The organism is Paraburkholderia atlantica, assembly GCF_009362785.1.
Taxonomy (GTDB): Bacteria; Pseudomonadota; Gammaproteobacteria; order Burkholderiales; family Burkholderiaceae; genus Paraburkholderia; species Paraburkholderia atlantica.
Genome location: NZ_WHNQ01000038.1, coordinates 1 through 56,100 on the forward strand (window position 1 = coordinate 1; position 56,100 = coordinate 56,100).

Annotated in this window: 57 protein-coding genes and 1 tRNA gene (1 of these 58 only partly in view); 40 read left to right on the forward strand and 18 right to left on the reverse strand. The window is 62.8% G+C overall.

Annotated features, from left to right (window positions below; translation table 11 throughout):
* A partial coding sequence (locus GCT19_RS33780) for an integrase core domain-containing protein (protein WP_152854370.1) occupies positions 1-865 on the forward strand: 865 nt, incomplete at its 5' end.
* A 110-nt stretch (positions 866-975) separates the two neighbouring features.
* Here the strand turns inward: GCT19_RS33780 and GCT19_RS33785 are convergent.
* Genes GCT19_RS33785 through GCT19_RS33800 form a run of 4 tightly spaced genes read right to left on the reverse strand, consistent with a single transcriptional unit; the run spans position 976 to position 3,294 of the window.
* Complete coding sequence (locus GCT19_RS33785; RefSeq protein WP_018431510.1) at positions 976-1,500, reverse strand: RDD family protein; 525 nt, start codon at positions 1,498-1,500, stop codon at positions 976-978.
* Between the two features lie 21 nt (positions 1,501-1,521).
* Positions 1,522-2,295: a DUF3106 domain-containing protein gene (locus GCT19_RS33790; protein ID WP_018431509.1), complete on the reverse strand. Its 774-nt coding sequence runs from the start codon at positions 2,293-2,295 to the stop codon at positions 1,522-1,524.
* Between the two features lie 16 nt (positions 2,296-2,311).
* The gene (locus GCT19_RS33795; protein ID WP_018431508.1) at positions 2,312-2,734 is read right to left on the reverse strand and encodes a DUF3619 family protein; all 423 of its coding nucleotides are present in this window, start codon (positions 2,732-2,734) and stop codon (positions 2,312-2,314) included.
* Entirely contained in the window at positions 2,731-3,294 is a 564-nt protein-coding gene (locus GCT19_RS33800; protein ID WP_013088922.1) for an RNA polymerase sigma factor, read from the reverse strand. The genes GCT19_RS33795 and GCT19_RS33800 overlap by 4 nt, the downstream gene beginning before the upstream one ends.
* Positions 3,295-3,650: 356 nt before the next feature.
* On the opposite strand from GCT19_RS33800, the gene GCT19_RS33805 reads away from it, so the two are divergent.
* The 6 genes from GCT19_RS33805 (at position 3,651) to GCT19_RS33830 (ending at position 10,729) form a co-directional block, all read left to right on the forward strand.
* Positions 3,651-5,414: an acetolactate synthase 3 catalytic subunit gene (locus GCT19_RS33805; protein WP_013088923.1), complete on the forward strand. Its 1,764-nt coding sequence runs from the start codon at positions 3,651-3,653 to the stop codon at positions 5,412-5,414.
* 124 nt (positions 5,415-5,538) lie between these two features.
* Positions 5,539-6,030, forward strand: a complete 492-nt coding sequence (ilvN, locus tag GCT19_RS33810) for an acetolactate synthase small subunit (RefSeq protein ID WP_008920618.1) — start codon at positions 5,539-5,541, stop codon at positions 6,028-6,030.
* Positions 6,031-6,134: 104 nt separating this feature from the next.
* Complete coding sequence (gene ilvC / locus GCT19_RS33815; protein ID WP_008920617.1) at positions 6,135-7,151, forward strand: ketol-acid reductoisomerase; 1,017 nt, start codon at positions 6,135-6,137, stop codon at positions 7,149-7,151.
* 132 nt (positions 7,152-7,283) lie between these two features.
* Positions 7,284-7,922: a phosphatidylserine decarboxylase gene (locus GCT19_RS33820; RefSeq protein WP_013088924.1), complete on the forward strand. Its 639-nt coding sequence runs from the start codon at positions 7,284-7,286 to the stop codon at positions 7,920-7,922.
* Between the two features lie 24 nt (positions 7,923-7,946).
* Positions 7,947-8,816: a CDP-diacylglycerol--serine O-phosphatidyltransferase gene (gene pssA, locus GCT19_RS33825; protein WP_013088925.1), complete on the forward strand. Its 870-nt coding sequence runs from the start codon at positions 7,947-7,949 to the stop codon at positions 8,814-8,816.
* Between the two features lie 365 nt (positions 8,817-9,181).
* The gene (locus tag GCT19_RS33830; RefSeq protein ID WP_152854371.1) at positions 9,182-10,729 is read left to right on the forward strand and encodes a 2-isopropylmalate synthase; all 1,548 of its coding nucleotides are present in this window, start codon (positions 9,182-9,184) and stop codon (positions 10,727-10,729) included.
* Positions 10,730-10,852: 123 nt separating this feature from the next.
* Here GCT19_RS33830 and GCT19_RS33835 read toward each other — a convergent pair whose 3' ends face one another.
* The 3 genes from GCT19_RS33835 to GCT19_RS33845 form a co-directional block, all read right to left on the reverse strand.
* Positions 10,853-12,415, reverse strand: coding sequence for a SulP family inorganic anion transporter (locus GCT19_RS33835; RefSeq protein WP_152854372.1), 1,563 nt, complete (start codon positions 12,413-12,415; stop codon positions 10,853-10,855).
* A gap of 109 nt (positions 12,416-12,524) precedes the next feature.
* Positions 12,525-13,160: a carbonic anhydrase gene (locus GCT19_RS33840; RefSeq protein WP_152854373.1), complete on the reverse strand. Its 636-nt coding sequence runs from the start codon at positions 13,158-13,160 to the stop codon at positions 12,525-12,527.
* Positions 13,161-13,390: 230 nt separating this feature from the next.
* Entirely contained in the window at positions 13,391-13,942 is a 552-nt protein-coding gene (locus GCT19_RS33845) for a hypothetical protein (RefSeq protein ID WP_013088929.1), read from the reverse strand.
* Positions 13,943-14,128: 186 nt separating this feature from the next.
* Between GCT19_RS33845 and GCT19_RS33850 the strand changes: the two genes are divergently transcribed.
* From GCT19_RS33850 to GCT19_RS33995, 30 genes are all read left to right on the forward strand, one after another.
* On the forward strand, positions 14,129-15,436 hold the full coding sequence (locus tag GCT19_RS33850; RefSeq protein ID WP_152854374.1) for a branched-chain amino acid ABC transporter substrate-binding protein: 1,308 nt from the start codon (positions 14,129-14,131) through the stop codon (positions 15,434-15,436).
* A 194-nt stretch (positions 15,437-15,630) separates the two neighbouring features.
* Positions 15,631-15,903 (forward strand): 30S ribosomal protein S15, encoded by a 273-nt coding sequence (gene rpsO / locus GCT19_RS33855; protein ID WP_008920609.1) that lies wholly within the window; start codon positions 15,631-15,633, stop codon positions 15,901-15,903.
* Between the two features lie 344 nt (positions 15,904-16,247).
* Entirely contained in the window at positions 16,248-18,383 is a 2,136-nt protein-coding gene (gene pnp / locus GCT19_RS33860; protein ID WP_013088931.1) for a polyribonucleotide nucleotidyltransferase, read from the forward strand.
* Positions 18,384-18,533: 150 nt separating this feature from the next.
* Positions 18,534-19,550, forward strand: a complete 1,017-nt coding sequence (locus GCT19_RS33865; RefSeq protein WP_152854375.1) for an NAD(P)H-quinone oxidoreductase — start codon at positions 18,534-18,536, stop codon at positions 19,548-19,550.
* A gap of 98 nt (positions 19,551-19,648) precedes the next feature.
* On the forward strand, positions 19,649-20,425 hold the full coding sequence (tpiA, locus tag GCT19_RS33870; RefSeq protein WP_152854376.1) for a triose-phosphate isomerase: 777 nt from the start codon (positions 19,649-19,651) through the stop codon (positions 20,423-20,425).
* 82 nt (positions 20,426-20,507) lie between these two features.
* Positions 20,508-20,903, forward strand: coding sequence for a preprotein translocase subunit SecG (secG, locus tag GCT19_RS33875; protein ID WP_018431499.1), 396 nt, complete (start codon positions 20,508-20,510; stop codon positions 20,901-20,903).
* A 112-nt stretch (positions 20,904-21,015) separates the two neighbouring features.
* Positions 21,016-21,100 (forward strand) — tRNA-Leu (locus tag GCT19_RS33880).
* 158 nt (positions 21,101-21,258) lie between these two features.
* On the forward strand, positions 21,259-21,618 hold the full coding sequence (locus GCT19_RS33885) for an NADH-quinone oxidoreductase subunit A (protein WP_018420012.1): 360 nt from the start codon (positions 21,259-21,261) through the stop codon (positions 21,616-21,618).
* A 62-nt stretch (positions 21,619-21,680) separates the two neighbouring features.
* A complete protein-coding gene (locus tag GCT19_RS33890; RefSeq protein WP_006052903.1) occupies positions 21,681-22,160 on the forward strand; it encodes a NuoB/complex I 20 kDa subunit family protein in 480 nt (159 codons plus the stop codon).
* A 20-nt stretch (positions 22,161-22,180) separates the two neighbouring features.
* Entirely contained in the window at positions 22,181-22,783 is a 603-nt protein-coding gene (locus GCT19_RS33895; RefSeq protein ID WP_018431498.1) for an NADH-quinone oxidoreductase subunit C, read from the forward strand.
* Positions 22,784-22,792: 9 nt separating this feature from the next.
* Positions 22,793-24,046 carry an NADH-quinone oxidoreductase subunit D gene (locus GCT19_RS33900; RefSeq protein ID WP_152854377.1) on the forward strand — a complete coding sequence of 418 codons (1,254 nt, stop codon included), beginning with the start codon at positions 22,793-22,795 and terminating at the stop codon, positions 24,044-24,046.
* A gap of 133 nt (positions 24,047-24,179) precedes the next feature.
* Positions 24,180-24,665, forward strand: coding sequence for an NADH-quinone oxidoreductase subunit NuoE (nuoE, locus tag GCT19_RS33905; RefSeq protein ID WP_013088938.1), 486 nt, complete (start codon positions 24,180-24,182; stop codon positions 24,663-24,665).
* The gene (gene nuoF, locus GCT19_RS33910) at positions 24,662-25,990 is read left to right on the forward strand and encodes an NADH-quinone oxidoreductase subunit NuoF (protein WP_018431496.1); all 1,329 of its coding nucleotides are present in this window, start codon (positions 24,662-24,664) and stop codon (positions 25,988-25,990) included. The genes nuoE and nuoF overlap by 4 nt, the downstream gene beginning before the upstream one ends.
* A gap of 128 nt (positions 25,991-26,118) precedes the next feature.
* The gene (gene nuoG / locus GCT19_RS33915; RefSeq protein WP_152854378.1) at positions 26,119-28,452 is read left to right on the forward strand and encodes an NADH-quinone oxidoreductase subunit NuoG; all 2,334 of its coding nucleotides are present in this window, start codon (positions 26,119-26,121) and stop codon (positions 28,450-28,452) included.
* Entirely contained in the window at positions 28,453-29,517 is a 1,065-nt protein-coding gene (nuoH, locus tag GCT19_RS33920; RefSeq protein WP_013088941.1) for an NADH-quinone oxidoreductase subunit NuoH, read from the forward strand.
* A gap of 15 nt (positions 29,518-29,532) precedes the next feature.
* On the forward strand, positions 29,533-30,021 hold the full coding sequence (gene nuoI / locus GCT19_RS33925) for an NADH-quinone oxidoreductase subunit NuoI (protein WP_018431494.1): 489 nt from the start codon (positions 29,533-29,535) through the stop codon (positions 30,019-30,021).
* Between the two features lie 192 nt (positions 30,022-30,213).
* Complete coding sequence (locus tag GCT19_RS33930) at positions 30,214-30,906, forward strand: NADH-quinone oxidoreductase subunit J (RefSeq protein ID WP_013088943.1); 693 nt, start codon at positions 30,214-30,216, stop codon at positions 30,904-30,906.
* A gap of 20 nt (positions 30,907-30,926) precedes the next feature.
* The gene (nuoK, locus tag GCT19_RS33935; protein ID WP_006052894.1) at positions 30,927-31,232 is read left to right on the forward strand and encodes an NADH-quinone oxidoreductase subunit NuoK; all 306 of its coding nucleotides are present in this window, start codon (positions 30,927-30,929) and stop codon (positions 31,230-31,232) included.
* A gap of 17 nt (positions 31,233-31,249) precedes the next feature.
* Positions 31,250-33,316 carry an NADH-quinone oxidoreductase subunit L gene (nuoL, locus tag GCT19_RS33940; protein ID WP_013088944.1) on the forward strand — a complete coding sequence of 689 codons (2,067 nt, stop codon included), beginning with the start codon at positions 31,250-31,252 and terminating at the stop codon, positions 33,314-33,316.
* 14 nt (positions 33,317-33,330) lie between these two features.
* On the forward strand, positions 33,331-34,821 hold the full coding sequence (locus GCT19_RS33945; RefSeq protein WP_018431493.1) for an NADH-quinone oxidoreductase subunit M: 1,491 nt from the start codon (positions 33,331-33,333) through the stop codon (positions 34,819-34,821).
* Between the two features lie 24 nt (positions 34,822-34,845).
* Positions 34,846-36,318, forward strand: coding sequence for an NADH-quinone oxidoreductase subunit NuoN (nuoN, locus tag GCT19_RS33950; protein WP_013088946.1), 1,473 nt, complete (start codon positions 34,846-34,848; stop codon positions 36,316-36,318).
* Entirely contained in the window at positions 36,318-36,614 is a 297-nt protein-coding gene (locus GCT19_RS33955) for a DUF2818 family protein (protein WP_013088947.1), read from the forward strand. The genes nuoN and GCT19_RS33955 overlap by 1 nt, the downstream gene beginning before the upstream one ends.
* Positions 36,615-36,657: 43 nt before the next feature.
* A complete protein-coding gene (locus GCT19_RS33960; protein ID WP_013088948.1) occupies positions 36,658-37,248 on the forward strand; it encodes an NUDIX domain-containing protein in 591 nt (196 codons plus the stop codon).
* Between the two features lie 306 nt (positions 37,249-37,554).
* Positions 37,555-37,800, forward strand: coding sequence for a hypothetical protein (locus GCT19_RS43685; protein WP_152854379.1), 246 nt, complete (start codon positions 37,555-37,557; stop codon positions 37,798-37,800).
* A gap of 63 nt (positions 37,801-37,863) precedes the next feature.
* Complete coding sequence (locus GCT19_RS33970) at positions 37,864-38,388, forward strand: helix-turn-helix transcriptional regulator (protein ID WP_152854380.1); 525 nt, start codon at positions 37,864-37,866, stop codon at positions 38,386-38,388.
* Between the two features lie 216 nt (positions 38,389-38,604).
* Positions 38,605-39,030, forward strand: coding sequence for a DUF1178 family protein (locus GCT19_RS33975; RefSeq protein WP_152854381.1), 426 nt, complete (start codon positions 38,605-38,607; stop codon positions 39,028-39,030).
* Between the two features lie 48 nt (positions 39,031-39,078).
* Positions 39,079-40,275, forward strand: a complete 1,197-nt coding sequence (locus GCT19_RS33980; RefSeq protein ID WP_152854382.1) for an acyl-CoA dehydrogenase family protein — start codon at positions 39,079-39,081, stop codon at positions 40,273-40,275.
* Positions 40,276-40,285: 10 nt separating this feature from the next.
* Positions 40,286-41,413 (forward strand): acyl-CoA dehydrogenase family protein, encoded by a 1,128-nt coding sequence (locus tag GCT19_RS33985; RefSeq protein ID WP_152854383.1) that lies wholly within the window; start codon positions 40,286-40,288, stop codon positions 41,411-41,413.
* A 33-nt stretch (positions 41,414-41,446) separates the two neighbouring features.
* Positions 41,447-41,905 (forward strand): MaoC family dehydratase, encoded by a 459-nt coding sequence (locus GCT19_RS33990; protein WP_018431487.1) that lies wholly within the window; start codon positions 41,447-41,449, stop codon positions 41,903-41,905.
* Positions 41,902-42,378, forward strand: coding sequence for a MaoC family dehydratase (locus tag GCT19_RS33995; protein ID WP_152854384.1), 477 nt, complete (start codon positions 41,902-41,904; stop codon positions 42,376-42,378). Before GCT19_RS33990 ends, GCT19_RS33995 begins: the two co-directional genes overlap by 4 nt.
* Positions 42,379-42,477: 99 nt before the next feature.
* Here GCT19_RS33995 and GCT19_RS34000 read toward each other — a convergent pair whose 3' ends face one another.
* From GCT19_RS34000 to GCT19_RS34025, 6 genes are all read right to left on the reverse strand, one after another.
* Positions 42,478-43,179, reverse strand: a complete 702-nt coding sequence (locus GCT19_RS34000; protein WP_152854385.1) for a glutathione binding-like protein — start codon at positions 43,177-43,179, stop codon at positions 42,478-42,480.
* Positions 43,180-43,305: 126 nt separating this feature from the next.
* Positions 43,306-44,565 (reverse strand): acyl-CoA dehydrogenase family protein, encoded by a 1,260-nt coding sequence (locus GCT19_RS34005; protein WP_018431484.1) that lies wholly within the window; start codon positions 44,563-44,565, stop codon positions 43,306-43,308.
* Between the two features lie 58 nt (positions 44,566-44,623).
* Positions 44,624-45,730, reverse strand: a complete 1,107-nt coding sequence (locus tag GCT19_RS34010; RefSeq protein ID WP_018431483.1) for a phosphotransferase — start codon at positions 45,728-45,730, stop codon at positions 44,624-44,626.
* Between the two features lie 20 nt (positions 45,731-45,750).
* Positions 45,751-46,467 carry a histidine phosphatase family protein gene (locus GCT19_RS34015; RefSeq protein WP_018431482.1) on the reverse strand — a complete coding sequence of 239 codons (717 nt, stop codon included), beginning with the start codon at positions 46,465-46,467 and terminating at the stop codon, positions 45,751-45,753.
* 21 nt (positions 46,468-46,488) lie between these two features.
* Positions 46,489-47,277, reverse strand: a complete 789-nt coding sequence (locus GCT19_RS34020) for an oxepin-CoA hydrolase, alternative type (protein WP_152854386.1) — start codon at positions 47,275-47,277, stop codon at positions 46,489-46,491.
* Positions 47,274-48,830 (reverse strand): 3-hydroxyacyl-CoA dehydrogenase, encoded by a 1,557-nt coding sequence (locus GCT19_RS34025; protein WP_152854387.1) that lies wholly within the window; start codon positions 48,828-48,830, stop codon positions 47,274-47,276. Before GCT19_RS34025 ends, GCT19_RS34020 begins: the two co-directional genes overlap by 4 nt.
* Before the next feature lie 127 nt (positions 48,831-48,957).
* On the opposite strand from GCT19_RS34025, the gene GCT19_RS34030 reads away from it, so the two are divergent.
* On the forward strand, positions 48,958-49,605 hold the full coding sequence (locus tag GCT19_RS34030; RefSeq protein WP_152854388.1) for a glutathione S-transferase family protein: 648 nt from the start codon (positions 48,958-48,960) through the stop codon (positions 49,603-49,605).
* A gap of 109 nt (positions 49,606-49,714) precedes the next feature.
* Here the strand turns inward: GCT19_RS34030 and GCT19_RS34035 are convergent, their stop codons facing one another.
* The gene (locus tag GCT19_RS34035) at positions 49,715-50,887 is read right to left on the reverse strand and encodes a pyridoxal phosphate-dependent aminotransferase (RefSeq protein WP_013088963.1); all 1,173 of its coding nucleotides are present in this window, start codon (positions 50,885-50,887) and stop codon (positions 49,715-49,717) included.
* A gap of 123 nt (positions 50,888-51,010) precedes the next feature.
* Positions 51,011-51,532, reverse strand: coding sequence for a putative toxin-antitoxin system toxin component, PIN family (locus GCT19_RS34040; RefSeq protein WP_152854389.1), 522 nt, complete (start codon positions 51,530-51,532; stop codon positions 51,011-51,013).
* A gap of 57 nt (positions 51,533-51,589) precedes the next feature.
* Here GCT19_RS34040 and yaaA point away from each other — a divergent pair, with 57 nt between their 5' ends.
* Both yaaA and GCT19_RS34050 read left to right on the forward strand, forming a co-directional pair.
* The gene (yaaA, locus tag GCT19_RS34045) at positions 51,590-52,372 is read left to right on the forward strand and encodes a peroxide stress protein YaaA (protein ID WP_018431476.1); all 783 of its coding nucleotides are present in this window, start codon (positions 51,590-51,592) and stop codon (positions 52,370-52,372) included.
* Positions 52,373-52,423: 51 nt separating this feature from the next.
* Positions 52,424-53,590 (forward strand): M14 family metallopeptidase, encoded by a 1,167-nt coding sequence (locus GCT19_RS34050; protein WP_152854390.1) that lies wholly within the window; start codon positions 52,424-52,426, stop codon positions 53,588-53,590.
* 115 nt (positions 53,591-53,705) lie between these two features.
* Here the strand turns inward: GCT19_RS34050 and GCT19_RS34055 are convergent, their stop codons facing one another.
* The 3 genes from GCT19_RS34055 to GCT19_RS34065 form a co-directional block, all read right to left on the reverse strand.
* Complete coding sequence (locus GCT19_RS34055) at positions 53,706-54,320, reverse strand: BspC domain-containing protein (RefSeq protein WP_152854391.1); 615 nt, start codon at positions 54,318-54,320, stop codon at positions 53,706-53,708.
* 172 nt (positions 54,321-54,492) lie between these two features.
* Positions 54,493-55,167: an energy-coupling factor ABC transporter permease gene (locus GCT19_RS34060; RefSeq protein ID WP_152854392.1), complete on the reverse strand. Its 675-nt coding sequence runs from the start codon at positions 55,165-55,167 to the stop codon at positions 54,493-54,495.
* A gap of 122 nt (positions 55,168-55,289) precedes the next feature.
* A protein-coding gene (locus GCT19_RS34065) for a response regulator transcription factor (protein WP_152854393.1) crosses the window boundary here: on the reverse strand, positions 55,290-56,100 show its 3' portion. Its footprint extends 71 nt past the window's final position; the window shows 811 of its 882 coding nt (coding positions 72-882); its start codon lies off the right edge, out of view; it ends in the stop codon at positions 55,290-55,292.

Genomic DNA, 56,100 nt, shown 5'->3' on the forward strand with positions numbered 1-56,100 from the left:
CAGCCGGCGCCTGCGCGACCAGGGTCATATGGACGTGCCCGCCCCTAGCACGGTGACGGGCATCCTGCATCGCCACGGCCTGATCGAGGACGCGGCATCCGCGGCCGCGACACCCTGGCAGCGCTTCGAGCATGCGCAGCCCAACGAACTCTGGCAGATGGATTTCAAGGGGTGGTTCGCGCTGCAGGACGGACGACGCTGTTCGCCATTGACCGTGCTCGATGACCATTCGCGCTACAACCTGGCACTCGATGCCTGCGGCTGCACTGACAGCCGCACCGTGCAGCAGCATCTGGAGCGCACGTTCCGTCGCTACGGGTTGCCGCTGCGCATCAACGCGGACAACGGCTCGCCGTGGGGCAGCCCCAGCCAGCCGGGGCAGTTGAGCGAGCTGGCCATCTGGCTCATCCGGCTGGGTGTGCGGCTCTCCCACAGTCGCGTGGCCCATCCGCAGACCAATGGCAAGGAGGAGCGGTTTCACCGCACCCTGAAGGCCGAGGTAATCAACGGACGTCACTTCAGCGATCTGCCAGACGCGCAGCAGGCGTTCGACACATGGCGCATGGTGTACAACCATCAACGCCCGCATCAGGCGCTGGGTATGGCGACGCCTGTTACGCGCTACCGGCCCAGTGTGCGGACCTACCCGGAGACCCTGCCGCCGATCGAATATGGCGAGAACGACGTCGTGCAGCGCGTGCGATGGAACGGGGAGCTACGCTTCAGAACGCGGCGCTTCAAGGTGTCGAATGCGCTGCAGAACCTGCCCGTGGCCATCCGTGAGCGAGCGGGTCAGGAGAACTGCTACGACCTGTTCTTTGCGCATCATCACCTTGGAACCATCAACCTGGACTGCCCCAAATGAGCGGATCATGTGTTACCCATGTCCCCGCACACCTGTTACCCATGTCTGCGGTCCATACAGACAAAAAAGGCCTCACCCCGCCCAAGGGCGCAACCCATTCAGCACGCGCGCTAGCGCACAACCTGGACCACCCGCGTCCCCGCGAGCCGATCATGCAAAAACTGCCGCTGCGGATCGAACCGCCCGCTTGCGGCCCACACAACGAACCAGACGCCCGCAACAACAAGCGTCTGCGGCACCCGCAACCCAAGAAGCGGATGCACCGCCAACGGCGGCAAAAACCACAACCAGGCGAGCAAATACCGCCCAATCGCCCGTCCAATGGAAACCGGCGCGCCATCAGCGCCAACGACCCGTAACCGCCAGGTCTTCATCGGCAGCGTCTGTCCACCATGCGTCCAGAACCAGACGAAATACACACCAACGACGAAGCCAATCCAGCCGGCGAGCAGGTTGTGATGCGCGAGCCCGTTACGCTGCTGCGTCAGCGTGCTGAACAGATAGCCGGCGAGAAACACGACGCCGAACAGAATGACCGCTTCATAGAGCAGCGCCGCCAGCCGTCGCCGGACGGTGGGCGCCGTGAGGCCGGGCGCGGCGGCGCGCAGGGTGGGAGTGACGAGCGGCTGGGACACGTAATGGGCTCCGGATCGGAATCAGGAGCCGTGGAAGATCGCCGGCGCTTCGGCCGGCGACACCGGCACCGGCGTCGCCGGCACGAAGCTGCCCGCCGCCGGAATCGCGGGCGTGGCCGGCAGCGATGCCCCGGCCGGTGCGGAGGCGGCCGGCGCGGCGCTCGCCGCTGCGGCAGCGCTGGCGCCCGAGCCGTGCTCGCGCGCGTTCACGAACCGGTCGATGCCCTTGATCTCGCTGCGAGCCGACGGCGGCGCGCTGACGATGCTGGGGCGACGCTTGCGCTCACTGGCGGCGAGCCGCTCCTTCGCTTCTTCGGGCAGTTGTTGGTACGCCTTCCACGCGTTCTGGCGCGCTTCGCGCGGCAATTCCTTCGAAACCTGGTAGTTCTCGCGCGCGACGCGGCGCTGATCGGGCGTCATGCGCACCCATTCGCTCATGCGCTCATGCAGACGCTTTTGCGCATCCGGCGACATCTTTGCGTATCGCGACGCGATCTTGATCCACTTCCGCTTACGCTCATCGCTAAACGAATCCCACTGCGATGCGAAGGGCGCGAGCGCGACGCGCTCGGCGGCGCTCAGACGTGACCACGCGAGCGGGCTGTTACTGCCCGGCAGGCCGGGCAAGTCGACGGAAAGAGCGGGGGCGGGCGCGGACGCGGCGACGTTGACGCCGGGCGACGGGTGCCCCGCCGGGGACGGGCTCGGATGAAAGCGCGGATAGGTCGCGACGAACGACACCAGAGCCGCGATCGTGCATCCGAAAACAACGGCCAGGCCGCGCTTGTAACTCACCCGAGGAATCTCCCGCTCAGTGGGCGCGTGAAAGATACGCGTTGAAGCCGTGGTCGAGATAGGCATTGAGCGGCAGGTCGTCGCTAAGCATGGCGGCATCGATATCGGCGAGTTCGGCGGTGCGCTGGTGGTCTTCCCAGTACGCGATGCCAATCAGGCTCACCACCAGCGCGGCGAGCGGCCACGCGAGCGCGAAGCGGCGCAGCGACCAGCGGCGGCGCGGCTCGAAGCTTCCCTGCGGCAGCCCGGCCGGCATGCCGGCGAACGCAGGCACGAACACCGGCGCGCTGACGGCTTCGGGCTTTTTGCGCGCCAACGCGGCGCGCCGCGCGGCGGCGAGCCGGTCGACGGTGGCGGCCGGGAGGCTGGCAGTGTTTTCGTCGAGCGCGCGGCGCAGTTGACGCGCGAACTCGAGTTCTGTGTTTTCGAGGGAGCTCATAGCGTGATTCCTTTCGCCTTGAGCGCTTGCGCCAGCGTGTGGGTGGCCCGGGAGCAGTGCGTTTTCACACTGCCTTCGGAGCAGCCCATTGCGGCGGCAGTCTCGGCGACATCCATATCCTCCCAATAACGCATGAGAAACGCCTCCCGTTGACGTGCCGGCAATTTCTGGATCTCGTCGTCGATCAACTGCAGGACCTGCTCGCGTTCGAGCTTCTGCTCGTTGCTTTCGGCGCCAGCCGAACCAGCCTCGGCCTCGAAGGTTTCCAGCGGATCGAATTCGTCGTCGTCGGAATTGCCGAGCGACGAGAACAAACTAACCCAAGTGTTGCGTACTTTGGCACGACGGAAATAGTCGTGTGTCGCATTCTGCAGAATACGCTGAAACAGCAGTGGTAGCTCGGCCGCCGGGCGGTCGCCGTATTTCTCGGCGAGCTTGATCATCGCGTCCTGCACGATGTCGAGGGACGCATCGTCGTCCCGCACGGCGTAGACCGTCTGCTTGAACGCGCGCCTTTCGACGCCCGCCAGAAAATCGGCGAGTTCCTTGTCTGATGCCATCCGTGTGGGGTCGGCGCAGCAAGCGTGCGCGTAATCGGTCGAAAAATGTCGTAAAACCCGCGGATGCTAACAAATTTTTGCTCAGATCGGGGTGAAACCTGCCGAACCTTGCATTTGCATAACAATCGACATTCCGTCCGATCGCGCGCTCCTACGCGCGTGCTAATGGCAATATTTTCTTGACCGCGAGCGCGTCTACAGCTATCGTCGCTGGTTCGCAACATAAGTGAGTTGTCTCAATTGAGGTGTGGCCCAAGAAGCCCGCCTGTCAACTGGACGCGCCGCTTGAACCCGAGCCACAAGCCCGGCAGAGAGCACCCGATCAATTTTTTGCCGAAAATTCGAAAGGTGAATCAATGAATATGCCCAGCGCGGAATTCTCCACGTCGGATACGACCCCCCCTCACGAAGCAGACTCTATCGGCGCCACCGTGCTCATGAAGGCACTGGCCGACGAAGACGTCGAATTCATCTGGGGCTATCCCGGCGGCTCGGTACTCTACATTTACGACGAGTTGTACAAGCAGGACAAATTCCAGCACGTGCTCGTGCGTCACGAGCAGGCGGCCGTCCATGCTGCCGACGCCTACGCGCGTTCCACCGGTAAGGTCGGCGTGTGTCTCGTGACCTCCGGCCCGGGCGTCACCAATGCGGTGACCGGCATCGCAACCGCCTATATGGATTCGATCCCGATGGTCGTGATCAGCGGCCAGGTGCCGACTGCCGCGATCGGTCAGGACGCATTCCAGGAGTGCGACACGGTCGGCATCACGCGTCCCTGCGTAAAGCACAACTTCCTCGTGAAGGACGTGCGCGATCTCGCCGCCACCGTCAAGAAGGCTTTCTACATCGCCCGTACCGGCCGTCCGGGCCCGGTGCTGATCGACATTCCGAAGGACGTGTCGAAGGCGCCGTGCCAATACGAGCCGATCAAGAGCGTGTCGCTGCGCTCGTACAATCCGGTCACGAAGGGCCACTCCGGTCAGATCCGCAAGGCGGTGTCGCTGCTGTTGTCGGCGAAGCGTCCGTATATCTACACCGGCGGCGGCATCGTGCTCGCGGATGCGTCGCGTGAGCTGAACCAGTTTGCCGATCTGCTCGGCTATCCGGTCACCAATACGTTGATGGGCCTGGGCGGCTACCGCTCGAGCGACAAAAAATTCCTCGGCATGCTCGGCATGCACGGTACGTACGAAGCCAACATGGCGATGCAGCACTGCGACGTGCTGATCGCCATCGGCGCGCGCTTCGACGACCGCGTGATCGGCGATCCGAATCACTTCGCGTCGCGGCCGCGCAAGATCATCCATATCGACATCGATCCTTCTTCCATTTCCAAGCGCGTCAAGGTCGACATTCCGATCGTCGGCGACGTGAAGGAAGTGCTGAAGGAACTGATCGAGCAGTTGCAGACGGCCGAGCATGGCCCCGACACCGCGGCGCTCGCCGACTGGTGGAAGGACATCGAAGGCTGGCGCGCGAAAGACTGCCTGAAGTTCGACCGCAAGAGCGACATCATCAAGCCGCAGTACGTGGTCGAAAAGGCTTGGGAGCTGACCGACGGCAACGCGTTCGTGTGCTCCGACGTCGGCCAGCACCAGATGTGGGCCGCGCAGTTCTACAAGTTCAACAAGCCGCGTCACTGGATCAACTCCGGTGGCCTCGGCACGATGGGCTTCGGCTTGCCGGCCGCGATGGGCGTGAAAATGGCCCATCCGGACGACGACGTGCTGTGCATCACGGGCGAAGGCTCGATCCAGATGTGCATTCAGGAACTGTCGACCTGCAAGCAGTACGACCTGCCGATCAAGATAATTTCGCTGAATAACCGCTATCTGGGCATGGTGCGCCAGTGGCAGCAGATCGAATACAGCAAGCGCTATTCGCATTCGTACATGGATGCGCTGCCGGACTTCGTGAAGCTCGCCGAAGCGTACGGTCACGTGGGCATGCGCATCGAGCGCACGGCCGATGTGGAACCGGCGCTGAAAGAAGCGTTGCGCCTGAAGGATCGCACGGTGTTTCTCGACTTCCAGACCGACCCGACCGAAAACGTCTGGCCGATGGTTCAGGCCGGCAAGGGCATCACCGAGATGCTCATGGGTTCGGAAGATCTTTAACGACGGGGCGTTTGGTTAAATCCAGCGCCGGCTTCGTGATGCGCGCCTTCACAAAAGGCGAAAGCAGACGAAGCGGCGCCGCTCCGCTCGCAGACATCGACACTACATCTGGAAGAAGCGAAACATGAGACACATCATTTCCGTCCTGCTGGAAAACGAACCGGGCGCGCTGTCGCGCGTGGTGGGTCTGTTCTCGGCACGCGGCTACAACATTGAAACCTTGACGGTGGCTCCGACCGAAGATCGTTCGCTGTCGCGCATGACCATCGTCTCCGTTGGCTCCGACGACGTGATCGAACAGATCACGAAGCATCTGAACCGCCTGATCGAGGTGGTGAAAGTGGTCGACCTTACCGAGGGCGCCCACATCGAACGCGAGCTGATGCTGATCAAGGTGAGGGCGGTCGGCAAGGAACGTGAGGAGATGAAGCGGATGTCGGACATTTTCCGCGGCCGCATCATCGACGTCACCGAAAAGACCTACACGATCGAACTGACGGGGGCGAGCGACAAGCTCGACGCCTTCATCGAGGGGCTCGACTCCACGGCGATTCTCGAGACGGTCCGCACGGGCAGCTCGGGCATCGGTCGCGGCGAGCGCATTCTGAAGGTCTGACGTCCCGATCGAAAGGCCGGGCAACGCGGCACCGCCCGGCTGAAATAACAACATTCGCAGTAACTGAATTTCTCTGAATCATCGAATCTAGCCAAGGAACCGACATGAAAGTTTTCTACGACAAGGACGCCGATCTCTCCCTCATCAAGGGCAAGCAGGTCACCATCATCGGCTATGGCTCGCAAGGCCATGCGCACGCGCTGAACCTGAAGGAAAGCGGCGTGAACATCACGGTCGGTCTGCGCAAGGGCGGCGCATCGTGGAGCAAGGCTGAAAACGCCGGCCTGCAAGTCAAGGAAGTCGCGGAAGCGGTGAAGGGCGCGGACGTCGTGATGATGCTGCTGCCGGACGAGCAGATCGCCGACGTGTACGCGAAGGAAGTTCACGCGAACATCAAGCAGGGCGCAGCGCTCGCGTTCGCGCACGGCTTCAACGTGCACTACGGCCAGGTGATCCCGCGTGCCGACCTCGACGTGATCATGATCGCGCCGAAGGCACCGGGCCACACGGTTCGCGGCACCTATTCGCAAGGTGGCGGCGTGCCGCACCTGATCGCGGTTGCGCAAGACAAATCGGGCGCGGCGCGCGACATCGCTTTGTCGTACGCAGCGGCTAACGGCGGCGGCCGTGCCGGCATCATCGAAACGAACTTCCGCGAAGAAACCGAAACCGACCTGTTCGGCGAGCAGGCCGTGCTGTGCGGCGGTACAGTCGACCTGATCAAGGCTGGCTTCGAAACGCTGGTCGAAGCGGGCTACGCGCCGGAAATGGCGTACTTCGAGTGCCTGCACGAACTGAAGCTGATCGTCGACCTGATCTACGAAGGCGGCATCGCGAACATGAACTACTCGATCTCGAACAACGCCGAGTACGGCGAGTACGTGACGGGTCCGCGCATCGTGACCGCTGAAACGAAGAAGGCGATGAAGGCCGTGCTGACCGACATCCAGACTGGCGAATACGCGAAGAGCTTCATCATCGAAAACAAGGCTGGCGCACCGACGCTGCAATCGCGTCGCCGTCTGACGGCCGAGCACCAGATCGAGCAGGTTGGCTCGAAGCTGCGCGCGATGATGCCGTGGATCGCGAAGAACAAGCTCGTCGACCAGTCGAAGAACTAAGCGTCTCGACGTAACGAGGTCCGGCGCGGCGCTTGGGCGCGGCGGCCGGACCAGTCAAAAAGCCGTCCAAGGGTGCTGAACCCTGGGCGGCTTTTGCTATCCTACGGTTTTACAAAAACACAGAAGCCATCCATGAATTACCCTCATCCGATCATCGCGCGAGAAGGCTGGCCGTTCATCGCCATCGCGGCCGTCGTTGCACTACTGGTTCACGCCTTCGCGGGGTTCGGCTTTGCGTGGCTCTTCTGGCTGATCCTGATCTTCGTCGTGCAGTTCTTCCGCGACCCGGCGCGTCCGATTCCGACGCAGGCCAACGCGGTGCTGTGTCCCGCCGACGGTCGCATCGTCGCGGTAGAAACCGCCCATGACCCTTATGCGAATCGCGAAGCGCTGAAGATCAGCGTCTTCATGAACGTGTTCAACGTGCACTCGCAGCGCTCGCCGGTCGACGGCGCAATCTCGAAGGTCGAATACTTTCCTGGCGCGTATCTGAACGCCGCGGTCGATAAAGCCTCGCTCGAAAACGAACGCAACGCGATCGTGATCGAAATGGCCGGCGGCCAGACGGTTACCTCGGTGCAGATCGCCGGGTTGATCGCACGACGCATTCTTTGCTATGTCCGTGCCGGCGAGCCGCTGACCCGCGGCCAGCGTTACGGATTCATCCGCTTCGGTTCGCGCGTCGACGTGTATCTGCCGGTGGGCAGCCGTCCGCGCGTATCGATCGGCGAGAAGGTGTCGGCGTCGTCCACGATCCTCGCCGAGCTGTAAAGCGGCATACAGGAGGTTGTCCGAATGGCCGCATTCAAACCGCGTCGACCTCGCAGCAGCGGACCGCTGCCGCGTCCGTTTCGCCGCAACAAACCGGTGGTCACGGAGTCGCCGGCTGCCGACAGCCGGCGCGCGCAGCGTCAGCAGTTCCTCAGGAAACGCGGCATCTACCTGCTGCCGAACGCGTTCACCACGGCCGCGCTCTTCTGCGGTTTCTTCGCCGTCGTGCAGGCGATGAACGTGCGCTTCGAGATCGCGGCGATCGCGATCTTCGTCGCGATGGTGCTCGATGGCATGGACGGCCGCGTCGCGCGCATGACGCATACGCAAAGCGCGTTCGGCGAGCAGTTCGACAGCCTGTCGGACATGGTGTCGTTCGGTGTTGCGCCCGCGCTCGTGATGTACGAGTGGATACTGAAAGACCTCGGCCGGTGGGGCTGGCTCGCGGCGTTCGTCTATTGCTCGGGCGCGGCGCTGCGGCTCGCGCGCTTCAATACGAACATCGGCGTGGTCGACAAGCGTTTTTTCCAGGGCATGCCGAGCCCGGCCGCGGCGGCGCTGATCGCGGGTTTCGTGTGGCTCGCCACCGACAACCGCGTGCCGCTGAAGCTCGTCTGGCTGCCGTGGGTCGCCTTCGTACTGACCATCTATGCGGGCGTGACGATGGTGTCGAACGCACCGTTCTATAGCGGCAAGGCGCTCGACGTGCGGCATCGCGTGCCGTTCGGCGTGATCCTGCTGGTGGTGGTCGCGTTCGTGCTCGTGTCGTCCGACCCGCCGCTGATGCTGTTCGGTCTGTTCGTGCTGTATGGTCTGTCGGGATACGTGTTCTGGGCGTACCAGGCGATACGCGGCCGGGCCAATCCGGCGCGTTCGATGTCGCACGACCGGTGACGAGTTGAACTTCGCTGCATCGCAGCGACAGACGAAAAACGGCAGCCTGAGCGCTGCCGTTTTTCGTTGGCTGATGCCGTGACGAGCCCGCTTCGAACCGCGCCGCAGGCCGCCTCGGCGTGCATTGCGCGGTGGCTGGAATGCCGCTATAGTCGTCGGATCAGTGCGTTGGCGTGGCCGATTTTGCCGGGTCGGCGACACCGCTCGCTGCGCCGCGTCATCATGCGTCTTTCACGCCCTTATGCGCATTTGCGTTCCGCCCGCACCGGCCGCGATCATCGCGATCGGCCTACCTTGCCGGCGGCGCCCATCGTCCTATTCCAAAACCAAGTTCCACATCTGAACGACTCCCGAGGAGGCCCGACATGTCCGACAAACTGATCATTTTCGACACCACGCTGCGTGACGGCGAGCAATCGCCCGGCGCGTCGATGACGAAGGAAGAGAAGATCCGCATCGCCAAGCAACTCGAGCGGATGAAAGTCGACGTGATCGAAGCGGGCTTCGCGGCCAGCTCGAACGGCGACTTCGACGCGATCCATACGATCGCCGGTCTGGTGAAGGACAGCACGATCTGCTCGCTTGCGCGCGCGAACGACAAGGACATTCAGAAGGCCGCGGATGCGTTAAAACCGGCCGGTCACTTCCGCATCCACACGTTCATCGCGACGTCGCCGCTGCACATGGAAAAGAAGCTGCGCATGACGCCCGAGCAGGTATTCGAGCAGGCCAAGCTCGCGGTGCGGTTCGCGCGCAAGTTCACCGACGACGTCGAATTCTCGCCGGAGGATGGCAGCCGCTCGGATATGGATTTCCTGTGCCGCGTGCTCGAAGCGGTGATCGCCGAAGGCGCGACCACGATCAACATCGCGGACACGGTCGGCTACGGTGTGCCGGAGCTCTATGGCCAGCTCGTGAAGACGCTGCGCGAGCGCATTCCGAACTCGCATAAGGCGGTGTTCTCCGTGCATTGCCACAACGACCTCGGCATGGCGGTTGCGAATTCGCTCGCCGGCGTGCAGATCGGCGGCGCGCGCCAGGTCGAATGCACGATCAACGGTCTCGGCGAGCGCGCGGGCAATACGTCGCTCGAAGAAATCGTGATGGCGGTGAAGACCCGCAAGGATTACTTCGGACTCGAGGTCGGCCTCGATACGACGCAGATCGTGCCGGCCTCCAAGCTCGTGTCGCAGATCACCGGCTTCGTGGTGCAGCCGAACAAGGCCGTGGTCGGCGCGAACGCATTCGCGCATGCGTCGGGCATCCATCAGGATGGCGTGCTGAAGGCGCGCGACACCTACGAAATCATGCGTGCGGAAGACGTGGGTTGGACCGCGAACAAGATCGTGCTCGGCAAGCTGTCCGGCCGCAATGCGTTCAAACAGCGTCTGCAGGAGCTCGGCATCGCGCTCGCCAGCGAAGCCGAACTGAACACCGCGTTCGCCCGCTTCAAGGAACTCGCCGATCGCAAGGCGGAGATATTCGACGAAGACATCATCGCGATCGTCAACGAGGAATCGGCCGAAGCGCACGAAAAGGAGCACTACAAATTCCTGTCGATGTCGCAGCATTCGGAAACCGGCGAGCAGCCGCACGCGAAGGTGGTGTTCTCGGTAGAGGGTAAAGAGATCACCGGCGAAGCGCGCGGCAACGGCCCGGTCGACGCCACGCTGAACGCGATCGAAACGGAAGTGGGCAGCGGCTCCGAACTGCTGCTGTACTCGGTCAACGCGATCACGACCGGCACGCAGGCGCAGGGTGAAGTGACCGTGCGGTTGTCGAAGAGCGGACGCATCGTCAACGGCACCGGCACCGATCCGGATATCGTCGCGGCGTCCGCGAAGGCGTATTTCTCGGCACTCAACAAACTCTATTCGAATGCGGACAAGTTGAATCCGCAGCGCTCGGAGTAACGCGAACATGGCGCGCGATAGCGCGCAATCTCGACGTGAATCGAAGCAGAAGCCCCGCGATGCCTGGCATCCGGGGCTTTTTTCGCAGTCATCGCACGGGCGCGATGACCCGATTCGCGGGGACTACTCCGCCGTCGTGCGCCGCAGCGACCAGCCGCTCGTTGCGCGCGCCTGCTCGCGGACCTGATATCTGACGTCGACGGTGATCCCGCGGCGGGGCGCATCCGCGACGAATGCGTCCAGCAGTTCGCGCACATCGTGATCGACGAAATCGGCGCGTGTCGTGTCGACGATGACGGTGGCGCCATCCGGAATTTGCTGCAGATAGTGCTTGAGCGGCACCTTGCCGAGAAACGACACGTCCTTGCGAAACGACAGCAGGTAGTGATCGCCATGCTGAGCGAGCACGATCGGGCCGCGCAGGTTCGCGTACAGCGCGAACAGCATGCTGCACAGAATGCCGAGCACGATACCGATCAGCAGATCGGTGACGAGCACACCGACGACCGTGACGATAAACGGTGCGAACGGCGCGAATCCCTGCCGCGCGAGCCCGGCGAACAACGATGGCTTGGCGAGTTTGAAACCGGTGAAGATCAGGATCGCGGCAAGGCAGGCGAGCGGGATCAGATTGATCACGCTCGTGAGCGCGAACACGCTGACGAGAAGCAACACGCCATGAACGATCGCCGAGAGCCGGCTTTTTGCGCCGGCATGCACGTTCGCGGAGCTACGCACGATCACCGCGGTGATCGGCAGGCCGCCGATCGCACCCGCGATCAGATTGCCCACGCCCTGCGCCTTCAATTCGCGATCGGGCGGTGCGCGGCGGCGTTCCGGATCGATCTGTTCGACCGCTTCGAGGCTCAGCAGCGTTTCGAGACTTGCGAGGATGGCGATCGTCATGGCAACGCGCCATATGTCGGGATTGAAGAGCTGGGCGAACCGCGGTCCGAAGTCTGCCGACGCAAGCACGGCCTGCAGTGCCGCGAACGATTCGAGCGACGGTAACGCGACCCGCCGTTCGGCGGGCGGTGCCAGCGATGGCGCGACGAGATCGAGCGCGAGCGTCGCGCCGATGCCGAGCAGCACCACCGCGAGCGGTGCCGGCATGATGCGCACGACAGCGAAGCGGCGCAGCGCGCGGGTTTCCCAGCCGGCGAGGATCGCGAGCGACAGCAGCGCGATCAGCACGGCGGTCGGCGAGATTAGGCCGAGCGGCGTTGTGACCGCCGCCGCCGGGTGGGCGGAGTGAGCGGTGCCGGACAGCCCCAGCGCAACGGGAAACTGCTTGAGGATCAACAGCAGGCCGATGGCCGCGAGCATCCCCTTGATCACCGGTGACGGCACGTAGGCGGCGAACCGGCCGGCTTTGAGCATGCCGAAGCCGAACTGGATGACGCCCGACAGCAGCACGGCCAGCAGAAAAGCGGAAAAGCCGCCAAGCCGCGCGATGCCGTCGACGACGATCACGACGAGGCCCGCGGCCGGGCCGCTCACGCTCAGACGCGAGCCGCTCAGCGCGGCAACCACGAGCCCGCCAATGATGCCGGACACCAGCCCGGCAAACGGGTCGACGCCCGATGCGTGAGCAATGCCGAGACAAAGCGGCAGGGCCACGAGAAAAACGGCCGTTCCGGCGAGCACGTCACGCTGAAGCGCGGAGAAGGAGGTTTGAGTATCCATGGGGTCCAGAAGCGAGAGATGGGGCGGCGGGCGACGAACAGCTGTGACTCGATGACGATTGCGCTGTCGGCTCCGTCCGCGGTTCGAATGGGGCGCGCGACGCGCTTCGCTAGGCCGCGCTGTGCGCGGCGGTCGTGCAGGTCATCGCGTCGTCGGCGCTATAGCCGGAGGTGAGCACCTTGATGCGCCCGTCGTCGAGCGCAAAGATCCAGCCGTGCACGAGCGGCGCCGGATCGGCCTCGTGCACGATCGGGCTCGCCCGTAGCTGCCGCACCTGTTCGAGCACATTCAGCTCGGCGAGGCGGTTGACGCGATCCGATTCGGTCGCCGCGCCGCCCAGTTCCGGGCGATGCGTTTTCGCGAGCGCGCAGAGCGGCGCGATACGCCGGTTCACATGTGGCAGCGCGGGGTCGGGCGGCAGCAGCGCGGCGCGCACGCCGCCGCAGCCATAGTGGCCACAGACGATCACATGGCCGACCTTGAGCACTCGCACCGCGTATTCGAGGACGCTGGCGACGTTGTCGTCGCCGGGATCGAACAGATTGGCGATGTTGCGATGGACGAACAGATCGCCGGGCTCGCAATGCGTAATCGTTTCGGCGGGCACGCGGCTATCCGCGCAGCCGATCCACAGAATGTGCGGATTTTGTCCGCGCATGAGGTCGCGAAAGAATGCCGGATTGCGCGTCGCGGTTTCATGGGCCCACGCGACGTTGGCGACCAGCAGGTGTTTGGGTCGGTTCATCGTAGCAACTCCGTAACAGAGGCAATTGACCTGGCACCGGACTGAACCCGCGGCTATGCGGTCGCTCGCGAGCCGGTGCCCGAACGGTGTTTACAATAACCTTTCTTTCGCGCAATGGTTGACGCAAACAGGATAAAATCCTTCTTTATGCTTGTGGAATAAAAAAGCCGCCTATCGAAGGCGGCTTTTTTGAGATAAGTTTCTTCTCTCGAAGATGACGCTCAGCACACTCAGAACAGGCTGCGGCGGTCGGGCTCGTGTAGCGGATCGGGGGTCTTCTGCGTGAGGCGCAAGATGCCCTGGTCGTCGAAGTAGAAGCTGTACAGCATGTACCAGACGTTGTCCTCGAGATACCGATAGGTCCAGACTTCGCGCCTCATCATCGGGAAGTACGACGTTTCGACCGGACGGCCGAAATTCACCAGCACGTCGCTGCGCGTCCATTTGCCGATTTCTGCGCGGTAGAACTCGTTGGGCTGCAACACCTGGCGCATGTTGACGATCTTGCCGGCCGCGTCGATGTCGGCGGCGGTGGTGGTTTCGCCCATCGGTTGGGTCGGCCACATCAGGCGCTTGCCGCCGTCGGGTAGATCATAGGTCTCGCGCGGCGGACCCAGCCGCGCGATCACCGTCGATGCGTCCGCTCCCTGTTGATACTGCTGCCACGGCTGGGCGCAGCCGGCGAGCGCGAGCACGCTCAGGCAAACAAAAGCGGCGCGACGCAGACTCGCGCCGGCAGGGACGGTGATAGGGGCCGCCGTGCGGTGGTGGCGGTTCGACATGTATTCCTCCGATGGCGTTTGAATAGCGGTTCTTATCATCGAGACGCACATTTTGACACGCGCGGCGGTGAAAGAACGGCGCTGCCTGAACGTGCGTCGCCTCCTAAGGGGAACGGATGCGTCGGCTTGCCTATTCCGTGTGCGCCGTCCTATGATCCGCGCTTCGAAGATTGAGGCAGGACGACCATGACCGGGATGTGGCAACGAGCGGCGGCGGTTGCGCTGACGGCGATTTCAATGGCGGTGGTGGCAGTTGGCGTGGCTGAGGCGGCGAGTTCAGGGGCGAATCTGACCGGCAACCCTATGGGCACCCCGATCCGGCTCGCGCTGATCGAAGGCATGTCCGGCCCGTTCGCGAACGCGGGCGCTGCGGTCGAGCGCAATCTGCGCTTCGGTGTCGAGCAGGTCAACGCGCACGGCGGCGTGAAGCTTGCGGACGGCGCCCATCCGTTCGAACTCGTCGTGCTCGACAGCAAAGGCAGCACGGAGGAAGCGCTGACGCAATTGCGCGCAGCCGCGGATCGCCATATCGGCTACATCCTGCAGGGCAACAGCTCAGCGGTCGCCGCGGCGCTCGTCGGCGCGATCGACAAACAGAACGGCCGCGAGCCCAACAACCGCGAACTGTTCCTGAACTACTCGGCCGACGACCCCGCGCTCACCAACGCTACCTGCAGCTTCTGGCACTTTCGCTTCGACGCGCACGCGGGCATGCGGATGGCCGCACTCGCTGAGGTGATCGAGCGCGATAAGACGGTGAAAAAGGTCTACCTGCTGAACCAGGACTACAGCTTCGGGCACGACGTGAGCAGCCTCGCGCGCTCGACGCTCGCGGCGAAGCGCCCCGACATCGCGGTGGTCGGCGACGAATTTCACCCGATTGGCCGCGTGAAGGACTTTGCGCCGTACATCGCGAAGATCCGCTCGAGCGGCGCGGACGCAGTGATCACCGGCAACTGGGGCAACGACCTGACGTTGCTCGTGAAGGCGGCGCGCGAGCAGGGCCTCGACACGAAGTTCTACACGTTCTACGGCAACAGCCTCGGCGCGCCGGCTGCCCTCGGTGACGCGGGCGTGGGTCACGTGATCGCGGTGGCCGAGTGGCATCCGAACGTCGGCGGCGCGGCCTCCGATGCCTGGTACGCGGCGTTCCGCGCGCGCTATCCTGCCGCGCAGGACGACTATCCGGTGCTGCGTATGCCACTGCTGATCGACACACTCGCCGCCGCCATGCACCGCGCCGGCAGCGCCGATCCGACGGCGGTCGCGAGAGCGCTCGAGGGCATCCGTTTCGACAACGGTTTTCACGCTGCGTGGATGCGCGCCGATGACCATCAGCTGATCCAGCCCCTTTACGTAATGCGGATGGACAAAGCCGGCACGCCCGGCGTGCATTTCGATAACGAAGGTTCCGGCTATGGCTTTCGCACGGTGCTGGCGCTGCCAGCCGAGCGCACGATCTTGCCGACGGCCTGTCGGATGCGGCGGCCCTGAGCGACGCGCGATCCGCCTTGCTAGCGCGGGCTTCGCGGCCGAAGTCGGCTGTGCTACAATACGCGTCCCGTTGTTGGGCTGGGTTCTCATTCAGCTAATTCAGCCGCGAACGGGGCTCAGTAAATTGTGAAACGGGTATCCCACGGCACGGCCTTTCTTCCGTGACCGCCTGTCCAGTTATCAAGGAAATTGACATGTCCGCAGTTGAAGCAAGCAAGAAGTCCGAAGTCGTCGCGCAATTCGCACGCGCAGCCAACGACACCGGCTCCCCCGAAGTTCAGGTCGCGCTGCTCACGACCCGTATCAACGAATTGACCTCCCACTTCAAGGAGCACACGAAGGACCACCACAGCCGCCGCGGTCTGCTGCGCATGGTGAGCCGCCGTCGCAAACTGCTCGACTACCTGAAGGGTAAGGACGCGGATCGTTACCGCAGCCTGATCGAGAAGCTGGGTCTGCGTAAGTAATCGGCCAGTCGTTCAGCAAGATGCCTGTGTCAGTTTCGCTGATACAGGCATTTTGTTTTTGCGCGGCGCGCTTCGTGTAACGCGCACCGCCTGTGATTCGCGGCGTATGCCGGTTCGCGCGGCGACAACAGGCAACGCGGTAGCAGTAGCAAACAGTAGTAGAGCAAGCAGTAACGGAAACAAGGCCGGGCTTCAGGGCAGAGTTTTGTGTCATTCCAGCGGTTCGCGCGCACTCGCAGCGCGTGGCTCTCTGGAATGGCATAGCACGACTCTTCCCATGCGGCGCCGGCCCCGGCGTTGCCGCGCCGCTTCCGGTCCGCGCGGCATTACGATGAGGAAAAGCAATGACTATGTTCAACAAGATCGTCAAAGAGTTTAAGTGGGGGCAGCACACCGTTCGCCTCGAAACCGGTGAAATCGCTCGCCAGGCTAGCGGCGCGGTGATCGTCGACGTCGAAGACACCGTGGTGCTCGCCACCGTCGTCGGCGCGAAGACCGCGAAGCCGGGTCAGGACTTCTTCCCCCTCACCGTCGATTACATCGAAAAGACCTACGCCGCCGGCAAGATCCCGGGTGGCTTCTTCCGCCGCGAAGGCCGTCCGTCGGAAGGCGAGACGCTGATCTCGCGCCTGATCGACCGTCCGCTGCGTCCGCTCTTCCCGGAAGGCTTCTACAACGAAGTGCAGGTCGTGATTCACGTGCTGTCGCTGAATCCGGAAATCCCCGCCGACATCCCCGCGCTGATCGGCGCGTCGGCGGCGCTCGCCGTGTCCGGTCTGCCGTTCAACGGTCCGGTCGGCGCGGCACGCGTGGCCTACATCAACAACGAATACGTGCTGAACCCGACGCGTCCGCAGATGAAGGAATCGGCGCTCGACCTCGTCGTCGCCGGCACGGAACGCGCAGTGCTGATGGTCGAATCGGAAGCGCAGCAGTTGAGCGAAGAAGTGATGCTCGGCGCCGTCGTGTTCGGTCATGAGCAGATGCAGACCGCGATCGACGCGATCCACGAACTGGTCCGCGAAGGCGGCAAGCCCGAGTGGGACTGGCAGCCGGCCGCGAAGAACGAAGCGCTGATCGCGCGCGTGGGCGAACTCGCCCAAGCCGATCTGCTCGCCGCTTACCAGATCCGCGACAAGCAGGCTCGCTCGACCAAGCTGAAGGAAGTCTACGCAGCGACCTCGGCGAAGCTCGAAGAAGAAGCGGCGGCAGCCGGTACCGTGGCGGCGGACAAGGCGTCGGTCGGCAACGTGCTGTTCGACATCGAAGCGAAGATCGTCCGTACCCAGATCCTGAATGGCGAGCCGCGTATCGACGGCCGCGACACGCGCACCGTGCGCCCGATCGAAATCCGCACCGGCGTGCTGCCGCGTACCCACGGCTCGGCGCTGTTCACACGCGGCGAGACGCAGGCGCTGGTGGTTGCGACGCTCGGCACGAAGGGCGACGAGCAGAGCATCGACGCGCTCGAAGGCGAGTACCGTGAGCGCTTCATGCTTCACTACAACATGCCTCCGTTCGCGACCGGCGAAACGGGCCGCGTCGGTTCGCCGAAGCGCCGTGAAATCGGTCACGGCCGTCTCGCGAAGCGCGCGCTCGTCGCGTGCCTGCCGAGCGCCGACGAATTCGGCTACTCGATCCGCGTCGTGTCGGAAATCACCGAGTCGAACGGTTCGTCGTCGATGGCATCGGTGTGCGGCGGCTGCCTCGCGCTGATGGACGCCGGCGTGCCGATGAAGGCACACGTCGCCGGTATCGCGATGGGCCTGATTCTCGAAGGCAACCGCTTCGCGGTTCTGACCGACATCCTCGGCGACGAAGATCACCTCGGCGACATGGACTTCAAGGTCGCGGGTACGGAACAAGGCGTGACCGCGCTGCAGATGGACATCAAGATCCAGGGCATCACGAAGGAAATCATGCAGGTCGCGCTCGCGCAGGCGAAGGAAGGCCGCATGCACATCCTCGGCAAGATGACCTCGGCGGTGTCGGGCGCGAACACGCAGCTGTCGGAGTTCGCACCGCGCATGATCACGATCAAGATCAACCCGGAAAAGATCCGCGACGTGATCGGCAAGGGCGGCTCGGTGATCCGTGCGCTGACCGAAGAAACCGGCACGACGATCGACATCTCGGACGACGGCGTCGTCACGATCGCGAGCACGAACAGCGAAGGCATGGCCGAAGCGAAGCGTCGTATCGAAGCGATCACGATGGAAGTCGAAGTGGGCCAGGTGTACGAAGGCACCGTGCTCAAGCTGCTCGACTTCGGCGCGATCGTGAACATCCTGCCGGGTAAGGACGGTCTGCTGCATATCTCCGAGATCGCGAACGAGCGCATCAAGGACATCAACGACTATCTGAAGGATGGCCAGCAGGTGAAGGTCAAGGTCATCCAGACGGACGAGAAGGGTCGTGTGCGTCTGTCGGCCAAGGCATTGCTGAACGACGCGCCGCAAGGCGAACCGACGCCGCAGTAAGGCGGTAACGGACAAACGGCCGGCCGTGTCATGCACGCCGGCCGTTTTTCATGCAGGATGGATTGCGTTGCGTATTCGAATCGCAGCGCGGCGCCACGGCCGAAGGCGGCAACGGGTGGGCAACGCAATCCAATCTTGGAGTTGACGCAGATGAAAGCGATCGAAATCACTGAATTCGGTGCTCCGGAAGTTCTCAAGCTGGCGGAGCGACCGACGCCGCAGCTCAAGACGGGCGAGGTGCTGATCAAGGTGGCGGCATCCGGCATCAATCGTCCGGACGTGTTTCAGCGCAAGGGCGGCTATGCGCCGCCGCCGGGAGCGTCGGATCTGCCGGGCCTGGAGGTGTCGGGCGAGATCGTCGGCGGCACGATCGACGCGAAGAACAACCCGTTCGGTCTGAAGATTGGCGACCGCGTTTGCGCGCTGCTCGCGGGCGGCGGCTATGCGGAGTATGCGGCGGCGCCGCTCCTGCAATGCCTGCCTGTGCCGGCGGGATTGTCGGATGTCGAAGCGGCTTCGCTGCCCGAGACTTTCTTCACGGTGTGGAGCAACGTGTTCAATCGCGCGCAGCTCGGCCAGGGCGAGGGCGGCGCGAACGAAACGCTGCTCGTGCAGGGCGGATCGAGCGGCATCGGCGTGACGGCGATCCAGATTGCGCACGCGCTCGGCTTCCGTGTGTTCGCGACCGCGGGCTCGGACGACAAGTGCCGCGCGTGCGAAGCGCTCGGCGCCGAACGGGCGATCAACTACAAGACTGAAGATTTCGTCGAAGTCATCAAGTCGCTGACCAACGATCGTGGCGTCGACGTGATCCTCGACATGGTGGCGGGCAGCTACGTGCCACGCGAACTGTCGGCGCTCGCCGATGGTGGTCGCATCGTGCTAATTGCGCTGCTTGGCGGCGCGAAGGCGGAGCTGAACCTGAACGAAGTGCTGCGTCGCCGTCTGACGATTACTGGTTCGACCCTGCGGCCGCGGCCGATCGAGTTCAAGGCACAGATCGCCGCGCAATTGAAGGAGCGCGTGTGGCCGCATCTCGAAGCGGGGCGCATCAAGCCGGTCGTGCATCGCGTGTTTCCGGCCGCGCAGGCTGCCGACGCGCATACGTTGATGGAAAGCAGCACCCACGTCGGCAAGATCGTGTTGACGTGGGGTCAGGAGGCTTGACACCATCGGTTTGACCCGATCCACCCCACGCAGTAAAATTGCGCGTTTTTGCGCGCGCCGGAGCAGGTCGGACTGGCAAGACAGGACAATACGAGACGATGTCTAATCAACAACGAGCCAAACTGGTAGTCGGTAACTGGAAGATGCATGGGCGGCTCGCCGCGAACGCCGCGTTGTTGCGGGCAGTGGTGCAGGGCGCCAATGAATTGCCGGCGGATGTGCGCGTTGGTGTCTGCGTGCCGAGCCTCTATCTCGCGCAAACGCAGTCGCTGCTCGAAGGCACCCTGGTCGTGTGGGGCGTGCAGGACGTGTCCGCGTTCACGCATGGCGCCTATACCGGCGAAGTGGCTGCGCCGATGGTGACGGACTTCGGTGCCACGTTTGCGATCGTCGGGCACTCGGAGCGCCGCGCGTATCACCGCGAAAGCTCCGAGCTGGTTGCGGTGAAAGCGCAGCGTGTGCTCGATGCGGGTTTGACGCCGATCGTGTGCGTCGGCGAAACGCTCGAAGAACGCGAAGCTGGTTCGACCGAGCAGGTCGTCGGCGGTCAGCTCGACGAAGTGCTCGCGAAGCTGTCGGCTCAGGAAGCGGCTCGTCTCGTCGTCGCGTATGAGCCGGTATGGGCAATTGGTACCGGCAAGAGCGCATCGGCGGCGCAAGCGCAGGCCGTGCATGCGTTCCTGCGCGCACGTCTCGCGGCGAAGGGTGCGGCGGACGTGCCGTTGCTGTACGGCGGCAGCGTGAAGCCGGACAACGCGGAAGAGCTATTCCGTCAGAACGATATCGATGGCGGCCTGATCGGTGGCGCGTCGTTGAAAGATCAGGATTTCCTGGCGATTTGCAAGGCGGCCGCTGCGACCACTGTGGCGGATTAAGCAGGGCGTCTCGGCGAGGATGACGCTATTTCGCGCAGCACACAGTGTGCGGCGCGGTTAAATAAAGACTCAGGTGAGTGTAATGCTGTATTTGAAAACATTGATTATCGTCGTTCAGTTGTTGTCGGCGCTCGGGGTCATCGGACTCGTCTTGCTGCAGCACGGCAAAGGCGCCGACATGGGTGCGGCTTTCGGCAGTGGCGCATCGGGTAGCCTGTTCGGTGCGACGGGTTCGGCGAACTTCCTGTCGCGTACCACCGCGGTGCTCGCGGCGCTGTTCTTTGCCACGACCTTGGCGCTCACTTACCTTGGTGCGTATCACGTGAAGCCGTCGGCAGGCGTGCTGGGCGCGGCGGCTACTGCGCCGATCGCGGCTTCGCCTGCTTCTGCGCCGGCGGCGGGCTCGGCTCCGGTGGCGGCATCGCCCGCAGCGCCGGCTTCGCCTGCCTCGGTTCCGGCGACGGGCGTGCCGAAATAAATTTTCGGCAGGCGTGCTCTTGTGCGTTGAACAATCTGTTTAAACAAGTTACAATTCAAGTCTTGAAGCGATTCGCGGGTTTTACAAGTTGTTTTCCCGGATTGCATATAGTGCCGACGTGGTGAAATTGGTAGACACGCTATCTTGAGGGGGTAGTGGCGAAAGCTGTGCGAGTTCGAGTCTCGCCGTCGGCACCAAATGTTATCTAAATGCCAGCCGTTTGCTTCGCTTCGGCTGGCATTTTCACTTCTGGCGTATGGCGGGAGAGCTTGCGTCATGCGCGTTGAGGAAGTGATTTCGCGTTAGGGGTGCTATGCTCCTGACGGCACTCAGAACCAACCGATTGAGGATTGTCTTGAACCTCGCAGCCTATTTCCCCGTTTTGTTGTTCCTCATTGTGGGCACCGGTTTAGGCGTAGCACTGGTCAGTATCGGCAAGCTCCTCGGTCCCAACAAACCCGACACCGAAAAAAACGCACCGTACGAGTGCGGCTTCGAAGCATTCGAAGATGCGCGCATGAAGTTCGACGTGCGCTACTACCTCGTCGCCATTCTCTTCATCATTTTCGACCTTGAAACCGCGTTCCTGTTCCCGTGGGGCGTGGCATTGCGTGACATCGGCTGGGCTGGGTTCACGGCAATGATGATTTTCCTGCTCGAGTTCCTGCTTGGTTTTGCCTACATCTGGAAGAAGGGCGGCCTCGACTGGGAATGATGGATTAATCGCCGGTTTGCGTGGGTGGCCAGGCTCGCCGCCCCGTCTGGAGTGGAAAGCAAATGAGTATCGAAGGGGTCTTGAAAGAAGGGTTTGTCACCACCACGGCAGACAAACTGATCAACTGGACGCGCACCGGCTCGCTGTGGCCGATGACGTTCGGTCTCGCGTGCTGCGCGGTCGAGATGATGCATGCGGGCGCCGCCCGTTATGACCTCGACCGTTTCGGTGTGGTGTTCCGTCCGAGTCCGCGTCAGTCGGACGTGATGATCGTCGCCGGCACGCTTTGCAACAAGATGGCGCCCGCTCTGCGCAAGGTCTACGACCAGATGGCAGAGCCGCGCTGGGTGATCTCGATGGGCTCGTGCGCGAACGGCGGCGGCTATTACCACTACTCGTACTCGGTGGTGCGCGGCTGCGACCGGATCGTCCCGGTCGACGTGTACGTGCCGGGTTGCCCGCCCACAGCGGAGGCGCTGGTGTACGGCGTGATCCAGCTGCAAGCCAAGATTCGCCGCACCAACACCATCGCCCGTCAATAAGGCTCACGCCTCCTCACAATATGGCAAGCAAACTCGAGACCCTGAAAGCGAACCTCGAGGCGGCCTTTGGCGGCCTCCTGATGAGCGTGACCGAGTCGGTCGGTGAATTGACGATCGTCGTCAAGGCTGGCGACTACCTCAACGTGGCAAAGCGCTTGCGCGACGACCGCTCGCTCGGTTTTGAGCAGTGTGTCGACCTGTGCGGCGTCGATTACCAGACCTATGCCGAAGGCGCTTACGACGGCCCGCGTTTTGCAGCAGTGCTGCATCTGCTGTCGGTGCAGAACAACTGGCGTCTGCGTTTGCGCGTATTCGCGCCGGACGACGACATGCCGATCCTGCCGTCCGTCGTCGATATCTGGAATTCGGTCAACTGGTACGAGCGCGAAGCGTTCGACCTGTACGGCATCGTCTTCGAAGGTCATCCGGACCTGCGCCGCATTTTGACCGACTACGGTTTTATCGGTCATCCGTTCCGCAAGGATTTCCCGGTCTCCGGCTACGTCGAGATGCGTTACGACCCGGAAGAGAAGCGCGTCGTCTATCAGCCGGTGACGATCGAGCCGCGGGAAATCACGCCGCGCGTGATCCGCGAGGATCGCTATGGCGGTCTGAAACACTAAGAGAACGTCATGGCAGAGATCAAGAACTACACGCTCAACTTTGGTCCGCAGCACCCGGCAGCGCACGGTGTGCTGCGTCTCGTGCTCGAACTCGACGGCGAAGTGATCCAGCGCGCCGACCCGCACATCGGTCTGCTGCATCGCGCGACTGAAAAGCTCGCCGAAAGCAAGACGTTCATCCAGTCGGTGCCGTACATGGACCGTCTCGACTACGTGTCGATGATGGTCAACGAGCACGGTTACGTGCTCGCCATCGAGAAGTTGCTCGGTATCGACGTGCCGGTGCGCGCGCAATACATCCGCGTACTGTTCGACGAAGTCACGCGCGTGTTGAATCACCTGATGTGGATCGGCGCGCACGCCCTCGACGTCGGTGCAATGGCGGTGTTCCTGTACGCGTTCCGCGAGCGCGAAGACCTGATGGACGTGTACGAAGCGGTGTCGGGCGCGCGCATGCACGCGGCTTACTATCGTCCGGGCGGCGTCTATCGCGATCTGCCTGACGCAATGCCGCAATACAAGGCGTCGAAGATTCGCAATGCGAAGGCATTGTCGAAGATGAACGAGAACCGTCAGGGTTCGCTGCTCGACTTCATCGACGACTTCTTCACGCGTTTTCCGAAGTGCGTCGACGAATACGAAACGCTGCTCACCGACAACCGGATCTGGAAGCAACGTCTGGTCGGCATCGGTGTGGTTAGCCCCGAGCGCGCGCTGCAGCTCGGCATGACCGGCGCGATGCTGCGTGGCTCGGGCATCGAGTGGGATCTGCGCAAGAAGCAGCCGTATGAAGTTTATGACAAGCTCGACTTCGACATTCCGGTCGGCGTGAATGGCGACTGCTATGACCGCTATCTGGTGCGTGTCGAAGAAATGCGTCAGTCCACGCGTATCGCGAAACAGTGCATTGAGTGGTTGCGTAAAAATCCGGGCCCGGTAATGACGGACAATCACAAGGTTGCGCCGCCGTCGCGCGTCGGCATGAAGTCGAACATGGAAGATCTGATCCATCACTTCAAGCTGTTCACCGAAGGCTTCCATGTGCCGGAAGGCGAGGCGTACGCGGCAGTCGAACATCCGAAGGGCGAGTTCGGCATCTATCTGATCTCGGACGGCGCCAATAAACCGTATCGCCTGAAGATTCGCGCGCCGGGCTATGCACACCTGTCCTCGCTCGACGAAATGGCGCGCGGTCACATGATCGCCGACGCCGTGACGATCATCGGCACGCAGGACATCGTGTTCGGCGAAGTGGATCGCTAGGACGTATTCATCGACGCGCGTCCGCAGTGGTCGCACCGCCACGCGCGTCAAGCAAAGGAACGCCGGGTCTGTCGCAGTTTCACGTGAGCGACAGGTTTTCGTTCGGTAGGAATTGAAAGAGTCGTGTCTGAAAATGATCTCAGCTGAAGGCCTGAAAGAAATCGATCGTGCGGTCGCAAAATACCCCGCCGATCAGAAACAGTCCGCCGTGATGTCGGCGTTGGCCACTGCTCAAACCGAGCATGGCTGGCTGTCGCCCGAACTCATGCAGTTCGTCGCGGATTATCTCGGCATGCCGGCAATCGCCGTGCAGGAGGTAGCGACCTTCTACACGATGTATGAGACCTCGCCGGTCGGTAAGTTCAAGATCACGCTCTGCACGAACCTGCCGTGCCAGCTCGGCCCGGACGGCGGTTCCGAAAGCGCCGCTGAATACCTGAAGCAGAAGCTCGGCATCGACTTCGGCGAAACCACGCCCGATGGCAAATTCACGCTCAAAGAAGGTGAGTGCATGGGTTCGTGCGGCGACGCGCCGGTGATGCTGGTGAACAACCAACGCATGTGCAGCTTCATGAGCCGCGAGAAGATCGACCAGCTGCTCGAGGAACTTTCGAAATGACGGCTTTACACGATCGTCACATCAAACCGCTGATTCTCGCCGGCCTGAACGGCGACAACTGGCATCTCGAAGACTACGTGGCGCGCGGCGGTTACGCCCAGCTGCGTCGCATCCTGGAAGAAAAGATCGCGCCCGAGCAGGTGATCGCCGACGTCAAGGCGTCGGGTCTGCGCGGCCGCGGTGGTGCGGGTTTCCCGACCGGTCTGAAGTGGAGCTTCATGCCGCGCCAGTTCCCGGGCCAGAAGTACCTTGTCTGTAATTCGGACGAAGGCGAGCCGGGTACGTTCAAGGACCGCGACATTCTGCGCTTCAATCCGCATTCGTTGATCGAAGGTATGGCGATCGGCGCGTACGCGATGGGCATCACGGTCGGCTACAACTATATTCACGGCGAAATCTGGGAAGTCTATAAGCGCTTCGAAGAAGCGTTGGAAGAAGCTCGCCGCGCCGGGTTCCTCGGCGACAACATCATGGGCTCGGGCTTCTCCTTCCAACTGCATGCGCACCACGGTTACGGCGCGTATATCTGCGGCGAGGAAACCGCGCTGCTCGAATCGATCGAGGGCAAGAAGGGTCAGCCGCGCTTCAAACCGCCGTTCCCGGCGAGCTTCGGTGTGTACGGCAAGCCCACCACGATCAACAACACCGAAACGTTCGCGGCGGTGCCGTTCCTGCTCGCCATCGGCCCGCAGAATTACCTTGAAATCGGTAAGCCGAACAACGGCGGTACGAAGATTTTCTCGGTGTCGGGCGACGTCGAGCGGCCGGGCAACTACGAAATTCCGCTCGGCACGCCGTTCGCCACGCTGATGGAACTCGCCGGCGGCATGCGCGGCGGCAAGAAGATCAAGGCCGTGATTCCTGGCGGTTCATCGGCGCCGGTGATTCCGGGCGACACGATGATGCAGACCGACATGGATTACGACTCGATTGCGAAGGCCGGCTCGATGCTCGGCTCGGGCGCGGTGATCGTGATGGACGAGACGCGCTGCATGGTGCGCTCGTTGCTGCGCCTGTCGTACTTCTATTACGAAGAGTCGTGCGGTCAATGCACGCCTTGCCGTGAAGGCACGGGTTGGCTGTATCGCGTCGTGCATCGTATCGAGCATGGTCTCGGCCGCCAGGAAGATCTGGATCTGCTGAACTCGGTCGCGGAAAACATCATGGGCCGCACCATCTGCGCGCTCGGCGACGCGGCAGCCATGCCGGTTCGGGGCATGCTCAAGCACTACTGGGACGAATTCGAATATCACGTCGCCCACAAGCATTGCCTCGTCGGCGGTCATGCCGGCACGGCGGCGGCGCCCGAAACAGTGGCAGCCTGAGTCGCGCCGACAGATTTGGCTGACAAATAACTACCAGACGAACACCTCAACCGCAGGATTCATCGCCCGAAGCGGGCGATGAACAGGCGAACGATTGAGCGGTAACAGGTTAAGGAAGATTGACCATCATGGTTGAACTGGAAATAGACGGCAAGAAAGTCGAGGTGCCTGAAGGCAGCATGGTGATCCAGGCTGCACATAAGGTCGACACCTACATTCCTCACTTCTGCTATCACAAGAAGCTGTCGATTGCGGCCAATTGCCGGATGTGTCTGGTCGATGTCGAGAAGATGCCGAAGGCCGTGCCTGCGTGCGCGACCCCTGTGTCGGCCGGCATGATCGTGCGCACCAAGTCGGACAAGGCGGTGAAGGGCCAGCAAGCTGTGATGGAATTCCTGCTGATCAACCATCCGCTCGACTGCCCGATCTGCGACCAGGGCGGCGAATGCCAACTGCAGGATCTGGCTGTCGGTTACGGCAAGTCGTCATCGCGCTATAGCGAAGAAAAGCGCGTGGTGTTCCACAAGAACGTGGGCCCGCTGATCTCGATGGAAGAGATGTCGCGCTGCATTCACTGCACGCGTTGTGTTCGCTTCGGCCAGGAAATCGCCGGTGTGATGGAACTCGGCATGCTGGGCCGCGGCGAGCATTCGGAAATCACGTCGTTTGTCGGCAAGACGGTCGACTCCGAACTGTCGGGCAACATGATCGACCTGTGCCCGGTCGGCGCGCTCACCAGCAAGCCGTTCCGCTACAGCGCCCGTACGTGGGAGCTGTCACGCCGCAAGTCGGTGAGCCCGCACGATTCCGTCGGCGCGAACCTCATCGTGCAGGTGAAGAACAATCGCGTGATGCGCGTTCTGCCGTTCGAGAACGAAGCGATCAACGAGTGCTGGATTTCGGACAAGGACCGCTTCTCGTACGAAGGCCTCAACAGCCCCGAGCGTCTGACCAAACCGATGCTCAAGCAGGGCGGCCAGTGGGTCGAAACCGACTGGCAGACCGCGCTCGATTACGTGGTCAAGGGTCTGAAGGGCATCGCGGGCGACCACGGCGCGAACGCGCTTGCGGCGCTGTCGAGCGCGCACAGCACGGTCGAAGAACTGTTCCTCCTGAAGCAGATCGCGCAAGCGGTCGGCACGCCGAACATCGACTTCCGTCTGCGTCAGTCGGATTTCTCGGCGCCCGTTACCGGCGCGCCGTGGCTCGGCGGCACGATCGCCGATCTGTCGAACGTCGACGCGGCGCTCGTGATCGGCTCGGATCTGCGCCGTGATCATCCGCTGTTCGCGGCGCGTCTGCGCCAGGTCGCACGCGGCGGCTCGGCGCTCACGCTGATCCAGGCCACCAACGACGACGCGATGATCCCGCAGGCGCATCGTGTGGTCGCGGCACCGTCGGCATGGCTCGACGCACTCGCGGGAATCGCCGGCGCGGTGGGCGAAGCGAAGGGCGTCGCGCTACCGGAAGCATTCGCGGGCACGCAGCCGTCGGACGCACACAAGCAGATCGCGAAATCGCTGACCAACGGCGCACTGCGCGTCGTGCTGCTCGGCAACGAAGCGGTCCGTCACCCGGACTTCGCGGCGATTCATGCCGCGGCGCAATGGATTGCCGACGCGACCGGCGCTACGCTCGGTTTCCTGACCGAAGCGGCCAACACGGTCGGCGCGCACCTCGTGAACGCGCTGCCGGGCGAAAGCGGTCTGAATGCACGCGAAGTGTTCGAGCAGCCGCGCAAGGGCTATCTGCTGTTGAACCTCGAACCCGAATTCGACACGGCCAATCCGGCGCAGGCGCTTGCCGCGCTGAAGCAGGCCGAAATGGTCGTCGTGATGTCGCCGTTCCAGACCGGCGCCGACTACGCCGACGTGTTGCTGCCGATTGCACCGTTCACCGAAACAGGCGGTTCGTTCGTCAACGCGGAAGGCACGGTGCAGGCTTTCAACGGCGTCGTGCGTCCGCTCGGCGACACGCGTCCGGCGTGGAAGGTATTGCGCGTGCTGGGCAGCCTGCTCGGCGCGCCGGGCTTCGAATACGACACGGTTGAAGAAGTGCGCACGGCTGCGCTCGGCGACGGCGAACTCAGTTCGCGTCTGTCGAACCGTACTGGCGTCGCGCTGACGCGCGGCAAGGCCGTGAAGGCGGCGGAAGGCAAGTTCGAGCGTCTCGCGAACGTGCCGATCTATCATGCCGACGCGCTGGTGCGTCGTGCGGAGTCGCTGCATCTGACCGCGGCGGCCCGTACGGCGAATTCGGTCGGCCTGCCGGCAGCGCTGTTCGATAAACTGGGTTTGAAAGAGGGCGACGCGGTGCGCGTTCGTCAGGGCGAGCAAGCGGTGCAGTTGCCGGCCGTGCGCGACGCGAATCTTGCGGAGACGGTCGTCCGCGTATCGGCGGCTACGCCTGCCGGTGCAGCGCTGGGCAGCCTGTTCGGTGAACTGGTGGTGGAGAAGGCGTAAATGAGCTTGTTCGATACGATCAACTCGGGCGGCGCCCAGCTTCTCGGTGTGGCATGGCCCACGGTGTGGGCACTCGTGCGCATCCTGGTGGTGGCCGTCGTGATCCTGCTGTGCGTCGCTTACCTGATCCTCTGGGAGCGCAAGCTGATCGGCTGGATGCACGTGCGTCTCGGTCCTAACCGCGTCGGCCCCGGCGGCCTTTTGCAGCCAATCGCCGACGTCCTGAAACTGCTGCTCAAGGAAGTGATTCAGCCCGCCCAGGCGAGCCGCTGGATCTATGTCATCGCGCCGATCATGGTGGTGGTGCCGGCGTTCGCGGTGTGGGCGGTGATCCCGTTCCAGGCAGGCGCGGTGCTCGGCGACATCAACGCGGGCCTGCTGTACGCGATGGCGATCTCGTCGATCGGCGTGTACGGCGTGATTCTGGCCGGCTGGGCGTCGAACTCGAAATACGCGTTCCTCGGTGCGATGCGCGCCGCCGCGCAGATGGTCTCGTACGAAATCTCGATGGGCTTCGCGCTGGTGGTCGTGCTGATGACGGCCGGTACGCTGAACCTGTCGGGCATCGTCGGCTCACAGGAGCAGGGCTTCTTCGCCTCGCACGGCCTGAATTTCCTGTCGTGGAACTGGCTGCCGCTGCTGCCGATGTTCGTCGTGTACTTCATCTCGGGCATCGCCGAAACGAACCGTCACCCGTTCGACGTGGTGGAAGGCGAATCGGAAATCGTCGCGGGCCACATGATCGATTACTCGGGTATGGCGTTCGCGCTGTTCTTCCTCGCCGAGTACATCAACATGATCGTGATCTCGGCGTTGGCTGCAACACTGTTCCTCGGCGGCTGGAGCGCACCGTTCGGGTTCCTGTCGTTCATCCCGGGCATCGTCTGGCTCGTCGCCAAGGTTTTCTTCCTGTTGTCGGTGTTCATCTGGGCGCGTGCCACGTTCCCGCGCTATCGCTATGACCAGATCATGCGTCTCGGCTGGAAGGTCTTCATTCCAGTTTGCGTGGTGTGGCTCGTGGTGGTCGGCTTCTGGATCATGTCGCCGTTGAACATCTGGAAATAAAGGGCGGACGAACCTATGACCGCAATCCAAAACTTCTTCAAGACTTTCTTCCTCACGGAACTGCTGAAAGGCCTCGCGCTGACCGGACGCTACACGTTCCAGCGCAAGGTCACCGTGCAGTTCCCGGAAGAAAAGACCCCGATCTCGCCGCGTTTCCGCGGTCTGCATGCGCTGCGCCGCTATGAAAACGGCGAAGAGCGCTGCATCGCCTGCAAGCTGTGCGAAGCAGTGTGCCCGGCGCTCGCGATCACGATCGAATCGGAAACGCGCGCGGACAACACGCGCCGCACGACGCGCTACGACATCGACCTGACCAAGTGCATCTTCTGCGGTTTCTGCGAAGAGAGCTGCCCGGTCGACTCGATCGTCGAGACGCACATTCTCGAGTATCACGGCGAGAAACGCGGCGACCTGTACTTCACGAAGGAAATGCTGCTGGCCGTCGGCGACCGCTACGAAGCAGAAATCGCCGCCAACAAGGCGGCCGACGCACCGTATCGTTGAAGCGCTTTCCCGCTGATGCAGTAAATGCGGCAGTAAAAGCAGTAACACGGCCTGCTGTCGGGCCGACCGCCGCGGCCTGAACGCCGCGGCACGGCGCACCTGTGTGGCGGCACGGGCGGTTTGGTCCGCTTTTGCCAATCACGCGTGCCAAAGAACAATGCCTGACGATGGCCTAACGATGAACCGGTAATCATGGAATTCACGACCGTACTGTTCTACATCTTCGCGCTGCTCCTCGTGGTTTCAGGGCTGAAGGTGATCACCTCGCGCAACCCGGTGGCGTGCGCACTGTTTCTGGTGCTGGCGTTCTTCAACGCAGCCGCGATCTGGATGCTGCTCGAGGCCGAGTTCCTTGCGATCCTGCTGGTGCTGGTCTACGTCGGCGCGGTGATGGTGCTGTTCCTGTTCGTCGTGATGATGCTGGACATCAATCTCGACGTGCTGCGCAAGGACTTCAAACGCTTCGTGCCGATGGCGTCGGCAGTGGGCGCGATCATCGTGATCGAGACCGCGCTGATCCTGTGGCATGGCTACGGCGCGACCGCCACCGCGCTCCACGACACGGCCTCGGCCGCCGCCGGTATGGGCGACTGGTCGAACACGCGCCTGATCGGCAAGGTCATTTACACCAACTACATCTTCGCGTTCGAAATCGCGGGCCTGATTCTGCTGGTCGCCATCATCGCGGCGATCGCGCTGACCACGAGCCACAAGAAGGACAGCAAGCGTCAGAACGTCAGCGCGCAGGTCAAGGTGCGTGCCCAGGACCGCGTGCGCGTCGTGAAGATGCCGTCGGAGAAAACCGCGGCGACCATCGCGGCGGAACAAGCGGCAGCCGCGGCAGCCGCAGCAGCAGCCGACTCGGCAGCAGCCAAGAACAGCTGAGCGGACAGGAGATAGAAATCATGTTGACCCTTGCTCATTACCTTGTCCTCGGCGCGATCCTGTTTGCGATCAGCATCGTCGGCATTTTCCTGAACCGTCGCAACGTCATCATCATCCTGATGGCGATCGAACTGATGCTGCTCGCGGTGAACACCAATTTTGTCGCGTTCTCGCACTACCTGGGCGACGTGCACGGCCAGATTTTCGTCTTCTTCGTGCTGACGGTTGCGGCAGCCGAAGCGGCGATCGGTCTCGCAATTCTGGTGACCCTGTTCCGTAGTCTCGACACGATCAATGTCGAGGATCTCGATCAGCTCAAAGGTTAATTTCAGGAAAAGCGGTTATGTCCACGATACTCAATGAAAACCTGCTGTTGGCAATTCCGCTGGCACCGCTCGCCGGTTCCCTGGTTGCAGGGCTGTTCGGCAAGGCGATAGGACGGGCGGGTGCGCATTCGGTCACGATCCTCGGCGTCGCGATTTCGTTCATCCTGTCGGTCATGGTCTTCTTGCAGGTGATGGACGGCGCGAGCTTTAACGCGACCGTTTATCAATGGATGTCGATCGGCAAGACACAGCTGGAAGTCGGTTTCCTGGTCGACTCGCTGACCGCGATGATGATCGTCGTGGTCAACTTCGTGTCGCTGATGGTGCACATCTACACGATCGGCTACATGGCCGACGACGACGGCTACCAGCGCTTCTTCTCGTACATCTCGCTGTTCACGTTCTCGATGCTGATGCTCGTAATGAGCAACAACTTCCTGCAGCTGTTCTTCGGCTGGGAAGCGGTGGGTCTCGTTTCGTACCTGCTGATCGGCTTCTACTTCAAGCGTGAAAGCGCGATCTACGCGAACATGAAGGCGTTCATCGTGAACCGCGTCGGCGACTTCGGTTTCCTGCTCGGCATTGGTCTGCTGTTCGCGTTCGCCGGTTCGATGAACTACGGCGAAGTCTTCGCAAAGCGTACCGAACTCGCGGCGCTGAACTTCCCGGGTACCGACTGGGGCCTGCTGACGGTGGCCTGCATTTGCCTGTTCATCGGCGCGATGGGTAAGTCGGCGCAGTTCCCGCTGCACGTGTGGCTGCCGGACTCGATGGAAGGCCCGACGCCGATCTCCGCACTGATTCACGCGGCGACCATGGTGACGGCCGGTATCTTCATGGTCACGCGCATGTCGCCGCTGTTCGAGCTGTCGGATACGGCGTTGTCGTTCGTCATGGTCATCGGTGCGATTACCGCGCTGTTCATGGGTTTCCTCGGCATCGTCCAGAACGACATCAAGCGGGTGGTCGCTTATTCCACGCTGTCGCAGCTCGGCTACATGACGGTCGCGCTCGGCGCGTCGGCTTACTCGGTTGCCGTGTTCCACCTGATGACGCACGCGTTCTTCAAGGCGCTGCTGTTCCTCGGCGCGGGTTCGGTGATCATCGGCATGCATCACGATCAGGACATGCGCAACATGGGCGGTCTGCGCAAGTACATGCCGATCACGTGGATCACGTCGCTGATCGGTTCGCTCGCGCTGATCGGCACGCCGTTCTTCTCGGGCTTCTACTCGAAAGACTCGATCATCGATGCGGTGAAGCTGTCGCATCTGCCGGGCTCGGGTTTCGCGTACTTCGCGGTGGTCGCAAGCGTGTTCGTGACCGCGTTGTATTCGTTCCGTATGTATTTCATGGTGTTCCACGGCGAGGAGCGTTTCCGCAATCCGAAGCACCCGGAATCGCCGATGGGCGCAGAAGCCGCGTCGCATGCACATGGCGCGCACGGCCACGACGACCATGGTCATGGTCACGACGACCACGCTCACGAGCCGCACGAAACGCCGTGGGTCGTGTGGGTGCCGCTCGTGCTGCTGGCGATTCCGTCGATCGTGATCGGCGCGATCGGTGTCGGTCCGATGCTGTTCGGCGACTTCTTCCAGCACGGCGTCGCGTTCGACAAGGTGATCTACATCAGCGAGAACCATCCGGCGCTGCGTGAGATGGCCGAAGAGTTCCAGGGCTGGGCGTCGATGGGCCTGCACTCAGTGTCGGGTCTGCCGGTTTGGCTCGCGCTCGCTGGCGTGGTCGTCGCATGGTTCCTGTATCTGGTCCGTCCGGATCTGCCCGCTGTCATCAAGCGCGCATTCGGCCCGATCTACACGTTGCTCGATAACAAGTACTACATGGACAAGATCAACGAAGTCGTGTTTGCGCGGGGTGCGGTGGCCATTGGCCGGGGTCTGTGGAAGGAAGGCGACGTGGTCGTGATCGACGGCATCGTCAACGGCAGCGCACGCTTTATCGGCTGGTTCGCTAGCGTGATCCGCTTCCTCCAATCCGGCTACATCTACCACTACGCGTTCGCCATGATCATCGGCATGCTGGGGCTCCTGACCCTGTTTGTAACGCTCGGCGGCAAATAAGGCGAGGGACACTCATGCACGCTTATCCGATTCTCAGCATCGCGATCTGGTTGCCGATCTTCTTCGGCCTGCTGGTCCTCGCGATCGGCAACGACGAGAACCCCGCTCCCGCGCGCTGGATCTCGTTGATCGGCTCGGTCCTGAGCTTTCTCGTCACGCTGCCGCTGATCACCAGCTTCGATTCGAGCACCGCCGATCTGCAGTTCGTCGAGCAGGCGAACTGGATCCAGCGCTTCCACATCATGTATCACCTCGGCGTGGACGGCATTTCGATGTGGTTCGTCTCGTTGACCGCGTTGATCACGGTGATCGTCGTGATCGCAGGGTGGGAAGTGATCACGAAGAATGTCGGCCAGTACCTCGCGGCCTTCCTGATCCTGTCGGGCATCATGGTCGGCGTGTTCAGCGCGGCGGACGGCATGCTGTTCTACGTGTTCTTCGAAGCGACGCTGATTCCGATGTACATCATCATCGGTGTGTGGGGCGGGGCGAACCGTGTGTACGCGGCGTTCAAGTTCTTCCTGTACACGCTGGCGGGCTCGCTGCTGATGCTGGTTGCGTTGATCTATCTGTACAACGAGACCGGCTCGTTCGACATCGCGACGTGGCAGCACGCGCAGATCGCGATGACGCCGCAGGTGCTGCTGTTTATCGCGTTCTTCCTGGCCTTCGCGGTGAAGGTGCCGATGTGGCCCGTGCACACGTGGTTGCCGGACGCACACGTGGAAGCGCCTACCGGCGGTTCGGTCGTGCTGGCCGCGATCATGCTGAAGCTCGGTGCGTATGGTTTCCTGCGCTTCTCGCTGCCGATCACGCCTGATGCGAGCCATTTCCTCGCACCGGTCATCATCACGCTGTCGCTGATCGCCGTGATCTATATCGGTCTCGTTGCGATGGTGCAGGCTGACATGAAGAAGCTGGTCGCGTATTCGTCGATCGCGCACATGGGCTTTGTCACGCTCGGCTTCTTTATCTTCAATCAGCTCGGCGCGGAAGGCGCGATCGTGCAGATGATCTCGCACGGCTTCGTGTCGGGCGCAATGTTCCTGTGCATCGGCGTGCTGTACGACCGCATGCACTCGCGTCAGATCGCTGATTACGGCGGTGTCGTCAACGTGATGCCGAAGTTCGCGGCATTCGTAATGCTGTTCGCGATGGCGAATTGCGGCTTGCCGGGCACCTCCGGTTTCGTCGGCGAATTCATGGTGATTCTGGCTTCCGTCCAGTACAACTTCTGGATCGCGAGCGGCGCGGCTGTGACGCTGATTCTCGGCGCGGCCTACACACTGTGGATGTACAAGCGTGTCTACTTCGGCGCGGTCGCGAACGACCACGTGAAGAGCCTGGTCGACATCGACCGTCGCGAATTTTTCATGCTGGCAGTGCTCGCCGCACTGACGCTGTTCATGGGCCTGTATCCGAAGCCCTTTACCGATGTGATGCACGTATCCGTGGAAAACCTCCTCTCCCACGTTGCGCAATCGAAGCTGCCGTTGCCTCAGTAACGACGAGCGGAGGAACTTAAGACCATGCAAAACGCCCCTATGACTGCTCTGTTGCCTGACGCACTGGTGATGTTCGCCATTGTCATCGCGTGGCTCAACGACACGTTCGTCGGCCCAGAGGGTCGCCGTACCACGTATTTCATCGCGTTCTTCTCGACGCTCGTCGCCGGGATCTGGTTCGCGATCAATGCGTTCGACCCGCAAGTGCATTACTTCTTCGATCACATGTACGTGGTCGATCCGTTCGCCAACGTGATGAAGGCGGTGGTGTCGCTCGGCTATGCGGTGACGATCGTTTATTCGCGTCGCTATCTCGAAGACCGTAGCCTGTTCCGTGGCGACTTCTTCCTGCTCGGCATGTTCTCGCTGCTCGGCCAGATCGTAATGATCTCGGGCAACAACTTCCTGACGCTGTATCTCGGTCTCGAACTGATGTCGTTGTCGCTGTACGCAGTGATCGCGCTGCGCCGCGAAGTCGCGTCGTCGAACGAAGCAGCGATGAAGTACTACGTGCTCGGCGCGCTGGCTTCCGGTTTCCTGCTGTACGGAGTTTCGATGCTGTACGGCGCGACCGGCTCGCTGGACCTGAACGAAGTGTTCAAGGCGATTAACACGAGCCACTACGATCCGACCGTGCTGCTGTTCGGCGTGATCTTCATCGTGGCGGGCGTGGCGTTCAAGATGGGCGCGGTGCCGTTCCATATGTGGGTGCCTGACGTGTACCAGGGTGCACCGACGGCGATGACGCTCATCGTCGGTGGCGGTCCGAAGGTCGCGGCGTTCGCGTGGGGTCTGCGTTTCCTCGTGATGGGCCTGCTGCCGCTCGCGGTCGAATGGCAACAGATGCTGGTGATTCTGGCGGCGCTGTCGCTGATCGTCGGCAACATCACCGGTATCGTGCAGCGCAACGTCAAGCGGATGCTCGCGTATTCGGCGATCTCGAACATGGGCTTCGTGTTGCTGGGCCTGCTTGCCGGCGTGGTCGATCAGAAGACCACGGGCGCCGCGAGCGCGTACGGCTCGGCGATGTTCTACAGCATCGTCTACCTGATCACGACGCTCGGCACCTTCGGCGTCATCATGCTGCTCGCGCGCCGCGACTTCGAAGCGGACACGCTGGAGGACTTCAAGGGCCTCAATCAGCGCAGCGCGGTCTTCGCGTTCGTGATGATGATCATGATGTTCTCGCTCGCGGGTATTCCGCCGGCAGTCGGCTTCTACGCGAAGCTCGCCGTGCTGCAAGCGACGATGAACGCAGGCCTGACCTGGCTCACCGTGCTTGCCGTGATCACGTCGCTGTTCGGCGCGTTCTACTACCTGCGTATCGTCAAACTGATGTACTTCGACGAACCGCAAGACAAGTCGGTGATCGTGGCGGACACGAGCACGCGTGCGTTGCTCGCGTTGAACGGCGTTGCCGTGCTGGTGCTCGGTATCGTGCCTGATCCGCTGCTGCGCGCCTGCCTGCAGGCTATTCAGCACACGCTGCTGCTCTGATGTCCGCTGCGGGCTGGTTTATCGTGCTGTTGGCGCTAGTCGGCGCCAACCTGCCGTTCCTGAATCAGCGGCTCTTCGCCGCGGTGCCGTTGAAAGCGGCGAAAAAAAGCGCCTGGCTCCGGATTGCCGAATTGATCGTGCTGTATTTCGTGGTCGGAACGCTGGGCTTTCTGCTCGAAGCGCGCGCGGGAAATCGCTTCGAGCAGGGCTGGCAGTTCTACGCGATCACGTTCGCGCTGTTCGTCGTGTTCGCGTTTCCCGGCTTTACCTTCCAATATCTCGTCAAACGCCGCTGACGGCGTCCCGCCGTCGCGCGCCTGGCTGTTCTGAGGTCCGCACATGGCTGAACTTCCCAATCACGACGCCGCGCTAACCGAGACTTGTATCGACAGCAAAACGGTCCATCAAGGACCGTTCATGACGGTCAAGTACGATACGGTCCGACTGCCGGACGGCAAACACGCGACGCGCGAATACGTTCAGCATCCGGGCGCCGTCATGGTGATCCCCTTGTTCGACGACGGTCGCGTGCTGCTCGAAAGTCAGTATCGCTATCCGATGGGCAAGGTGATGGTCGAATATCCGGCCGGCAAGCTCGACCCGAACGAGGGTGCGCTGGCGTGCGCGGTGCGGGAACTGCGCGAGGAAACCGGCTATACCGCGCGCGAGTACGTGTACCTGACACGGATTCACCCGATCATTTCCTACTCGACCGAATTCATCGATATCTATCTCGCGCGGGGCTTGACCGCGGGCGAGCGCAAGCTGGACGAAGGCGAGTTTCTCGAACTGTTCACCGCGACCGTGGAGCAAGTGTCCGAGTGGGTGCGCACGGGCAAGATCACGGATGTGAAGACGATCATCGGTACCTTCTGGCTCGAGAAAGTGCTGTCGGGTACGTGGCCGACTGAGGCGCCCGAGACGGTATAAGCTCGCGTCTTCCCGATGGCTGATCCGCGTTGCGGTTTAACGAAGCCCCTGTTGGTCGATGACCGGCAGGGGCTTTGTCATTGGCTGCGCGGTTTCTTTCTGGCTGAACAATAGGCTGCTTCCTATGCCATCTAGCTGGCTCGTCGTGGCCCCGACGGCCGGCTAGTATGAACCCTCCGGTCACCGAGTCCGTCGTCGATTTTTGTTTTGGATAACCGACGCTAGTCATCGGAGTGATCTGATTTCACCTCAATCCGAGGTTGTCAATTGACAACTCAAGATTGAGCGACTACATTGGAGGTGTCGATGGTTCGACGAAGGCACACGAAGAAGGAGATCGAGGCCGCATTGGCGTACGCGGAGCAGCACGGCTGGCGCGTTCAGGACGGCGGAAGAGGTCATGCGTGGGGAAAAATCTATTGCCCGTACCACGACGCCGAATGTCGTTGCGGAGAGTTCTGTATATCGAGCGTCTGGAGTACGCCGAAAAATCCCGGCAATCACGCCAGACACTTGCGGCGCATCGTCGGCAACTGCGCGGCACGGCGCTAGTGGCTTCGTAGGTAGCAAACCGGAATCGCAATAACCTGGGCTCAACAAAGACAGGAGTAACGTATGGAATATGTGTTCACGTTGAAGTACCGCCTCGCTGCGGAAGATTGCGATGCAGACGCAATCGTCGAGCGGTTGGGCGAAGCGGGGTGCGACGACGCCACGATTGGCGTCGGGCAACCGGGCCGCCTCGCGCTGCTTTTCACCCGTGAAGGCGCGAGCGCATTCGAGGCTGTCACCAGCGCGCTCAAGGATGTGAAACGCGCAGTGCCGTCCGCGCAGCTGGCAGAGGCAGGACCTGACTTCGTGGGGCTGACCGACGTAGCCGAAATGGCGGGCGTGTCGCGGCAAAACATGCGCAAGCTGATGCTGAACAACGCCATCGACTTCCCGCCGCCGGTCCACGAAGGCAGTGCGTCGGTATGGCATCTGACGGACGTGCTCGAATGGCTGATCGCGCGGGGCGGGTACGAGATTGAGATCGGTGTGGCGGACGTCGCAAAACTGGCGAAGCAGATCAATCTGACGAAGGAGGCCCGTCAGATCGAACCGCGTGTGAGCCGTCGACTCGGCAACCTCGTGGCGTAACGGGGCGCCACAAGCGGGCTGGAGAAGCGAGCGAATGCGGCACCGTTTACCGCTCGGGCCGCCTTCGGCAGCACATGCCGTAAAGCGTTAAAATCGCGCACCCGCGTGATATTCCCCTGCGGCAGCTGGCGGCTGCGCGTCGGCCTTAAAGTTTTACGAACGATCGTTCACAAATTTCCATTTTGCGCTAAACTGGCACGCAAGCCCTGATTCCACATGAAGGTCCTCGATTTACAGTGTCCGCATGGCCATCGGTTCGAAGGCTGGTTCGCTTCGGCTGATGACTTCGAGTCGCAGCAGTCCCGCAAGCTCGTCGAATGTCCGATCTGCGGTGCGCACGAGGTGAGCCGTTTGCCGTCGGCACCGCGTCTGAATCTGTCGGGCGCGACCGACTCGAAAACGCCGGCGGGCATGGAGCAAATGCAGGCGCACATGATTCGGGCGCTGCGCGAGGTACTGGAGAAGACCGAGAACGTGGGCGACCGCTTCGCCGAGGAAGCGCGGCGCATTCACTACAACGAAGCGCCCGCGCGCAGTATTCGCGGTGTCACGACACCGGAGGATGCGCGTGCCTTGGTCGAGGAAGGCATCGAAGTGATGCCGCTACCGGTTCCGGCTGCGCTGAAGGAACCACTGCAGTAGCGCAGTGGCTCCGGGCGGCTGGGTGGTGGCGGCCAGGAGACACTACGCATGAATCTGGACTATTCCCCCGCTGAAGACGCGTTCCGCGCCGACATCCGCGCCTGGCTCGAAGCGAATCTACCTCGCGAGCTGAGCAGCAAGGTTCTAAATCACAAACGTCTTTCCCGCGAAGACTTCGCAAGCTGGCACAGGCTGCTCGGCACGCGAGGCTGGTCGGCGGTCGCGTGGCCGCGCGAATATGGCGGCCCCGGCTGGGACGCGACGCAACGACATATCTGGGAAGAAGAGTGCGCGCGTATTGGCGCACCTACCGTGCTGCCTTTCGGCGTGTCGATGGTTGCGCCAGTGCTGATGAAATACGGTAACGAGGCGCAGAAGCGCCGCTATCTGCCGCGTATTCTCGACGGCACTGACTGGTGGTGTCAGGGCTATTCGGAGCCGGGATCGGGTTCCGACCTGGCGTCGCTGCGCACCCGCGCTGAGCGCGTCAGTGATCATTACGTGGTCAATGGTCAGAAGACCTGGACCACACTCGGCCAGCACGCCGACATGATGTTCTGCCTCGTACGCACCGACAGCGGCGCCAAAAAGCAGGAGGGCATCTCGTTCCTTCTGATCGACATGAAAACGCCGGGCATCACGGTGCGGCCCATCATCACGCTCGACGAAGATCACGAAGTCAATGAAGTGTTCTTCGAGGACGTCAAAGTGCCGGTCGACAATCTGGTCGGCGAAGAAAACCGCGGCTGGACTTATGCGAAATATCTGCTCGGGCACGAGCGAACCGGCATCGCGCGAGTCGGTGCATCGAAACGTGAACTGGTGTTTCTCAAGCGTGTCGCGCTGAATCAGAAAAAGAACGGCAAGCCGCTGCTGCACGACCCGGTATTTGCGGCAAAGGTCGCGAGTCTCGAAATCGAGTTAATGGCGCTCGAAGTCACCGTACAGCGCGTGGTGGCCAACGAGGCGGGCGGTCGCGGCCCGGGCCCGGAAGCGTCGATGCTGAAGATCAAGGGCACGGAAGTGCAACAGGGGCTCACGGAACTGATGTTCGCAGCGATCGGTCCGCTGGCCGCGCCGTTCGACGTACCGTTCCTCGAAGGCGAACGCGAGCACAGTCTTGCCGGCGACGACGATGCCGCGCCGCTTGCCGCGTACTACTTCAACTTCCGCAAGACGTCGATTTATGGCGGCTCGAACGAAATTCAAAAGAACATCATCGCGCAGATGATTCTCGGACTTTGAGGAGCGGCGCATGGACTTCACTTTCAACGACGAACAGCAGCAATTTGCCGATGCGCTGCGACGCTATCTCGAGAAGAGCTACGGCTTCGAAGCGCGCCAGGCGATCGTGCGCTCGGAGGCGGGCGTATCGGCCGCGCACTGGGCTGCGTTCACCGAGTTGGGGCTGACCGCGTTGCCGGTGCCGGAAGCGCAGGGCGGCTTCAACGGCGGCCCGATCGACATGCTCGTGGTCATGCAGGAGCTCGGCCGCGCGCTCGTCGTCGAGCCGTATTGGGCGACGGCGGTCGGCATCGAAGCGTTGCGGCTCGCCGGCACCGGCGACGGCGAAGATGCCGCCCTGCTCGAACGGGCGGCCCAGGGCGAAGGCAAGCTGGCCGTGGCGTTTCATGAGCCGCATGCCCGCTACGATCTGTTCGACGTCGCGACGATCGCGAGCGGGCAGGGCGCGCAGCAAACGCTGAGCGGCACAAAATCTGTCGTGCTGCACGGCGCGCAGGCGGACCACTGGATCGTGCCGGCGCGCCTCGATGGGGAGATCGCACTCTTTGTCGTTGCGCGCGACGCGGCCGGTGTCACGCTCACCGAATACCGCACGATCGACGGTCAACGCGCCGCAACGCTCGAATTCAACGGCACGCCCGCGCGCCGGCTCGCCGGCGAACATGCGGGGGCGGCAACGCTCGAGCAGATCGCCGACTACGGCACGCTGCTGCTGTGCGCGGAGGCGATCGGCGCGCTCGACGCGCTCAATCACGCCACCGTCGAGTACACGAAAACGCGCCAGCAGTTCGGCCAGCCGATCGCGCGTTTCCAGGCGCTACAGCATCGCATGGTCGAGATGCTGATCCACGCGGAGCAGGCGCGTTCTATCACGTATCTGGCGGCGATGCGCTATGCAACTGAAGACGCGATCGAACGCCGCCGCGCGATCTCCGCGGCCAAGGTTCGGGTCGGCCAGGCCGCCCGTTTCGTCGGTCAACAGGCGGTGCAGTTGCACGGCGGCATGGGCGTCACGAATGAAGTGGCGGCCGCGCATCTGTTCAAGCGCCTCGCGATCATCGAGACCACGCTCGGCGACGTCGATCATCATCTTGCGCGATTTGCCGCGCTGCCGGGATTTGCAGTCGCCGAAGTCTGATCGGGCCGTTCCACCGAACAAAGGAGGTGCACGATGAAAATATGTTTCGAAGACATGGAAGTGGGTACGAGCCACGAAATCGGCAAGCACACTTTCACCCGCGAGGAAATTGTCGAGTTCGCGCAGAAGTTCGATCCGCAGCCGTTTCATCTCGACGAAGCTGCCGCGGCCGAATCGCCGTTCCGCGGCCTCGTCGCGAGCGGCTGGCACACCTGCTCGGTGATGATGGGCATGCTCGTGCGCAAGGTGCTGGCGGATTCGACGTCGATGGGTTCGCCCGGCATCGACGAAGTCCGCTGGCTGAAGCCGGTGCGAGTCGGCGACACGATCACGATGATCAACGTCATCGTCGATAAGCGGGTGTCGCAGAGCAAGCCCGATCGCGGCATCGTGTCGACGCGCTGGGAGGGTATCAATCAGCACGGCGACACGGTGATCACAGTGCGCTCAAACGGCATGTTCGGTCTGCGCAATCCGGGAGCGGCGGCATGACGGCGAGCGCGGCGACGATCGCCGCTTTCGATAATGCGGACGCTTTGCGCGCGCTCATCGGCGCGGAGCCGCGGGTCAGCGAATGGCTGAGCGTCGATCAGGACAGGGTCGACCGTTTCGCCGAGGCGACCGGCGATCATCAGTGGATTCACATCGATCCCGAGCGGGCCAAACGGGAATCGCCGTTTGGCGGGCCGATCGCGCATGGGTTTCTGACGCTGTCGCTGATTCCGGCTTTGCTCGGCGCAACGGTGAAGATCGAGCAACGTATGGGCGTCAACTACGGCTTGAACCGTGTGCGTTTCATGTCGCCGGTGCTCGTGGGGTCATCGCTGCGTGGGAAGTTCGTCGTCGAGTCGGTGACCGACGTAGACAACAACGGCGTGCAAATCGCGTGGAACGTCACGCTGGAGCGTCAGGGCGGCGAACGACCGGTGTGCGTCGCGGAGTTCATCACGCGGCATTACTTCTAGCGTTTGCCCTTCGCGGAGGAAATGAACAAGCGCGAGCCGGCAGGGATGCCGCTCGCGCTTTCTGCTCGTGTCGAGCCGCGTCAGCGAGACTGCCCGCAACTAGTGTTTCGCGTACTGCGTCGCGCCAAACAGAATTTCTTTCGCCTTGTCGTCCATCAGCGGCACGCGCGCGGATGCGAGCACGTCGACGCCGCGCACTACCGCCGGCCGCGCGGCGATCTCTTCATGCCAGCGCTTCACGTTCGGCAACGTATCGAGGTCGACGCCCTGATTTTTCCACGAACGGGTCCACGGAAACGCGGCGATGTCCGCGATCGTATAGTCGTTGCCAGCGAGATAACGCGTCTTGCCGAGTTGCGTGTCCATCACGCCGTACAGGCGTCGCGCCTCGTTGGTGTAGCGGTTGACCGCATATTCGATCTGCTCGGGTGCATACACGCGGAAGTGATGCGTTTGGCCGAGCATCGGACCGAGGCCGCCCATCTGGAACATCAGCCATTGCAGTGCTGCGTAGCGCGCGGCCGGGTCGGCTGGAAGAAACTTGCCGGTTTTCTCGGCCAGATAAATCAGAATTGCACCCGATTCGAATAGCGCGAACGGCCGTCCGTCGGCGCCTTTCGGACCTTCGGAATCGACCAGCGCGGGAATCTTGTTGTTGGGACTGATGGCAAGAAATTCGGGCTTGAACTGGTCACCGGCACCGATGTTCACGGCATGCACGTTGTAGGGTAGGCCCGTCTCTTCGAGCATGATATGAATCTTGTGGCCGTTCGGGGTCGCCCAGCTATAGACATCGATCATCCTGGCTCCTTGTTCGTCGAAGCGGCGCCGCAAAGAGGGCGCCGCCGTTGTCGAAAATTAGAGCATAGATCGCGCGATGCTGCTTGCAGTGACCTCAACGGCCGCACCCACTTTGGGCCGAAGCGCTCAAACGCGGGTGACCGGCATCTCCACGCGGCCCGCCGCGCCCGCATCCATATGACGCGCGAGTTCGAGCTTGGCGATCGCGTTGCGGTGCACTTCGTCGGGGCCGTCGGCGAAACGCAGTGTGCGCGCCGACGCATACGCATACGCGAGCGGGAAATCATCACTGACACCGCCGCCGCCGTGTGCCTGAATCGCCCAGTCGATCACCTGACACGCCATGTTCGGCGCGACCACCTTGATCATCGCGATCTCGCCGCGCGCGCCCTTGTTGCCGACGGTGTCCATCATGTACGCGGTCTTCAACGTAAGCAGACGCGCCTGCTCGATCATGCAGCGCGCTTCGGCGAGACGCTCCTGCGTGACGCCTTGCGATGCAACCGGCTTGCCGAACGCGACACGTTGCAGCGAGCGCTTCGCCATCAGTTCGAGCGCGCGTTCGGCGAGACCGATCAGGCGCATGCAGTGATGGATGCGCCCCGGGCCGAGACGGCCTTGCGCGATTTCGAAGCCGCGGCCTTCGCCGAGCAGCAGGTTGGTGGCGGGCACGCGCACGTTGTCGAGCGTGATCTCCATGTGGCCGTGCGGCGCGTCGTCGTAACCGAACACTGTGAGCGGACGATGCACGGTGATGCCTGCGGCGTCAGCGGGCACGAGGATCATCGACTGCTGCTGATGGCGTGGCGCGGCGGGATCGGTCTTGCCCATCACGATATAGATCGCGCAGCGCGGGTCGCCCGCACCCGACGACCACCACTTATGGCCATTGATCACATAATGGTCGCCATCGCGCACGATGCTAGTCTGGATGTTCGTCGCATCCGACGACGCGACCTCCGGCTCCGTCATCAGAAACGCCGAACGGATCTGACCTTGCAGCAGCGGTTCGAGCCACTCGCGCTTGTTGTCTTCGCTGCCGTAGCGCTCGATCGTCTCCATGTTGCCGGTGTCCGGCGCGTTGCAGTTGAACACTTCGGGCGCCCAGGGCACGCGGCCCATGATCTCGCACAGCGGCGCGTATTCGAGATTCGTCAGGCCGGCGCCGCGCTCCGATTGCGGCAGGAACAGATTCCACAGGCCGGCATCGCGCGCCTTCTGCTTCAATTGCTCGATCAGTTCGGTGGGCACCCATGCATTGCCGTTCTGGCGATTGCGCGCGATCTCCGCATAGAACGCCTGCTCGTTCGGATAAATGTGCTCGTCGAAAAAGGCGAGCAGTTTTTCGCGCAACGCCTGGACCTTCGGGGTGTAATCGAAATTCATCTGGGACCTCGCGGGTAACGGACTGCGAATAATGGGGGAGCAGGGCGAGCCCTCGTGTCTAAAGAACCTTCTGCGCGTAATGCCAGGCCAGTTCGGCCATCGGCTTCGCCCGCCGGCCGGCGTCGAGCGCCTGCGCGCTGGACGCGGTACCGTCGACGGCGCGCTTCATGATTCCTTGCAGGATCGCGGCGATGCGGAACATGTTGTAGGCCAGATAGAAGTTCCAGTCGCCACGAATCTCGAAGCCGGTGCGTTGGCAATAGCGCTCGACGTACCGCGCCTCATCGGGAATGCCGAGCGCGGCCCAATCGAGCCCCGCGATGCCGCGGAACTGCGCCGGGTCCACATGCCACGCCATGCAGTGATACGCGAAGTCGGCGAGCGGATCGCCGAGCGTCGACAGTTCCCAGTCGAGCACCGCGAGCACGCGCGGCTCGTTGCGATCGAAGATCAGGTTGTCGAGCCGGTAGTCGCCGTGCACGACCGACACGCGCTCGTTCGTGTCGGCCGGCATATGCTGCGGCAGCCATTCGATCAGCCGATGCATCGCGTCGATCGGTTCGGTCTCGGACGCCAGATACTGCTTGCTCCAGCGGCCGATCTGGCGGACGAAGTAATTGCCTGGCTTGCCGTAGTCGGCGAGGCCGGCGGCGCCGACGTCGACACTGTGCAACGCCGCGATCACGCGATTCATTTCGTCGTAGATCGCCGCGCGCTCGGCGGGCGTCATGCCGGGCAGCGATTGATCCCACAGCACGCGGCCTTCGACGAACTCCATTACGTAGAACGCGCGTCCGATCACGCTTTCGTCCTCGCACAGCGCGAGCATCCGTGCGACCGGCACGTCGGTGTCGGCGAGCGCATGCATTACGCGATATTCGCGTTCGATCGCGTGCGCGGACGGCAGCAGCTTCGCGGCGGGTCCGGGCTTCGCGCGCATCACGTACGAGCGTGACGGCGTGATCAGCTTGAACGTGGGATTGGATTGCCCGCCCGCGAATTGCTCGAGCGTCAGCGGTCCCGCGAAGCCGTCGACATGGCTAGCCAGCCACGCGGCGAGCGCATCGGTGTCGAAGCGTTGCCGCTCGTTGACCGGGCGGGTGCCCTCGAAAGCCGAGTAGTCCTGTTTGCCTGCGGGTTCGCCGGTCTGCGTGGCTTGCGCCATGTGTCTCCTCCAGTTCGGTGTCAGCTACGCTGGAATCGGATGAATTGTGCGTAGAGGATTTCCATCGTGGTGTTGCGAACGTCGCGATGCAGCGGCGACGGCGGTGAATAGTTGAGCATGCGCAGCACCCAGTCGCGCGGCGCGGCGCCGACATCGAGCGCATTGATGCAGCCGGTCGCCTGTGACAGATGACCGAAGAACGTGCGGCCGCCCGCCGTCAGCGCGTGCGACAGGATCGCGCGATTGACGCCGCCGTGCAGCACCAGCAGCACGGTGTCCCACGACGTGTCTGCGCGCAGCGCCGCGATGGCCGGCAGCACGCGATCGAACAGCTCGCCGATCGTTTCGCCGTCGAGAAAGCGCATGCTCTCCGGCACGATGCCGTCGAATACACCGAGAAACGCCGCCTCGATATCGCTCGGCGGAATGCTGCCGAGCCGCCCGCCGCGAATCTCCTGCAATGCGGGCTCGATCTCGGGTTCGATCTGCTGACCCGTTTCGACGAGCACGCGCCGCGCGGTTTCGATCGTGCGCGGCAAGCCGCTGACGATCACGCGGTCGAAGCGCACCTGCTGCTCGGCGAACACACGGCCCGCCGCGCTCGCCTGCTCGCGGCCGTTCGCGTTCAGCGGCACGGATTCGGGATCGATCGCGCGGCCGGAGTCGTCGAAGTAGGTGACGTCGCCGTGACGCATCAGGAAGATACGGCGCCGTTTCGGTAGTTGGTAGTCGGGCATGTCGGGCGGCTCTCTCGTCGCTTATTTATAGATCGGTGCGCGCTTTTCGAGGAACGCGCTGATGCCCTCGAGACCGTCGCGATGATGCAGCGACGCGACGAAGTTATCGCGCTCGGCGACCAGATGATCCGCGAGCGGCTGCGTGCCGGCCGCGGCGATCAACCCCTTGATGCGCGCGACCGAATTGGGTGAGATCGCGCCGATCTCGTCGGCCCACGTGAGCGCGTTATCGAGCGCGGCGCCGGCCTTGGTGAGCCGATTGACCACGCCGAGTTCGTGCAGCCGCGTGGCGCCGATCGGTTTGGCTTCGATCAGTATCTCGGTGGCCAGCTGACGCGGCAGCGATTGCGCGAGGAACCACGAGCCGCCGCCGTCGGGCGTCAAGCCGACGCGCGCGTACGACATCGCGAACTTGGCGTTGTCCGCGGCGACGATCAGATCGCAGGCGAGCGCGAGCGAAAATCCCGCGCCGGCCGCAGCGCCTTCGACCGCGGCAATGACCGGCTTCGACGACAGCCGCAGCGCCGAAATCCATTGCGCGAGCATGTCGATGCTATCGGCCTGCACGGACGGGTCTTTCGCGCGATTTTCGAGCAGCCGGTTCAGGTTGCCGCCCGCGCAGAAGAAGTCGTCGGCGCCGGTGATCACGACGGCACGAATCGACGGATCGCGCTCGACGGTATCGAATGCCTCGATGCCCGCCGCGTACATATCGGGATGCAGCGCGTTGCGCGCACCGGGATTCGAGAGCGTGAGGACCAGCGTGGATTCGCTGCTGGCGGGGCGTGAAGCGAGCAGGGCGGCGCTCATGATGGGGTCTCCGTTTGAATGTCGGCGGCGTCTCGCTGGGTGAGCGACAGGCCGAGTTGCGCGCGTCTTGCGAGCCACGGCGACGGCCGATAGCGCGGTTCGCCGAGCACGCTGTGCATGTTGCGCAGGATCGTGAGAATGGTGGTGGCGCCGAGCGCATCGCCGAGCGCGAGCGGTCCGCGCGGATAGCCGAGACCGAGCATCACGGCGAGGTCGATGTCCTGCGGCGTCGCGATCTGCTTTTGCGCAATCTCGCAGCCGATATTGACGATCGTCGCGACCACCCGCTGCGCGACGAAGCCGGTCGAATCGCGGATCACGGTCACGGGAATGCCGTCGGCGGTGAACAGCGCATGCGCGCTATCGCGCGCGGCGCGTGTCGTGGCCGGCGTGGTCATCAGCGTGCGGCGTTGCGCGCCGACGAGCGGGAACAGTGCGTCGACGGCGACGACGCGGCTCGCGTCGAGCCCTTCGTCGACCGCGGCGGTGGTCGCGTCGTGGCCGAACGGCGTGACGACGATCAGTGAACCGGCGGCGGGCGTTGCGCCTTCGTCGAGCTTCACGCCCGCTTTGCCGAGCAGTTGCACGACGGCCTGATACGCGTCGCGGTAGCGCTGGCTGACCCACACGCTTTGCGGCAGCGTGGTCGGCGCGGGCGCTTCGGCGGGAACCTGCTGCTTGCCGTCCACGTAGCGGTAAAAACCTTCGCCGCTCTTGCGGCCGAGCAGTCCGCCCGACAGCCGCATGCCCGTAATCGGCGACGGCGTATAGCGCGGTTCTTCGTAGAACTGGTGATAGATCGACTCCATCACCGGATGCGACACGTCGAGCGCGGTTAGGTCCAGCAGCTCGAACGGCCCGAGGCGAAAGCCGGCCTGCTCGCGCATGATGCGATCGATGTCCGCAAAGCTCGCGACACCTTCGCTCGCCACGCGCAAGCCCTCGGTATTCATGCCGCGGCCCGCGTGATTGACGATGAAGCCGGGCATGTCCTTCGCGCGCACCGGCGTGTGACCCATGCGGCGCGCGAGATCCATTAGCGCGTCGCCGGCCTCGGGGTCGCTGCGCAGGCCGTCGATCACTTCGACGACCTTCATCAGCGGCACCGGATTGAAGAAGTGATAGCCGACCACGCGCGACGGATCGGTGCAGCCCGCGGCAATCGCGGTGATCGACAGCGACGACGTGTTCGACGCGAGGATGCAGCGGCCGCTGACCACGGTTTCGAGCTCACGAAACAGCGCCTGCTTCACGTCGAGCTTTTCGACGATCGCCTCGACGATCAGATCGCAGCCGACCAGTTCGCTCACTGCCTGCACGCCGCTGACGTTCGCGAGCGCGGCGAGCGAGCGCGATTGCTCGAGCTTGCCTTTGGCCGTCAATTTGGCGAAGGTCTCCGCGAGATAGTCGCGCGCGGCGCCGACGGCGGCCGCGTTGGTGTCGTAGAGCCGCACACGCAGACCAGCGAGCGCCGCGATCTGCGCGATCCCGCGGCCCATCGCGCCAGTGCCGACGATGCCGATGGTCTCGATGCTGAAATTGCGAGAGTTCATTGAGATGGCCGACTCCATGGGTATTTTAGAATAGCACGCTCGTACAGTTTCTTGGATGATTCGATGGAAAGCCGCTGCTTCAACCTCGACGCGCGGTCTCACACACCATGACACAAGGAGACACCCGATGATCAAGCTGTGCGGTTTTGCCCTTTCCAACTACTACAACAAGGTCAAGTTCGTGCTGCTCGAACACAGCATCGACTTCGAGGAGCATTTCGTGAAGCCGAGTCAGAACGAAGCGCTGCTCGAGCATTCGCCGCTCGGCAAGGTGCCATACCTGCAGACCGAGCACGGCGACCTGTGCGAGTCGCAGTGCATCGTCGAATATCTGGCCGCGCGTTTTCCCGACAAGCGGATCTTCTCCGCCGATCCGTGGCAGGCCGCCAAGGAACGCGAAATGATCTTCTTCGTCGATGTGCATCTCGAGCTGACGGTGCGCAATCTGTACAAGGAAGCGTTTTTCGGCGGCACGGTCAGCGACGCGACGAAAGGGCGCGTCGAGAATCTGCTCACGCACCACATCGCCGGCTTCAAGCGGATCGCGAAGTTGGCGCCGTATCTGTGCGGCGAGAACTTCAGCGTCGCGGATACCGCCGGCTACGTAAACCTGCCGCTCGTCGGTATGGCGACGCAGACCATTTACGGCCGCGATTTTCTGCTCGAAGCGGGGATCGACTGGAAGAGCTACGTGAAGATGATCAACGCGCGGCCGGCTGCGCAGCGCGTGACCGAGGATCGCAAGGCCTATGTCGCGGCGTCGCGTGCGTCCTGAGGGGATGACGGCAGTGCGGTGAAGCGCGCATGGGTGTGAAGGGCACACCCATGCCGCAAAGCGCGATGGCAAGGAACGTAGGTTCGTTCGTGGCATCGCGCGAGGCATCCTAGAGCCGCGCGAGCCGTTCGAGCGCGGTAGCGAGTGTGCCTTCCTGCTTGGCGAAGCAGAAGCGCACCACGCCAGACTCATGCGCCTCGTGATAGAACGCCGAGACCGGAATTGCCGCGACGCCGATTTCGCCGGTCAGCCATTGCGCGAATTCGGCCTCAGGCAGGTTGCTGATCGCCGAATAGTCGACGCACTGAAAATACGTGCCCGTGCACGGCAGCAACCTGAAGCGCGAATTCGCGAGGCCCGCGCGGAAGAAGTCGCGCTTGCGCTGATAGAACGCCGGTAGCTCCAGATACGGCGCCGGGTCCAACATGTAATCGGCGAGGCCGATCTGCATCGGCGTGTTGACGGTGAACACGTTGAACTGGTGCACCTTGCGGAACTCGGCGGTCAGCGCGGCGGGCGCGGCCACATAGCCGACTTTCCAGCCGGTCACGTGGTAGGTCTTGCCGAAGCTCGACACGACGAAGCTGCGCTGCGCGAGTTCCGGATAGCGCGCGACGCTTTCATGCGGCGCGCCGTCGTAGACCATGTGCTCGTACACCTCGTCGGACAGGATCAGCACGTTGGTGCCGCGCACGATCTCCTCGAGCTTGCGCATGTCCTGTTCGCGCCATACCGTGCCGGTCGGATTGTGCGGCGTGTTGATCATGATGAGCCGCGTCTTCGGCGTGATCGCGGCGGCGAGCTTGTCGAACGGGATCGCGTAGTCGGGTGCGTCGAGCGTGACGAAGACCGGCTTGCCGCCCGCCAGTTCGATCGACGGCAGATAGCTGTCGTAGGTCGGTTCGATCACGATCACTTCGTCGCCCGCGTGGACCGTGCAGAGAATCGCGGTCAGCAACGCCTGCGTGGCGCCCGCGGTCACGGTAATTTCGCTATTGGCGTCGTAGCGGCGGCCGTACAGATTCGCGATCTTGTCCGAAATCGCCTGACGCAGCGGCAGCACGCCTGCCATCGGCGGATACTGGTTATGGCCGTCGCGCATCGCGTTCGCGACCGCGTCGACGATGCGCGGATCGCAGGCGAAGTCGGGAAAGCCCTGACCCAGGTTCACCGCGCCTTTTTCCGCGGCGAGCGCGCTCATCACGGTGAAAATCGTCGTGCCGACGTTCGGCAGGCGAGATGGAAACGTGGGGCTCGTGGGCGTGTCGTGCGGTGCGTTCATGGCGTCGTGGGTAGCGGGGCGATAAGGGTTGGCCTGGTTTGTCCGGATTCTCGAACAGTCGTTGCGAAGGGCGAAGCCTGATTGTAGGGAATCGCGACAGGCTGTGCGCGCCGCGGGTGTCATCTACGGACGGCCGATCCACGCGCTGACGGGCTCGCCCCCAGCATTCTGCACGATGCCGGCTTCCGCGGCGAACGGTGCCGGTTGCGCGATTCTGAAGCCGAAATCGCGCGCGATGCGTTTCGCGAGTTTCAGCACCGCACGATCTTTCGACACGAGCCAGTCGGCCCGTGCCGCATGCGCGAGCTCGAGAAACTTCTGGTCGTCGCGATCCTTGCATTGGGGCAGCGGCCGGGCGTTATCGGTGGGCTCGGTCGGCCCAGGCAGCTCGACCAATTGCGCCAGCCGCGCGACGACGGCGAGCGCAGCGGCTTTGTCGACGTTGCGATGCGCGAACTGCGGATAGTCGAGCACGTAGGCGAGCTCGGCGAGGCAGCGCGCGTCGATTAGCGCGGCGAGCGCGCCGCTTTCGAGCGCGGCGGCGATCGACCGCGTGTGCGGGTCGTCGAATACGAGAATATCGATCCACACGTTGGAATCGAGTACGACGCGCAACGCGCCGCTTGAGGCGGGGGAACCGGGCATTCGTTACAATCGGGCTTTCGTCTTTGACCACCAGGCACGGCGTGCCTGCAAGCCTCTATGATAATCGTTCTGTCGCCGGCGAAATCGCTCGACTACGACACCCCGCCGCACGTCAAAAAGCACACGATCCCCGATTTCGTCGACGACGCCGCCGAACTGATCAGCGGCCTGCGCCGTTTGTCCCCGCAACAGATCGCTTCGCTGATGAGCATTTCCGATCAGCTCGCGCACCTCAATTTCCAGCGTTACGCGGACTGGTCGCCGCAATTCGGCACGCACAACGCCAAGCAGGCGGTGCTCGCTTTCAACGGCGACGTGTACGAAGGTTTCGATGCGAAGACTCTGTCGTCGGCCGATCTCGACTATGCGCAGAATCATGTGCGCGTGCTGTCGGGTCTCTATGGCCTGCTGCGTCCGCTCGATCTGCTGCAGCCGTACCGGCTCGAAATGGGCACGCGCTTCGTCAATCCGCGCGGCAAGGATCTCTACGCGTTCTGGGGCGAGCGGATCACGCACGCGTTGAACGCGCAGTTGGAGAAGAATGCGGCTGCCTCGCGCGTGCTGGTCAATTGCGCTTCGGGCGAATACTTCAAGTCGGTCAAGCCGAAGCTGCTCGACGCGCCGGTCGTAACGCCGGTGTTCGAAGACTGGAAGGGCGGCCGCTACAAGATCATCAGCTTCCATGCAAAACGCGCGCGCGGCTTGATGGCGCGCTTCGCGGTGGAAAACCGCCTCGATCGTCCCGAGCAGCTGAAGGACTTCGACACCGAAGGCTACGCGTTCAGCGCCGAAGCTTCGAACGACTCCACTTTCGTTTTTCGCCGCCGCGTTGCGGAATGAGCATGCCGCTGCGCTAAAAAAGCAGCGCGCATTCAGGCAGGGAAGACTCTGATGACGTTATCGATTACGAGCAATTTCGACGCAGGCGCGATTGATGTGCTGTCCTGCGAAGACGCCAGCAATATTCGCCTGCGCGTGCGTCCGGACAGCCACGCGGAGTTCGCGCAGTGGTTCTATTTCCGCCTGTCGGGCGCGGCGGGCGAGCGCTGCGTGATGAGCTTCGAGAACGCCGCCGCGTGTGCGTTCGCGGAGGGCTGGCGCGACTATCGGGCGGTCGCGAGCTATGACCGCGTGAACTGGTTTCGCGTGCCGACCTCGTACGACGGCCGCGTGCTGACGATCGACCATACGCCCGATTTCGACAGCATCTACTACGCGTACTTCGAACCGTACAGCGAGGAGCGACATGCCGAGTTTCTCGGCGCCGTGCAGCAGATGCCGCACGCGTCGCTGACCGAGCTCGGCAAGACGGTCGAAGGGCGGCCGATTTCGCTGCTCACGCTCGGTACGCCGCCCGCGGACGATGCCGCCAACGCCGCGCCCAAAAAGAACATCTGGCTGATTGCCCGCCAGCATCCGGGCGAGACGATGGCCGAATGGTTCATCGAAGGGCTCGTGAAGCGCCTCGTGGGCTGGGGAGACTGGGCGGGCGACCCGGTCGCGCGCAAGCTGTACGATCACGCGGTGTTTCACATCGTGCCGAACATGAATCCGGACGGCAGCGTGCGCGGCAATCTGCGCACCAATGCGGCCGGCGCGAACCTGAATCGCGAATGGATGGAGCCGGACGCCGCGCGCAGTCCCGAGGTGCTGGTGGTGCGCGAAGCGATTCACGCGACGGGCTGCGACCTGTTCTTCGATATTCATGGCGACGAGGCGTTGCCGTATGTGTTCGTCGCGGGCTCCGAAATGCTGCCGGGCTTTACCGAGCGGCAGGGGCGCGAGCAGAAGGCGTTCATCGAGGCGTTCAAGCACGCGAGTCCGGATTTTCAGGACAAGTATGGCTATGCGGCGAGCAAGTATCGCGAGGATGCGTTGAAGCTTGCGTCGAAGTACATCGGCAACGAATTCGGCTGTCTGTCGTTGACGTTGGAAATGCCGTTCAAGGACAACGCGAATCTGCCCGACGAGCGGGTGGGCTGGAACGGTGAGCGCAGCGCGTCGCTTGGCGCCGCGATGTTGCAGGCGATTCTGCGTCACGTGGAGACGTTCGCCTGAACAAGCGGACGGCTGGACATAAAAAACGAGGCACGCACGGAAAAAGTGCGTGCCTCGTTTTTCATTGGGGCGACTGTTCGGACGGTGGCGCGCCCCGATCAGCGCCCAGATGCGGTTAGCTCTTCTTCTTCGAGCTCTTGTTTGCCGATTTGCTCGACGTCGTGCGCGAGGAGTGGCCCGAGCCTGACTTCGACGACTTCTTCGGCGTTTTGCCGCCGACCGCGTGCTTGCCTTTGCCGCTTTTGTGCTTGCCCGATCCCTCGCTGCGCGCGCGGTTCGGCGGCACCGGGTCGTTCCAGCTGAACGCGAGCATCTGCGAGCCGACGTATCCGCAGCGGAATTTCAGATCGGCCGGCTCGCCCGAGTTGTTCTGGCGCACGCCGACACCTTCGACGGTGACGATGCTGTCCACCTTGACGCGCTGCTTGCCTTCGTCGAACGAGTCGTTCCACGGCGTGACGGACGAGTGCGCGCTGTCGAACGAACTGGACGGAAATTCGACGTGGTCGAACGCGGTCGACGTGCTCGCGACGAAGTCGCCATGCGCGGCGCAGTCCGCGACGAGCGGATCCGCGTGCATTTCGGTGATAAATCTTTTGACGAGGTCGTTGTGCTGTTCAAGCTGATCAGCGAATGCGGGAGCCGCGCAGTTGAGCGAGAGACTCGCTGCGCAGGCCGCCAACCGGCCGATCACCCGCAGCAACCGGCTCGGTACATTGGTGCGATCCATCTAGTTCTTTAGACGCAAGTGGGAGATGAGGCAAATAAGATGCCCCGCGCAAGGGTTGAGTTCAATGTTGCTGCAAATATTCTGTCCGGTCCTGATGGGCGCGCCCGGAAAGTCTGCGGCGGCGAGGCGCTGATTATCACAGATCCGCCGCACGCGACGCCAAAGCGCATTCTCAGGTGCGCGGGCCGCCCAGGCGATAGCGCCGGACGTCGTAGGTGGTAACCCACGCCGGACGGTAGACCGCGATTAGCGCGGTCGCCATGCCAGTGAACCATGCTTCGCCGGTGGCGAGCAGCAGCACGCTGAGCGCGTAGCCGACCGGCACCACGGTCATCGAGCCGCCGGACACCGCGATATGAATGGCGAGCGCTGCCGCGGCGGTGAACGACACGGCGATGGCGGGCGAAACGAAGCCCTGGCCGAAGATGAACATGAAAAGGTTGCGCGGCAGCCACGCGGTGCAGATGCGCTGGAGCAAGGTCGACACGGCGACGGGCAGGGCGCCGTAGACGAGGAACGTCAGCGCGATGCCCTGCCACGGCGCATCGAAGACGACGGCGGCGAGACCCGTGACCACCGCCATCGCGATCACAGCAAGCCCCCAGTCGAATAGAGTGACGACGAGCGTGGCGCCGAGAAGATGCATCACGGTACCGTCGTCGAGCCAGGCGTTGCTCGCCCACAGCACCGACACTGCGACGATTATCGCGAGCCAGACATGCTGGAGCGTGCCGTCCTGAAGTCTTTTGAAAGGATTTTTCCACAGCGCGAGCGCGATCACCATCGCAGTGGCAGTCCAGCCACCGACAGCGACCCAGAACGGAAGCGGTGTGTAGAGGAAACCCATGTGTCTCATATTACTCGTTGGACGACAAAAGGTGTGAGCGGATTCCATGCCAGCCCACCCTCAGCGCGCATGCCACTGCGGGCATGCGGATGTTCCAACCCATACGCGCGGAGCGACCCGCGTCATGCGGAGTCCGGCCTGATCGGCTTCCGCGCGGGCCTGCCGTTTGGGGTTTCACCGTACGACGTGGCGGGCTCCGCGGCCATCGGCAGCGCGCTGCTGGTGTCGCTGCCGGGCAACGGATACTGGAACCGCGCGCGTTGGCGCCGCCGGAGCGGAACCGGGCCAGGCTGCCCGCGGACGACCGGCCGCGCGCTGTGCTCGCCGTTGTTGCGCAGCACTTGCAAATGATTGGTGAGCCAGCCGTTGTAAAGCGCGACTGCGGCGGCGCGATTGGGCGCGCCGAGTTGCTGGAATATGCTCGTCAGGTGGATCTTGACCGTGCCTTCGCTAATGCCGAGCGTGCGTGCGATCATCTTGTTGGTGCTGCCCATGTGCACGCAGCGCATGATCTGCTCTTGTCGCGGCGACAGCCCGCTCGAGAGTTTGTTGCGGCGGGGCGGCGGACTTTCTTCATCGAACGTGCGGATCGCGGTATCGGTTGGCAGCGGCGGATCGATCGCCAGCGCGCCGGGCGGCACGTAGTGACCGCCGAGCAGCACCATTTCCAATGCGCGCACGATCAGGCAGGGATCGGTGTCGCGTGGAACGACGCCGAGCACACCCTCGTCCATCAGCGCACGCACGAGCGCGGGCAAGGTCCCGTCGGTGAGCACGCTGATGCGCAGGTCGGGAAAGTGACTGAGCAGCGCGCGAACTTGTGCAACCGACATCCAGTTCTCCCAGTCGATCACGACGAGATCCGGCCGATAACGCTTGAACGGACGTTCGAGCAGACGCCATTCATCGGCCTCGGTGAAGCGCGCCAGCCGG

Coding starts and splice junctions, on each gene's coding strand:
- GCT19_RS33970 (WP_152854380.1), top strand. CDS start 37,864: ATGGAATATGTGTTCACGTTGAAGTACCGCCTCGCTGCGGAAGATTGC.
- nuoK (WP_006052894.1), top strand. CDS start 30,927: ATGTTGACCCTTGCTCATTACCTTGTCCTCGGCGCGATCCTGTTTGCG.
- GCT19_RS33795 (WP_018431508.1), bottom strand. CDS start 2,734: ATGAGCTCCCTCGAAAACACAGAACTCGAGTTCGCGCGTCAACTGCGC.
- GCT19_RS34005 (WP_018431484.1), bottom strand. CDS start 44,565: ATGAATTTCGATTACACCCCGAAGGTCCAGGCGTTGCGCGAAAAACTG.
- GCT19_RS34000 (WP_152854385.1), bottom strand. CDS start 43,179: ATGATCGATGTCTATAGCTGGGCGACCCCGAACGGCCACAAGATTCAT.
- tpiA (WP_152854376.1), top strand. CDS start 19,649: ATGTCTAATCAACAACGAGCCAAACTGGTAGTCGGTAACTGGAAGATG.
- GCT19_RS34035 (WP_013088963.1), bottom strand. CDS start 50,887: ATGAACGCACCGCACGACACGCCCACGAGCCCCACGTTTCCATCTCGC.
- nuoG (WP_152854378.1), top strand. CDS start 26,119: ATGGTTGAACTGGAAATAGACGGCAAGAAAGTCGAGGTGCCTGAAGGC.
- GCT19_RS33930 (WP_013088943.1), top strand. CDS start 30,214: ATGGAATTCACGACCGTACTGTTCTACATCTTCGCGCTGCTCCTCGTG.
- GCT19_RS33805 (WP_013088923.1), top strand. CDS start 3,651: ATGAATATGCCCAGCGCGGAATTCTCCACGTCGGATACGACCCCCCCT.
- GCT19_RS33830 (WP_152854371.1), top strand. CDS start 9,182: ATGTCCGACAAACTGATCATTTTCGACACCACGCTGCGTGACGGCGAG.
- ilvN (WP_008920618.1), top strand. CDS start 5,539: ATGAGACACATCATTTCCGTCCTGCTGGAAAACGAACCGGGCGCGCTG.
- GCT19_RS34030 (WP_152854388.1), top strand. CDS start 48,958: ATGATCAAGCTGTGCGGTTTTGCCCTTTCCAACTACTACAACAAGGTC.
- ilvC (WP_008920617.1), top strand. CDS start 6,135: ATGAAAGTTTTCTACGACAAGGACGCCGATCTCTCCCTCATCAAGGGC.
- GCT19_RS34015 (WP_018431482.1), bottom strand. CDS start 46,467: ATGCCCGACTACCAACTACCGAAACGGCGCCGTATCTTCCTGATGCGT.
- GCT19_RS33850 (WP_152854374.1), top strand. CDS start 14,129: ATGACCGGGATGTGGCAACGAGCGGCGGCGGTTGCGCTGACGGCGATT.
- nuoF (WP_018431496.1), top strand. CDS start 24,662: ATGACGGCTTTACACGATCGTCACATCAAACCGCTGATTCTCGCCGGC.
- rpsO (WP_008920609.1), top strand. CDS start 15,631: ATGTCCGCAGTTGAAGCAAGCAAGAAGTCCGAAGTCGTCGCGCAATTC.
- GCT19_RS43685 (WP_152854379.1), top strand. CDS start 37,555: ATGGTTCGACGAAGGCACACGAAGAAGGAGATCGAGGCCGCATTGGCG.
- GCT19_RS33995 (WP_152854384.1), top strand. CDS start 41,902: ATGACGGCGAGCGCGGCGACGATCGCCGCTTTCGATAATGCGGACGCT.
- GCT19_RS34010 (WP_018431483.1), bottom strand. CDS start 45,730: ATGGCGCAAGCCACGCAGACCGGCGAACCCGCAGGCAAACAGGACTAC.
- GCT19_RS33980 (WP_152854382.1), top strand. CDS start 39,079: ATGAATCTGGACTATTCCCCCGCTGAAGACGCGTTCCGCGCCGACATC.
- GCT19_RS34055 (WP_152854391.1), bottom strand. CDS start 54,320: ATGGATCGCACCAATGTACCGAGCCGGTTGCTGCGGGTGATCGGCCGG.
- nuoL (WP_013088944.1), top strand. CDS start 31,250: ATGTCCACGATACTCAATGAAAACCTGCTGTTGGCAATTCCGCTGGCA.
- GCT19_RS33955 (WP_013088947.1), top strand. CDS start 36,318: ATGTCCGCTGCGGGCTGGTTTATCGTGCTGTTGGCGCTAGTCGGCGCC.
- GCT19_RS33985 (WP_152854383.1), top strand. CDS start 40,286: ATGGACTTCACTTTCAACGACGAACAGCAGCAATTTGCCGATGCGCTG.
- GCT19_RS33975 (WP_152854381.1), top strand. CDS start 38,605: ATGAAGGTCCTCGATTTACAGTGTCCGCATGGCCATCGGTTCGAAGGC.
- GCT19_RS34020 (WP_152854386.1), bottom strand. CDS start 47,277: ATGAGCGCCGCCCTGCTCGCTTCACGCCCCGCCAGCAGCGAATCCACG.
- GCT19_RS33960 (WP_013088948.1), top strand. CDS start 36,658: ATGGCTGAACTTCCCAATCACGACGCCGCGCTAACCGAGACTTGTATC.
- GCT19_RS33820 (WP_013088924.1), top strand. CDS start 7,284: ATGAATTACCCTCATCCGATCATCGCGCGAGAAGGCTGGCCGTTCATC.
- nuoN (WP_013088946.1), top strand. CDS start 34,846: ATGCAAAACGCCCCTATGACTGCTCTGTTGCCTGACGCACTGGTGATG.
- GCT19_RS33835 (WP_152854372.1), bottom strand. CDS start 12,415: ATGGATACTCAAACCTCCTTCTCCGCGCTTCAGCGTGACGTGCTCGCC.
- GCT19_RS33990 (WP_018431487.1), top strand. CDS start 41,447: ATGAAAATATGTTTCGAAGACATGGAAGTGGGTACGAGCCACGAAATC.
- GCT19_RS33895 (WP_018431498.1), top strand. CDS start 22,181: ATGGCAAGCAAACTCGAGACCCTGAAAGCGAACCTCGAGGCGGCCTTT.
- GCT19_RS33845 (WP_013088929.1), bottom strand. CDS start 13,942: ATGTCGAACCGCCACCACCGCACGGCGGCCCCTATCACCGTCCCTGCC.
- GCT19_RS33800 (WP_013088922.1), bottom strand. CDS start 3,294: ATGGCATCAGACAAGGAACTCGCCGATTTTCTGGCGGGCGTCGAAAGG.
- GCT19_RS34060 (WP_152854392.1), bottom strand. CDS start 55,167: ATGGGTTTCCTCTACACACCGCTTCCGTTCTGGGTCGCTGTCGGTGGC.
- GCT19_RS34050 (WP_152854390.1), top strand. CDS start 52,424: ATGACGTTATCGATTACGAGCAATTTCGACGCAGGCGCGATTGATGTG.
- GCT19_RS33890 (WP_006052903.1), top strand. CDS start 21,681: ATGAGTATCGAAGGGGTCTTGAAAGAAGGGTTTGTCACCACCACGGCA.
- nuoH (WP_013088941.1), top strand. CDS start 28,453: ATGAGCTTGTTCGATACGATCAACTCGGGCGGCGCCCAGCTTCTCGGT.
- GCT19_RS34040 (WP_152854389.1), bottom strand. CDS start 51,532: ATGCCCGGTTCCCCCGCCTCAAGCGGCGCGTTGCGCGTCGTACTCGAT.
- pssA (WP_013088925.1), top strand. CDS start 7,947: ATGGCCGCATTCAAACCGCGTCGACCTCGCAGCAGCGGACCGCTGCCG.
- GCT19_RS33840 (WP_152854373.1), bottom strand. CDS start 13,160: ATGAACCGACCCAAACACCTGCTGGTCGCCAACGTCGCGTGGGCCCAT.
- yaaA (WP_018431476.1), top strand. CDS start 51,590: ATGATAATCGTTCTGTCGCCGGCGAAATCGCTCGACTACGACACCCCG.
- nuoE (WP_013088938.1), top strand. CDS start 24,180: ATGATCTCAGCTGAAGGCCTGAAAGAAATCGATCGTGCGGTCGCAAAA.
- GCT19_RS33945 (WP_018431493.1), top strand. CDS start 33,331: ATGCACGCTTATCCGATTCTCAGCATCGCGATCTGGTTGCCGATCTTC.
- GCT19_RS33865 (WP_152854375.1), top strand. CDS start 18,534: ATGAAAGCGATCGAAATCACTGAATTCGGTGCTCCGGAAGTTCTCAAG.
- pnp (WP_013088931.1), top strand. CDS start 16,248: ATGACTATGTTCAACAAGATCGTCAAAGAGTTTAAGTGGGGGCAGCAC.
- nuoI (WP_018431494.1), top strand. CDS start 29,533: ATGACCGCAATCCAAAACTTCTTCAAGACTTTCTTCCTCACGGAACTG.
- GCT19_RS33900 (WP_152854377.1), top strand. CDS start 22,793: ATGGCAGAGATCAAGAACTACACGCTCAACTTTGGTCCGCAGCACCCG.
- secG (WP_018431499.1), top strand. CDS start 20,508: ATGCTGTATTTGAAAACATTGATTATCGTCGTTCAGTTGTTGTCGGCG.
- GCT19_RS34025 (WP_152854387.1), bottom strand. CDS start 48,830: ATGAACTCTCGCAATTTCAGCATCGAGACCATCGGCATCGTCGGCACT.